Origin of the sequence: Caballeronia ptereochthonis (assembly GCF_001545075.1) — a bacterium.
In the GTDB taxonomy this organism is placed as follows: Bacteria; Pseudomonadota; Gammaproteobacteria; order Burkholderiales; family Burkholderiaceae; genus Caballeronia; species Caballeronia ptereochthonis.
Genome location: NZ_FCOB02000036.1, coordinates 1 through 56560 on the forward strand (window position 1 = coordinate 1; position 56560 = coordinate 56560).

The window sequence follows — 56560 nt, forward strand, 5'->3', positions numbered from 1 at the left end:
TGGAGCGCGCACATCATCGAGCAGCGCATCGACAACAAGATCATCCGGCCGAGCGCGAATTACACCGGTCCGGAGAATTTGAAGTTCACGCCGCTAAATAAGCGAAAATAGCGGGCTGCGCTGTCGGATTTTACGAGGAAGAAGTCCACCCGCGCGGCAAACGTCACTCAACCCTAATGTTTTTGAAAGGTTTTTTCGATGAATAAACTTCTGATCGCTGCAATCGCCGGCACGCTGGCTACGACGAGCGTCTTCGTCAGCGCCGACGCCTTCGCGGCGGCAGCCGCCACCGGTGCCAGCGCGGCGAAGGCCAAACGCCCCGCTCCGGCACGCCGTCTGATCAAGCGCAGCCCCAAGGCCGAAGCGGCCGCGGCGGCCAAGACCGATCCGATCCCCGAAGGTGCAGTGAAGTGGTCGTGCAAGGACGGCAACGCTTTCTACCTGAAAGGCGACATGAAACGTGACACCATCGTCACCGTGAACTGGGCCAAGAAGGACTACCGCCTGCCGCGTCAGGACACGACGACCGGCGCGGACCGTTTCCACGACTCGGCATCGGGCATGGACCTCGTCGTCATCCCGTCGAAGGCGATGCTGTTCTCCGACAAGGACTCGTCGCGCCTCGCGGACGAGTGCATGACGGCCGAAATGGCTGCCGGCGGCGTGGCTCCCACGCAGTCGAACGCGCTGATCAAGCCTGCGGAATAAGTTAGCTCGGCACTTAAATCAGGAATCCATCGATGTCCGCACCGATCTCCAACGTCCGGCCCGATCCGGACAAGGTACTCGACGACATAGCCGACTATGTCCTCAATTACCGCGTCGAGAGCACGCTTGCGCTCGAAACGGCGCGCAACTGCCTGATCGACACGCTCGGCTGCGGACTCGAAGCCCTCTCCTACCCCGCCTGCACCAAGCTGATGGGACCGATCGTGCCCGGCACGATCGTCCCCAACGGCGCGAAGGTGCCCGGCACCCAGTTTCAGCTCGACCCGGTTCAGGCCGCCTTCAACATCGGCGCGATGATCCGCTGGCTCGACTTCAACGACACCTGGCTCGCCGCCGAATGGGGCCATCCGTCGGATAACCTGGGCGGCATTCTCGCCACCGCCGACTGGCTTTCGCGCAACGCGATCGCCTCCGGCAAGAAGCCGCTCGCCATGAAAGACGTCTTGATCGCGATGGTCAAGGCGCACGAAATTCAAGGCTGCATCGCGCTCGAGAACTCGTTCAACAAGGTCGGGCTCGATCACGTGCTGCTCGTGAAGCTCGCGTCGACCGCAGTCGTCGGGCAGATGATCGGCCTCACGCGCGATGAGCTCATCAACGCGGTGTCGCTTGCCTTCGTCGATGGCCATTCGCTGCGCACATACCGCCATGCGCCGAACACCGGCTCGCGCAAGTCGTGGGCCGCGGGCGACGCCACCTCACGCGCCGTGCGTCTCGCGCTGATCGCCAGGACCGGCGAAATGGGCTATCCGTCCGTGCTGAGCGCCAAGACCTGGGGCTTCTACGACGTGCTCTTCAAGGGCAACGAATTCAAGTTCCAGCGTCCGTATGGCTCGTACGTGATGGAGAACGTGCTCTTCAAGATCTCGTTCCCCGCCGAATTCCACTCGCAGACCGCGGTCGAAGCGGCGATGACCCTGCACGACAAGCTCAAGGAAGCCGGCAAGTCCGTCGAAGACATCAGGAAGATCACGATTCGCACGCACGAAGCGGCGATTCGCATCATCGACAAGAAGGGGCCGCTGAACAACCCGGCGGACCGCGATCACTGCATCCAGTACATGATCGCGGTGCCGCTGATCTTCGGCCGGCTGACCGCCGCCGATTACGAAGACTCGATTGCGCAAGACCCGCGCATCGACGCATTGCGCGACAAGATGGAATGCGTCGAAGACCCGCAGTACACGAAGGATTATCACGATCCGGACAAACGCTCGATCGCCAACGCGCTGACCGTCGAATTCAACGATGGCAGCAAGCTCGATGAGATCGCGGTCGAATATCCGATCGGTCACAAGCGCCGCCGCGCGGACGGCATTCCGCTGCTCGTCGAGAAGTTCAGGACGAACCTGGCGCGCCGCTTCCCGCAGAAGCAACAGCAAGCGATCCTCGCGGTATCGCTCGATCAGGCAAAGCTCGAAGCGATGCCGGTCAATGAATACGTCGATCTGTACGTGATTTAGCGAAGCAATTTCCTCGTCTTAGTCCAAGGAAAATAACCATGGCCCACAATCTCCACAACACGCTCAAGGAATTCGACAGCGGTTCCGGCAAAGGCAAGTTCTACTCGCTGCCGCAACTCGGCGACGCGCTGAAGGTCAAGATCCAGCGCCTGCCGGTTTCGATCCGGCTGGTGCTCGAATCGGTGCTGCGCAACTACGACGGCAAGAAGATCTCCGAGGAGCACATCGAGCAACTCGCGAACTGGAAGCCGAACGCGTCCCGCGTCGACGAAATCCCGTTCGTCGTCGCGCGCGTCGTGCTGCAGGACTTCACCGGCGTGCCGCTGCTCGCCGACATCGCCGCAATGCGCGGCGTCGCGAAGCGCTCGGGCAAGGATCCGAAGGCGATCGAGCCGCTCGTGCCGGTGGACCTCGTCGTCGATCACTCGGTGCAGATCGACCACTTCCGCGAGCCGAACGCGCTCGACCTGAACATGAAACTGGAATTCCAGCGCAACAACGAGCGCTACCAGTTCATGAAGTGGGGCATGCAGGCATTCGACACGTTCAAGGTCGTGCCGCCGGGCGTCGGCATCGTGCACCAGGTGAACCTGGAGTACCTCGCACGCGGCGTGCACAAGAAGACCGAAGGCAAGGACACTGTCTACTACCCGGACACGCTCGTCGGCACGGACAGCCACACGACGATGATCAACGGCATCGGCGTGGTGGGCTGGGGCGTGGGCGGCATCGAGGCGGAAGCGGGCATGCTCGGCCAGCCGGTGTACTTCCTCACGCCGGACGTGGTCGGCGTCGAGCTGAAGGGCAAGCTGCGCGAAGGCTGCACGGCAACCGACCTCGTGCTCACGATCACCGAAATGCTGCGCAAGGAGAAGGTCGTCGGCAAGTTCGTCGAGTTCTTCGGCGAAGGCACGGCGTCGATCGCGGTGCCGGACCGCGCGACCATCGGCAACATGGCGCCCGAGTACGGCGCGACGATGGGCTTCTTCCCGGTCGACGAAAAGACCATCGACTACTTCAAGGGCACGGGCCGCACCGACGCGGAAATCGCCGCCTTCGAAAACTACTTCAAGGCGCAGAAGCTGTGGGGCGTGCCGAAGGCCGGCGATATCGACTACACCAAGACGCTCACGCTGGATCTGGGCACGGTCGCGCCGTCGCTCGCGGGTCCGAAGCGCCCGCAAGACCGCATCGAGATCGGCAACGTGAAGAGCACCTTCACCGACCTGTTCTCGAAGCCGGTCGGCGAAAACGGCTTCGCGAAGAAGCCCGCCGAACTGGAAGCGAACTACAAGACGGCTGATGGCATCAACGTGAAGAACGGCGACGTGCTGATCGCCGCGATCACTTCGTGCACGAACACGTCGAACCCGAGCGTGCTGCTCGCAGCCGGCCTGCTGGCGAAGAAAGCGGTCGAGGCCGGTCTGACGGTGGCGCCGCACATCAAGACGTCGCTGGCGCCGGGATCGCGCATCGTCACCGAGTATCTGACGAAAACGGGCCTGCTGCCGTATCTCGACAAGCTCGGCTTCACGCTCGCCGCTTACGGCTGCACGACCTGTATCGGTAACGCGGGCGATCTGACGCCGGAACTGAACGACGCCATCACGAAGAACGACATCGTCGCGGCAGCGGTGCTGTCGGGCAACCGTAACTTCGAAGCGCGCATTCACCCGAACATCCGCGCGAACTTCCTGGCTTCGCCGCCGCTCGTCGTCGCCTACGCGATCGCGGGCAACATCACGCGCGACCTGATGACCGAGCCGGTCGGCAAGGGCAAGGACGGCCGCGACATCTACCTCGGCGACATCTGGCCGACGAGCGAAGAAGTCCACGCGCTACTCAAGTACGCGCTTGACGCGAAGGCGTTCCGCGAGAACTACTCACAGCTCACGAAGGAAGGCGACCTGTGGAGCAAGATCGCGGGCGAAACCGGTCAGGTCTATGACTGGCCGAAGTCGACCTACATCGCGGAGCCGCCGTTCTTCGGCAAGGACTTCTCGATGAAGCCGGCCGATTCGATTCCGGCTGTGAAGGGCGCGCGCGCGCTCGGCATCTTCGGCGACTCGGTCACGACCGACCACATCAGCCCGGCGGGCTCGATCAAGGAAACGTCGCCGGCGGGCGTGTGGCTGAAGGCGAACGGCGTGCAGAAGGCCGACTTCAACAGCTACGGCTCGCGCCGCGGCAACCACGACGTGATGATGCGCGGCACCTTCGCGAACGTGCGCATCAAGAACCTGATGATCCCGGCGAAGGCCGACGGCACGCGCGTCGAAGGCGGCCTGACGATTCACCAGCCGAGCGGCGAGCAGCTGTCGATCTACGACGCCGCGATGAAGTACATCGACGCGGGCACGCAAACCGTCATCTTCGCGGGTGAAGAGTACGGCACGGGTTCGTCGCGCGACTGGGCGGCGAAGGGCACGCAACTGCTCGGCGTGAAGGCCGTGGTCGCGCGCAGCTTCGAGCGCATCCACCGTTCGAACCTCGTCGGCATGGGCGTGCTGCCGCTGCAGTTCAAGGGCTCGGACAGCGTGCAGTCGCTCAACATCACGGGCGAAGAGACGTACGACATCGAAGGTCTCGGCGACGACTTCAAGCCGCAGCAGGAAGTCACGCTCGTGATCCATCGCAAGGACGGCAAGGAAGATCGCGTGCAGGTGCTGCTGCGCATCGACACGCCGATCGAAGTCGACTACTACAAGCACGGCGGGATTCTGCCGTTCGTGCTGCGCTCGCTGCTCGCGGCCTAAGCGCTGGAAAGTAGTTTTGCAGGTGACCGCGCTCGCAAGAGCGCGGGAACATTGGACCCGGCCATGGCCGGGTTTTTTTTCGTCCCTACGCCTTCGAAATCGCGATGTGGGGCGACGGCGTGCGGCGCGCCAACCACGCGCGCGCGATCTCGCTCAAGGTCCGCGCATGCGTCGAGGCCGACGCCAGCGAGAAACGGCTCTCGTCCTGCGCACCGCTGACCCAGATCGTCGTAAAAGGCTTCAATTCGACGGACGCGCCCGCGTCCAGCCAGTGATCGTCCGCCTCGCCTTCGATGGTCAGCCAGATCTGCCCGCGCGTGACGCGCAGGATTTGCTGCCGGTCGATGAACCAGCCTGTCGGCGCATCGCGCCGGTCGAGTTCGAAAGTCCGAATTTCACGCATGATGCCGCTCCTCAAATTCGCTTAGTCGGGAGGCTGCGCGATGAACACCTGTACGCAGCCGTTGAGCCTATTATTCGACCGATCCCGAACAGCTTGAATGAACACTTCTGCACACTTGCAAAGAAACTGTTAAGCTAAATTTACTGAACAGTTCGCATGCGAGTATCAGAGGCGCGCGCATCGCGAAAAGCGCAAATAGCCATTCGGACAGGCTTGACGGCGGTTTTCAGATGAGTTCGAATGAGCTCGAAACACCGGCGAACAGCAAAATCCAACTGTTCACTCTTTCCGACTGAACACCTCGAACACCATGAATGCACTTCCGCTCCACATCGACGGCGGCACCGGCGTGCCCCTGACCGAGCAGATCGTCCGCCAGATCGAGGCGATGATCCGCTCGCGCCGCGTGCTCGCGGGCGCGAAGCTGCCGTCGATCCGCCAGCTCGCCGCCGAGCAGCGCATCAGCCGGTTTCCCGTGATCGAAGCCTACGACCGCCTGGCTTCACGCGGGCTCATCCAGCCCAGGCACGGTTCAGGTTTCTATGTGGCGAATCACGTCGACGAACGCGACAGCAATGCGGGCAACTGCGATCCGCGCCTCGCCGAAGAGGAATCGAACCAGATCCTTCAGCAGTTCAACTACCCAGGCGAGACGCTCAAACTGTCGAGCGGCTTCATCCCCGAGGCGTGGCGCGACGTGGATGGTCTGACGCAGGCGATCCGTCAGGCGTCGCGCGTCGACGTGCCGAGCGTGATCGACTACGCGATTCCCCATGGCGACACCACGCTGCGCCAGCAGGTCGTGATGCGCGTGAACGCGCTCGGCATCGACACCGATCTGCCGAACGTGATGATCACGAGCGGCGCGAGCCAGGCGCTCGATCTCGTCGTGCGTTACATGCTGAAGCCGGGCGATACGGTGTTCGTCGAGGATCCCGGCTACTACAACCTGTTCGGTCTCTTGAAACTTCAAGGCGTACGACTCGTCGGCGTGCCGCGGCTCGCGAACGGCCCCGATATCGACGTCGCCGAGGCGTTGCTCAAGCAGCATCAGCCGAAGCTCTTTTTCCTCAATACCGTGTTCCAGAACCCGACCGCGACCAACATCGCGCCGCAGGTCGCGTTCAAGCTGCTGCAACTGGCGACGCAGCACGGCTTCACCATCGTCGAGGACGATATCTACGCCGACTTCCAGGCCGTGCCGACGCAACGGCTCGCCTCGCTCGATCAGCTCGATCGCGTGATCTACGTGGGCGGCTTGTCGAAGACCTTGTCGTCGTCGCTGCGCATCGGCTATCTCGTGGCGAATCGCGAGCTCGTGAAGAATCTCGTCGACGTGAAGGTGCTGACGAGCCTCGGCGGCACGCGCTTCGCGGAAAGCGTCGCGGCGAGCCTGCTCGAGCGCGGCACGTATCGCAAGTATCTGGAGCGGCTGCGCAAGCGCGTGCGCGACTCGCTGTCGAGCGCGGTGCAAACGCTCGAGAGCTACGGCTGGGACGTGTTCGACGAGCCGGGCGGCGGGAACTTCGTCTGGGCAAAAGTGCCGGGCATAGAGGATTCGGCCGTGCTCGTCGAGGAAGCGGTGAAGTTCGGCGTGACGCTCGCGCCCGGCAGCTACTATCGCCCGAACGGCGAAGCGTGTCCTTGGGTGCGCATCAACTCGGCCTATGCGGGCGACCGGCGCGCGACGCGCTTCTTCGAGTATATGAAGGAAGCCGTTGCCGCGCGCGCATGATCCCGCTCATTTGCCGCGTTCGTTGAAGAAGCGTTCGAGCGCATCGGTCGCGTCCCTGTCGCTCGCGAGCCGCGCGTAAAGTCCCGCGGCGCCTTCGTAAATGCGATGCTCGGCGAATTCGCCGCCGATGAACTGCGCGATCTCTTCCATCTCCGCGAGCCAGCGATACGCCTTCGGCGGCATGCGCGGCACATTGGCCGCGAGCCAGGCGGCCAGCGCGGGCTGACTCTCCGCGAGCTCGTCGAGGAGCGCATCGCCCGCGCCGTTGCGCATCGCGGCGAGCGACATGGCCGAGGCGATCGCCGCCAGCCCCTTCGTGATGCCCGCATACGACATCTTGAGCGCGGAGGCTGCGCCCACCGGTCCGTCGAGCACGCGAACGACAAGGCCGCCATCGGCGAGCTGTCGCGTGTGCGCCGCATGCGGTCCCGACATATAGAACTTCGGCGCGGACGGCAACCCGATGATCGCGCCATCGACGAAAGGCGTGCCGGTCGGTTCAAGCGCGCGCGCGATCTTTTTGACGGTGTCTGGGTTGATCGCGTTGCAATCGACGTAGACCGGATTGCCCTCCGCACGCGCGAGTACGGACGCGATGCGCTCGGCCGATTCGACCGCGACCGCGGGCGGCACGATCGACAGAATGAAATCGCATGCCGCCAGGCTTTCGAGGCTTGCGTCTTCCATGCCCGCCTCGCGCGCACGCGAGGCGCTTGCGGCGCTGCGGCCTTCGAGCGTGGTCAGCACGCGCGCGCCGCCTTGCGTCAAGGTTTGGCCGACAGCCGATCCCATGCTGCCCGCGCCGAGCAGCGCGACGGTCAATTGCTTCGATTGAGTCACTTGCGGGCTCCGTGTGTACGAAACGAAACACAGAATACGCCCGCAAACGGGGAAGCGCTCGACCTATTCGCTTTCGTCGCTTTCGTCGCTTTCGTCGATTCCGTTCGAACGAAGCTTCCACAGGGCATCGAGCCTTTTGAGCATGTCCTGTCCTTTCGGCGTGAGGAGCGGCATCGGCACGCCGCTCGGCAACCGTGCGATCTCGACGAGCGCTTCCTGCCGAAGGCGCGCCGCATGCTGTCCGAATACTTCGACTTGATGGGGCGAGCGCTGGACCAGCAGGAGCGTGGAAATTTCGTGAGGGCTTAGCATTCGGTTCTCCATGCATTGGGCGAGGAGAAAACTCGCGTCTCGATGACATCCTGGAGACCGAAGCTGGCAATTCGGCTACATGGATTTTTCCGCGCGTTACGTGGTTACACTCTTGAAACTGGCACTTATTGCGCGATGCTTGCCCCCGCCATTCAAAGGCGCGATGTACGGCTTTCGATTCGATTATTTAACTTCGACATCCTTATCATTAAAAAGATTAAAGAAATGGGCGGCCTCCAGGAGACCGCCCATATCGGCGCGCTAAATGCGCTTTCGAATCAACGATGCTCCGTCACGAACTTCGTGACGAGATACGCGTCCATCGCCTCGCTGCCGCCCTCCGAGCCATAACCCGAATCCTTGACGCCGCCGAACGGCGTTTCGGGCAGCGCGAGACCGTGGTGGTTGATCGACACCATGCCGCTCTCGATGTCGTCACACACCGCCGCCGACGTCGCCGCCGAGCTCGTGTATGCATACGCCGCGAGCCCATAAGGCAGACGATTCGCCTCCGCGATCACTTCGTCATACGACTTGAACGATGCGATCGGCGCGATCGGGCCGAACGGCTCTTCGGTCATGATGCGCGCGCTCTTCGGCACATCGGTGAGCACGGTCGGCGCGAAGAAGTAGCCTTCGCGTCCGATGCGCTCGCCGCCCGTCCGCACCTTCGCGCCGTGCTCGCGCGCATCGGCGACGAGGCGCTCCATCGCTTCCAGACGGCGGCCGTTGGCGAGCGGACCCATCTGCACACCGTCGTCGAGACCGTTGCCGACCTTCACCGCGCTCGCGGTCGCGACGAAGTGCTGCACGAACTCGTCATAGGCGGCTTCCTCGACGAGGAACCGTGTCGGCGATATGCATACCTGGCCGGCATTGCGGAACTTCGCCGAGGCGAGCATCTTCGCGGCGCGCGGAATATCGGCATCCTTGAACACGATGGCGGGGGCGTGTCCGCCCAGTTCCATCGTCGCGCGTTTCATGTGCTCGCCCGCGAGCGAGGCGAGCAGCTTGCCGACCGGCGTCGAGCCCGTGAACGAAATCTTGCGGATCGCGGGATGCGCGATCAGATACTTCGAGACGTCGGCGGGCACGCCGAACACGAGATTCAGCACGCCGGCGGGCAGGCCCGCATCGACATAGGCCTGCACGAGCGCCGCGCAGCTCGCGGGCGTTTCCTCGGGGCCTTTCAGCACGACCGAGCAGCCCGACGCAAGCGCCGCCGACACCTTGCGCACCGCCTGATTGATCGGGAAATTCCACGGCGTGAACGCGGCGACCGGACCGACCGGCTCGCGGGTGACGATCTGGCGCACGGCCCCCGAGCGCGACGGAATCACGCGGCCATAGGTGCGGCGACCTTCTTCCGCGAACCATTCGATGATGTCCGCGGCCGAAAGCGTTTCGATGCGCGCTTCGCCGAGCGGCTTGCCCTGCTCCATCGTCATGATGGCGGCGATCTGCTCCGCGCGATCGCGAATGTTCTGCGCCGCGCGCCGCATCAGCTTGCTGCGCTCGTAGGGCGATACCTTGCGCCATTCCTTGAAGCCGCGCGCGGCCGCATCCGCCGCGAGCGCGAGTTCCGCTTCGCCGGCAAGCGCGAGACGGCCGATCTCGGCCTCGCTGGCCGGATTGATGACGGCGGTGTCGCGCGAGCCGCCGCGCCAGGCGCCATCGATATAGAGCTGAGTATTCGGATAAGCGGGAAGATCGGAACGAGTGCTGCTCATGCATGTCTCCTTACGAGTGGCGTTGCGTTTCGCAAAATCAAATGGCGCAAACGGTCATGTTATCGCGAACGCGTAAAATCTGCTGATACGCGCCATGTTCAATCGATAGTTGCAGAGCGAATTACCCGACATTATGATGAACCGCATGTTCGACCAATGCCTTTACTTCAACACGACAGCGCTCGCGCGCACGCTCGAGCGCGAGTGGTCAAAAGCGTTCAAGCCGTTCGGACTCACGCCGTCGCAGGCATTCATGCTGCGCGCGATCGTCGAACATCCCGGACTGCTCCAAGGCAGGCTCGCGGATACGCTGGCCATTTCGCGTCCCACGGCCACGCGCACGCTCGACGGCCTGCAAAAGCTCGGCTTCGTGGAGCGCTGGTCCACGGAGAGCGACGGGCGCGAATCCGCCATTCATCCCACTGATTCCGCGCACGCGATGATGAAGCGCATCGGCGCGGTCAGCTCGGAGATCACGCGGCGCATGAAGCGCAAGCTCGGAACCGCGCGTTTCGACGACACCGTATCGAACGTCAGGCACATCCGCACGACGCTCGAATGAGAGGCGCCCGCCGGGACGATCCCGGCGGGCGCCGCATTGCCTTCGAAACGTGGCCGCTTACATCGGCGGCGCGACGCCATCCTTCTCCACGACGATACGCTGCGCCGCGAAGTCCGAGCCCGCCGGGCTCGCGACGACGAACACCTTCTTGCCCGGCTTCAGGTCGTCGTGCGACGCGGGCGCGAAGGTCACGACAGGCACGTTCTCGGGCACGGTCACCGAGTTCGAGCCGCCCTTGTACGAGAGCTTCAGATCGCGGCCGCTCGTGCCTTGCACGACCTGATCGACGTTCGCGTTGGTCATCGAGCTCTTCGGGCCGAGGTCCCATGCATAGTGGCCTTCGCCCGTGCCGCGCGCGGATTCCGGGAACACCAGCACTTCGGTCGCGGTGAGCTTGCCGTCCGTGCCCGTGGTCGCCGCGGTCCCGACGAACGAGCCCGGCTTGATGTCCTGCAGCTTGATGTTCTTCAGCGCCGTGACGGGCGTTTCCGGTTTGACGGCGATCTTCACGGTATCGCCGCTGCGGCGATGCACGGTGAGCGTATCGCCCGACAGCGACACGATATCGCCGCGAATGCGCGCCGGCTTGGCGGCGGGCGTCTGGGCGAAGGCGGCGGAAGCGAGTGCGAGCGTCACGATGCTGACGCCGAGTTTCGTGCGGAACGACATGTCATTCTCCTTGTGGTACGGGACCTGAGTGTTGAACGTGAAGCAAACCTGATGCTTAAGACCCGCCGAACCAGTTGTAGCCCTGGTTCTCCCAATAGCCGCCCGGGTATTCGTTCGTCACGCTGATCGCGACGATGTGCTTCGGGTTCTTGTAGCCGAGCTTGGTCGGCATGCGCAGCTTCATTGGAAAGCCGTACTTCGGCGGCAGGATCTGGCCGTCGTAGGTGAGCGTGAGCAGCGTCTGCGCGTGCAGCGCGGTCGGCATGTCGATGCTCGTCGAGTAGTTGTCGGCGCAATGAAAGGCCACATATTTCGCGTTCGTGTCGGCGCCCGCGCGCGCGAGGAAATGCGCAAAGCGCACGCCGCCCCACTTGCCGATCGCGCTCCAGCCTTCGATGCAGATATGCCGCGTCACCTGGCTCTCCTGCGGCATCGCGTGCAGTTCGTCGAGCGTCCAGACGCGCTTGCCTTTCACGAGGCCGCCGATCTCCAGCTTGTAAGTCGACGGATCGACTTCCGGCACTTCGTCGATGTCATAGAACGCGTTGAAGGGGAACGGCCGCGTGATCATCGATTCGGGGTAGGTCGGCGCGAGCTTGTTCGGATCGAAGAGAAGCGCCTGCACGTCGTCGTTGAAGAACGAGATGCGGCGCAGCATCGCATTGACCGATTTGTCGTCGGTGATATTGCAGCCGGACAGCATCGCGAGGCCTCCGAGCGAAAGAATGCGCTTGCCGAACCAACGACGCGCGGGGGCTTTTAATTCCCTGGCCGCGTCCTTGACGATGAGTTCGGCGTCGGGTCTCGATTTGAATGACTTGAGCGACATGGATCAGCGGCCTCGGATCATCAACACGAGCGAGCGCGGCACGAGTGCGACCATCGCGACGTGCACCACGAAGAACGCCACCAGAAAGCTCATGCCGAAGAAATGCACGATGCGGGCGTCGTCGTAGCCGCCCATCAGCGTGCGAAGCAAGGGGCACTGCACGGACTTCCACACGGCGAGCCCCGAGAGAATCACGATCGAGATGTCCGCAATCACCGCGAGATACGCGAACTTCTGTACGGCGTTGTAATGCGTGAGATCGTCGTGGCCGAGCTTGCCGCGCAATGCGGCGAAGGCGTCGGTGAAGATGCGCTTGATGGACAGCGGAAACATGCGGCGGCGAAAGCGACCCGTGATCACGTTCATCACGAGATACACGATGAAGTTCGCGACCAGCAGCCACATCGCCGCGAAATGCCATTGCAGCGCGCCGCCGAGCCAGCCGCCGAGCGTGATCGCGGGCGAGAAGGTAAAGGACTTGAAGATCGGCGATGCGTTGTAGATCTGCCAGCCGCTCGTCACCATGATCAACACGGCGAACGCGTTGAGCCAGTGCGTGATGCGCAGCCATAGCGGCTGGACCGTATGAAGCGATCGTCCTTGCACGTCTTGCCTCACGATGGTTGAAAGCGAAACGCTTCGCATGGTAGCGATGCGGCTCTGATCGATCGATGACCTCTCGATGACTTTTTTGTCATCTTTGGCAAGGGATGAACGCGCTCTGGCTAGAATGTCGCCAATGCAATTCACGTGGCGCCAGCATGACCATCCTCGTTATCGAAGACGACCGCAAGACCGGCGACTACCTGAAAAAAGGGCTCATCGAGTCCGGCTATCAGGTCGATCTCGTGCGCAACGGCACGGATGGACTGCATCAGGCGCTCGCCAACCCGTATGAGCTGATCGTGCTCGACGTGATGCTGCCCGGCATCGACGGATGGCAGGTGATGGCCGCGTTGCGCGCGAAACGTGACCTGCCCGTCATTTTTCTCACCGCGCGCGATCACGTCACGGACCGCATCCACGGTCTGGAGCTCGGCGCGGACGATTACCTCGTCAAGCCCTTCTCCTTCACGGAACTGGTGCTGCGCATCCGCACGCTGTTGCGGCGCGGCGTGATGCGCGAATCGGATACGTTCCAGATCGCCGATCTGCACGTGGATGTCCTGCGCCGCAAGGTGACGCGCAAGGGCATCGACATCGCGCTCACGAACAAGGAGTTCGCGCTGCTGCATCTGTTCTGCAAGCATCAGGGCGAGGCACTGTCGCGCACGCTGATCGCATCGGAAGTGTGGGACATGAACTTCGACAGCGACACCAACGTGGTCGATGTCGCGGTGAAGCGCCTGCGCGCGAAGATCGACAACCCGTTCGAGCTCAAGCTGATTCACACGGTGCGCAGCATCGGCTATTCGTTCGGGGAGAATCCTTGAACCGGCCTTCGCGCTCGCTCGCGGTACGCATCGCGCTGTCGTTCGCCGTGATCGTATGCGTCGTGGTCGGCATGGTCGGCGCATCGCTCTATCACGCGACGAATCGCGCGCTTTCCACGCGTGCGGACTATCAGCTGATCGGGCGCGTCGAGCATTTCCGCTCGCTCCTGCACGACCTTTACACGATCAACGAAATCGAGGCGCGGCCGAAGCTTTTCGAAACGATGCTTGGCGACCGGCAGGACGTGATCCTCTTCCGGCGCGCGGGCTCGACTCCGTTCATCAACGTCAATCCGGAACAGATGCCGCTGCCGCCGCTTGCCATCGTGCCGGTGACGCGGCCCATCGGGCTCGACGACCTCTACGAAGGCTCGCGCGCGGACGGCGTGCGCATGCGCTGGGTCGGCGCGCAGGCGCGCATCGGCGACAACGGCGAAGTCGTGGAGATCATCGCCGCGCACGTGATGACGCAGGAGGCGCGCGTGTTGTCGGCGTATCTGGAGCGCGTATGGATCACGGTGATCGGCGCGGTGCTCGTCGCGATGCTGCTCGCCTGGTGGGTCACGAGCCGCGGTCTCATGCCGCTCAGACTGATGGCCGACAAGGCTGCGGAAATCACGCCGAATCGTCTTTCCGCGCGGCTCGACGTCGCGCATGCGCCGGCCGAATTGCAGAGCCTCGCGGCTTCGTTCAATGCGATGCTCGACCGGCTCGAGAATGGCTACGAGCGTCTGTTGCAATTCTCGGCCGATCTCGCGCATGAGTTGCGCACGCCGATTGGCGTATTGATCGGCGAGACGCAGGTGACGCTCGCGCATGAGCGCAGCGTCGCGGAGTATCGCAACGTGCTCGAATCGAATCTGGAGGAACTGGAGCGGCTCGCGCGCATCGCGCAGAACATTCTCTTTCTTGCGCAGGCGGATCACGGCGAGCAGCGCATCGAGCGTGAGCGGCTCGACATTCGGGACGAGCTCGAAGCCATCTGCGCATATTTCGAAGGTATTGCCGACGAGCGCCGCATCACGTTCGAGATCGATGCCACGGGCGAGATGGTTGCAAATGCAATCATGTGCCGGAGAGCGATCGGGAATGTGGTGGTGAATGCGGTGCGTTATGCGACGGCGAATACGGTTGTGCGCCTGACGGGATGCGCGGATGCGGATGGAGCGACTGTGATCGTCGGGAATCGGCTTGGCGCCAGCATCGGCGAGGAAGCGCTCGGGCGGCTGTTCGACCGGTTCTATCGGGGGGACGCGGCGCGTAGCGAGTTCACGGAATCGAGCGGGCTCGGTTTGTCGATCGTTCAGGCGATCATGAGGATGCATGGGGGCGATGTGTCGGTCGAATGTACCCGGGAGGGGTGGATCGAGTTTTCATTGCGGTTTCCGGGTGGGTGAGTTGGTTTTTGTTTCGCTTGCTTGCTTGCTTGGGTTTCCATGAAATCCTGAATTCTTGGTGGTCTATTAGTGTTGCCCCGCACAGGGGCAACGCTAATAGACCGACACGATCACGGGATCCGGCGGCAAAAGCCAAAGCAAACAAGCAAACGACCCAAACCCTACCCCACAGCCAAACCCTCTTTCCTCGCCAACAACCCGTGAATCTGCGCAACGACCGCAGCCCCCTCCCCCACCGCAGCCGCGACACGCTTGGTCGAACTGGACCGCACATCACCGATGGCAAACACCCCCGGCACGCTCGTCTCCAGCGCCATCACACCTACGGTGCGCCCTTCATGCGCCTCGGGGCCGGTCAGCACAAAACCCTTGCCGTCGACATTCACATTGCAATCGCGCAGCCAGTCGGTATTCGGATCCGCACCGGTAAAGAGAAACAGATGCCGCGACTCGATCGTAATCGCCCCATCGGGCGTCTTGCAGTTGACCGCAGTGAGCGCGCGACCATCGCCATCGAGCGAAGTGATTTCCGTATGCGTGCGCACCGTGACGTTCGCCAGTGAGCCGATCCGCTCCACGAGATAGTGCGACATGCTCGCCCCGAGTCCCGCCCCGCGAATCAGCACATGCACGTGCTTCGCATGCGTTGCCAGATACACCACGGCCTGCCCCGCCGAATTGCCGCCGCCGACGAGCACGACCTCCGAGTTCTTGCACAGCTTCGCCTCGACCGGCGAAGCCCAGTAATACGTGCCATGCCCTTCGTATCGCTCGAGCCCGGCGATACCCGGCCGCCGATACGCCGCACCCGACGCGATCACCACCGTCTGCGAGGTCACGCGCGCGCCATTCTCGAGCTCGATCTGAATCGGATTGCAATCGCAGTGCAACGCCTTGATCTTCGTCGGAATCGCGATATGCGCGCCGAACTTCTGCGCCTGCACGAACGCGCGCCCGGCAAGCGCCTGGCCGGAGATGCCCGTCGGAAACCCGAGATAGTTCTCGATGCGCGCACTCGCGCCCGCCTGCCCGCCCGGCGCGCGGCAATCGAACACCGCCACCGACAGCCCTTCGGATGCCGCATATACCGCCGTCGCCAGCCCGGCCGGTCCCGCGCCCACGATCGCGACGTCATAGACATGGCTCGGATCGAACTCCGGCAGCCAGCCAAGCTGCGTCGCCACCTGATTCTCGTCAGGCGCGCGCAGCACCGTGCCGTCCGGGCAGATCACGAGCGGGAAATCGGACGTCGATGCCGAGATGCGCTCGAGCAGCGCGATCGCATCGGGATCGGTGCAGGCATCGATCACCGTGTGCGGATAGCCATTGCGCCGCAGAAAACCTTGCAGCGACACGAGGCGGCCATCGTCGGACTGGCCGAGCAGCACCGGGCCGCTGCCTTTCTCGATCAATCCGACGCGCCGCAGGATCAGCGCCCGCATGATGCGCTCGCCCAGTTCCGCTTCCGCGACCAGCAGCGCGCGCAGGCGCTCCGGCGGAATCACGATGCCGTCGACGTCCTCCGCCGCCATGCCGTCGACGAGACACGGCTTGCCCGATAGTTGCGCCACCTCCGCCAGAAAATGCCCCGACCCATGCTCGACGACGAGATGCTCCTGGCCAAGGGCATTGCGACGCGTCACCCGCACGAGTCCCTTCAGCACGATCACCATGCCGCGCCCGGTCTCGCCCACTCGGAACACCCATTCGCCCTGGCGCCAGTGCGCGGCCGTGCCGAAGCGGCTCATGCGCTCGATCTCGTTGTCCGTCAGGCGCGGGAACATCTGGTGCGCACGCGTTTCGAGCGGCGAGAATGGCGCGCTGTCGTCGGTCGTCACGGGCGCAGCGGCGGGCGTCGGCACGACGTTCGGATTCGGATTCTCCAGAGGCTCCTCCGCGTTCCATGGGACGACATTCGGCAGGCCTTGACCAAACTCGCCGTTCGGGGTGGTGCTCATGCGCGATCTCCGTGTGGAAAACCAGCTTCATGCATGGATGCCGGGCCCGCAGGCGGCGCCGCCGATTTCACCTGCCAGGGGCACATCGCCGCCATTTCCGCGACTTCCTCGGGCGTGGTCGCCGCAAGCTCGCCGAACTCGGTCAGTTGCGCGACGTGGAAACCCGCGAGCCGCCAGGCGTCCAGTCCGCCCGTGAGCGGCACCACGTCCACGAAGCCCGCGTTGCGCATGGTCTTTGCCATCCACGCGGCCGAGACTTCATTCGGACACGAGCAATAAATGATGACCTTGCGCGACTTGTCGTAGCTCTCGATGATGTTGGCGAGATCGCGCTCGTCGGCGAAAAGCGAGCCGGGAATCGCGAACGGATCGAGCATGCGCTTTTCCGGCGAGCGGATGTCGAAGACCACCGGCAGCGGCTCGTTGTTCATCAGCGCGTAGAGCTCGTCCACGCTGATGCGCGCCTTCTCCAGCGTCGCCATGAGTGCGCGGCGGCGCCACCAGCGGTACATGACGTAGATCGCGAGCAGCACCGCGATGACGACCACCGCCTGCCGGCCAAGCTGCGAGATCATCGCGAACACCATCTCCAGCTGCGCCGCGAAGATGATGCCGACGCCCAGCCCGACCGCGCCCCACAGCGCGACGCCCGCGCCGTCGTGCGCGACGAAGCTGCGCAGCTTCACGCCCATCGCGCCCGCGAGCGGCACGGAGACGAGCGAGAGCCCGGGGATGAACTTCGCGACAAGCAGAATGCGCACGCCCCAGCGGCCGAAGAAGCGCTCGGTCTTCTTGACGCAGGTATCGCGCGAAAGGGACAGCTTGCAGATAGTCTTGAGCGTCTTGTCGCCGTACTTGCGCCCGCCCTGGAACCAGACGAGATCGCCGAGCACGCCGCCCGCCACCGCGACGCACAGAACGCCCAGGAGCGGCGGCCAGAACGCGCTGCCGTTGACCGCCATCAACGCGATGGACGCGCCGACGACGATCATCGTCGGCATCGCGGGCACGGGCAGCCCGAGCGCCGAGCCCATCACGTTGACGAAAACGATCGCCGGGCCGAATCGATCGACTAGCTGATGCAACAACATGGGAGTCTCCCGCGCGGGAAGGATCGGTGTTCACAGGACGACGAGGCGCGCCGAAAAAAACGCGGCGCAAGGCGCAGAAGCACGAAAGCGAGAGAGAAACGAGCTTGCGACCGCTCGTGATTCAACGCGGTGCACGCGGCGCCGGACCGACGTTCGTCACATTCAGAAGACAAGTTTAGCCCGGAAATGCGAACGTAAGCATGACCGCTGCGCGGGACGCGGGCATCGCGCGCGCGACGCCCGGTGCGGGAAGGCTCCGACGAACAGAGTGTGGGATCAGGCGCGTTGGTCCGCGATATAGGCGCGGATCACGTCGGCGAAATTCCTGTCGCCCGACAGGCCCAGTTGCTCCGCGCGCGCGGTGTTCCACGCGCCCGGCCAGGTCGAGACGATTTTCTCGATACGCTCGTCGCGCTGCCAGTCGATGCGCTCGACGGCTTGCTCGCCCGCCACTTCGCGCAGCGCGGCGACCATCTCGTTCACGCTCACCGACAGGCCCGGCAGGTTGATGACCGGCCGGTCGCCCAGTTTCGCGCGCTCGATCTCGCAGCCCGCGATCAGCGCTTCGATCGCGCTCTTCGGCGAGAGCAGCCAGAGGCGCGTGTCGCCGTCGACGGGGCATACGGAGCGCTCGCCGTTCAGCGGCTCGCGGATGATGCCGCTCGCGAACGACGACGCCGCCGCGTTCGGCTTGCCCGGGCGCACGCTGATGGTCGGCAGGCGCAGCACGCGGCCATCGACGAAACCGCGCCGCGAGTAGTCGGAGAGCAGCAGTTCCGCGATCGCCTTCTGCGTTCCGTACGACGATTGCGGATTGAGCGCGGTGTCGTCCTGCACGACCTCGGGCAGCGCGCCGCCGTACACCGCGACCGAGCTCGTGAACACGACGCGCGGCTTGTGTCCCGCCGCGCGGCACGCTTCGAGCAGCGCGCGCGAGGCGTCGAGATTGATCTTCATGCCGAGATCGAAGTCCGCTTCGGCCTGGCCGCTCACGATCGCGGCGAGATGGAAGATGGCTTCCGTCTGCGGGTCGATATGGCGCTGCAGCACCGCGGGGTCGGAAATGTCGCCGGTTTCGGCGCGCACGCGCGCGTCGCCGAGCAGACGTTCGTCGTTCGGACGCGCCACGTCGAGCAGCACGAGTTCCGTGACCGGCTTGCCGTCGAGCTCGTTGCGTTCGAGCAGGCGTTTCGCGAGACGCTGACCGAGAAAGCCCGCGCCGCCCGTGATCAGGATTTTCATGGGGTTCGTTCCAGGTGTTTTCAGAGGTACGGTTTGAGCCAGCCGAGTCCTTCGGATGTGCCCGCCTTCGGCTTGTATTCGCAGCCGATCCAGCCTTCGTAGCCGAGCGAATCGATCAGGTCGAACAGATACGGATAATTGAGCTCGCCGATGCTCGGCTCGTGCCGCTCCGGCACGCCCGCGATCTGGATATGCCCGATGCCCGCGTTCGGGCGCTTCATGTCGCGCTTCAGCTTCACGGCAATGTCGCCTTCGACGATCTGGCAGTGATAGATGTCGAACTGCACCTGCAGATTCGGCGCACCGATTTCGTCGCAGATGGCTTGCGCGTCGTCCTGGCGGTTCAGGAAGAAGCCCGGGATGTCGCGCGTGTTGATCGGCTCGATCACGATGCCGATGCCCGCTTTCTGCGCCTCCTTCGTCGCGTATTCCAGATTCTTCAGATACACCGCTCGATGTTTCTCCCGCGGCTGCTCCGGCGCGATCAGGCCGGCCATCACGTGGAGCTTCTTGTTGCCGAGCACGGCGGCGTATTCGAGGCCCTTTTCGACGGCCTTCTTGAACTCCTCCTCGCGGCCCGGCAGCGAGGCGATGCCGCGCTCGCCTTTCGCCCAGTCGCCCGGAGGCGCATTGAAAAGCGCCTGCGTCAGGCCGTTGTCGGTCAGGCGCGCCGCGATGTCGGCTGCGGCGAAGTCATACGGAAACAGGAACTCCACCGCCTTGAAGCCGTCCTTCGCCGCTGCGGCGAAACGGTCCAGGAAAGCGTGTTCCGTGTACATCATCGTCAGGTTTGCGGCAAATTTCGGCATTTGCGTCTGCTCCGGTTTCGGTTCTGTTTTGCCTTCGGGTTGATTTGGTTTTTTTGTGAAATCCTGAATTCTTAGTGGACTATTGGTGTTGCCCCTGTGCGGGGCGGCAGTCACTTTCTTTGCTGCTGCAAAGAAAGTGACCAAAGAAAGCAGCTTTTGGCCCGGAGTGCTTGAGGCGGGCGCGTCGTCATGGTTCGGAGTGACCCAGCCCCTAAGTGTCGCCCTCAAAGGACTCACGCGGCTTGGCTCGCGCACGGTCTGACGAGCTAGTCCGTTTAGCCCGCTGGTTCAGCACCAAATTGCTCCGGCACAGCGCTGCGCGCCGCCGTCCGGTCTCTCGTGTTACCACCGTGCGTTGAAGGTTGCTTTCAAGTCCTCGATTGCCGCCTCCGACAAAGGTTCCGGGCGCGGCATCGTCGACAGATATAGCTGCGCCGTCTCTTCCAGTTCTTCCAGCGCGTAACTCGCGTGCGACACCGATTTCTCCCACACTACCGGCCCCAGGCGCTCCAGCAGAACCGCGCGCACCTTCGACGCCAACGCCGCAACCTCCTCCGCGACCGTGGGGTCGCCCGGACGTCGATACGCGATCAGCGGCACATGGCCGACCTTCATCACGTAATACGGCGTGATCGGCGGCAATACGTCCTCGCTCTTCCAGACACCCGCGAGCGTCAGCGCGACGAGATGCGTCGAATGCGTATGCACGACACCACGCGCCTCAGCGTTGTTCTCGTAGATGCGGCGATGCAGCGCAAGCGTCTTCGACGGCCGTCCGCCCGATACGTGATTGCCCCGCCGATCCACCTTCGCGATGTCCGCCGGATCGAGGCGGCCGAGACACGCGTCGGTCGGGGTGATGAGCCAGCCGTCGTCGAGGCGCGCGCTGATGTTGCCCGCGCTGCCGACCGTGTAGCGGCGCTCGTAAAGGCTCCTGCCGGTGACGCAGATTTCCTCGCGGATGCGATTTTCGTTGCTCGGGTTCGATGCCATCACAGTGCCTTCAGCGCCTTCTCGAAGAAATCGGGCGCGCCGAAATTGCCGGACTTCAGCGCGAGCGCGAGCGGCGCTTCTTCGTTCGTGCCGATCGATTGCGTCGCCGGCACGCCCGGGTCGATCTGCGACCCGATGCGCAGCGTTTGCACGCCGAGCGCCTGCACCACCGCGCCGGACGTCTCGCCGCCCGCGACGACGAACCTGGCGCAGCCTTCGTCCCGCATCCGGCGCGCGATCGACGCGAGCGCCTCTTCGACGAGATGCCCCGCCTTCTCGACGCCCAGTTCCTTCTGCACCGCCTTCACTTCGTCCGGCGACGACGTCGCGTAGATCAGCACGGTTTCGTCGTTTCCGAAGTGCTCGCGCGCGAATTCGACGGCGTTTGCCACCACCGGCTCGCCCCGCGCAAGCGCCATCGGATCGATGCGGAAGCTCGGCTTCGATTCACGCCAGTGCGCGACCTGCGCATTCGTCGCCTTCGATGCGCTGCCCGCCAGCACCACCGACCTGCCTTCGATCTTCGGCAGATCCGCCGCGTGCTCCGCATGCGCGAGCAGATTCGCCGCGCGGAAATTTTGCGGCAGGCCCAGCGCGATGCCCGAGCCGCCCGTAATCAGCGCCAGGTCGCGGCACGCTTCGCCCAGCACGTAGAGATCGGCGTCGGACACGGCATCCGCGATCGCGAGGCGCACGCCGTTCTTCCTCAGCTCGCCGATGCGCGCGCGGATCGCGTCCGCCCCCTTCGCGATCGTGTCGTAGCGAATCAGCCCGACCTTCGATTTCGTCTGACGCTGCAGCACGCGCACGAGGTTCGGATCGGTCATCGGCGTGAGCGGATGGTTCTCCATGCCCGATTCGCTCAACAGCACGTCGCCGACGAACAGGTTGCCGCGATAGATCGTGCGGCCGTTCTCGGGAAACGCGGGACAGGCGATGGTGAAATCGTCCTTCAGCGCGTCCAGTAAAGCATCCGCGACCGGGCCGATGTTGCCTTCATCGGTGGAATCGAAGGTCGAGCAATACTTGAAGAAGAACTGGCGACAGCCCTGCGCACGCAGCCATTCGAGCGCTTCCAGCGACTGGCGCACGGCGTCGGCGGCGGGAATCGTGCGCGACTTCAGCGCGACGACGAGCGCATCGGCTTCGATTTGCGCGCCGGCAGCCGGCACGCCGATGGTCTGCACCGTGCGCATGCCGCCGCGCACGAGCATGTTGGCGAGATCGGTCGCGCCGGTGAAATCGTCGGCGATACAGCCGAGCAGTGCCTGCGCCATTACTTCGCTCCCTTCGGGACTTCGATCCCCGGAAAAATCTTGATGACCGCGGAATCGTCCTCGCCGCCGTGGCCGGCGGTGGACGCCATCATGAACATCTGATGCGCCGCCGCCGACAGCGGCAACGGGAATTTCGTCGTGCGGGCCGTGTCGAGCACGAGCCCGAGATCCTTCACGAAGATATCGACCGCGGAGAGCGGCGTGTAATCGCCCGCGAGAATGTGCGGCACGCGGTTCTCGAACATCCAGGAGTTGCCCGCGCTGTGCGTGATGACGTCGTAGAGCGCGTCGGGGTCGACACCCTCGCGCAGGCCGAGCGCCATCGCTTCGGCCGCCGCCGCGATGTGCACGCCCGCCAGCAGCTGATTGATGATCTTGACCTTCGAGCCCGCGCCGTGCGCGTCGCCCAGACGATAGACCTTCCCCGCGATCGCATCGAGCACGTCCTCGCACGCGGCGTAGGCTGCGGCGGGGCCGGACGTCATCATCGTCATTTCGCCGGAATTGGCCTTGGCCGCGCCGCCGGACAAGGGCGCGTCGAGCATCAGCACGCCCTTCTCTTCGAGACGCTTGCCCAGTTCCGCCGCGAATTGCGGCGACACCGTCGCGCAGGCGAGCACGGCGCTGCCTTGCTTCATCGCGGAAGCGGCGCCGTTCTCCCCGAACAGCACGGCTTCGGTCTGCGCGGCATTGACGACGACCGTCAGGACGACCTCGCACCTGGCGCCCAGCTCAGCCGGCGACGCGCACGCGACGCCGCCCTCGGCCGCGAACGCGTCGAGCACTTGCTGGCGCACGTCGCATGCATGGACGGCAAAGCCCGCGCGCAGCAGCGAGCGCGCGACGCCCAGCCCCATTGCGCCCAGGCCGATGACTCCCACGTTTCTCGTCATGTCGATTCTCTCGCTCGGAAAGGTTTAGCAGATGCCCGCTTCCGCCAGACGGCGCGCGGCGTTGATGAGATGTGTCTGCGCGGCGTTGCGCGCGGCGGCGGCGTCGCCGGCGCGGATCGCCTCGACGATCGCCGCGTGCTCCTCGCGCACCTGTCGCATGAAGTCCTCGCGCAGCGCCTCGTTACCGCGCGTGACGAGCGTGCCGGCTTCGAGATACTGGTTCAGGAACGTGAGGGTTCTCAGGAAGTACGGGTTGCCGGTGGCGTTCGCGATTTCCCGATGAAACGCGACATCCTCCGCGACGCCGTCCTTGCCTTCCCGCACCGCGGCGTCGATGCGCGCGAGCGCGGCGTCGATGGCGGCCATCTGTTCGCCGGTGCGGCGCAGCGCGGCTTCCGAAGCCACCTCGGCTTCGATGGCCCGCCGCAGCGCGAGGATCTGCACGACCGCGCCAGGCTCGACCGCCTGCGCGTAATCGATGCGCAATGGCCTGATGCCCGCCCGCTCGACGATGAACACGCCGCTACCCTGGCGCGGCTCGACCATGCCTTCGTTCTTGAGCCTCGATATGGCCTCGCGGATCACCGTGCGGCTCACGCCGAATTCCTGCGCGAGCACGGCTTCGGTCGGCAGCTTGCCGGTCTTGGCGAAGCTGCCCTTCTCGATCTGCTGCTGCAATTGCTGCGCGACCGTATCGCTCAGGGCGCGCGGCGGAATCTTCTCGAACATGCGGCTCGATGACGCTCGTAAAGTCATCGGGTCATCATACAAGTTTTCGGCGCAGCGATCGACTAAGCGATAACCCTTAGTGCCAATTCATTGCGCAAGCGGCTCGTCGATGAGTGCGAGCGCGTCGCGGATTTCGGAGACGTCGCCGGGACGCACGAGGCGCGCGACTTCCTTGCCGTTCAGCATGAAGACGAGCGTCGGCCAGAGCTTGACGCGAAACGAGCGGCCCAGCGGACGGCCGCTGCCGTCTTCGATCTTCATGTGCTTCACCGCGCCATGCCCCTGGAACGCCTGCGCGATCAGCGGCTGCGCCGCGCGGCAGAAGCCGCACCAGTCGGTCCCGAACTCGACGACCGTCGGACCGCCAAGCGCGTCGATCTCCGCGCGTTCGGGCGCGGTCCTGGCGTATTCGATGTTCATGGTCATAACGCTTGTCCTTGCTCCTGTGTTCTCGTGAAATCGGCAGTCGGCCTGCCCGCTCGCCGCAACGAGCGGGCCTCGTCCGCAGATATTACGATCCCACCGCGATTGCCGTCACTTCGTGGCGTATTCCGCCCGTTACCGTGACCGCCATATTCGACCTCAGCGCCAGCATGAAAAGACTGTTTCGGTTGTCGTAGTTCTCGTTATTGGGCCACATTTGCGTGCAGTAGCGCGAGCCATCGCCGGTTTGCAGCACATAGCTGACCGCAGCCCCGGGGTCTCTGTCGACGATTCTGATCACCGTTCCGGTTCGGCTGTCCTGAAGCTTGAGGAATGAGCAATTCAAGGACGGTATGGGCGAATTGCTGGGCGCGACGGCGAGTCCCGTGATGTTGCCGTTGCCGTCTCCGCAAAGCGCGACGGGGAGGCCGTAATCGAGCGCCATCATTAGCAGGTTATTGCGGTTTTCGTGCCTGACGATATTCAACTGACCGCAATATGGAGTACCGTCTTCCGACCTGAGAATGTAATTGACATTTTCCAGATCGTTTGAATCGATAATGCGACTGAGAAATCCGCCTCTCACATCCTTGAGTGGAATGCCGCCTTGAACCAGCAGCAGATTTTTGGGTTTATTATCGTCTCTCACCTGACTCATCCTATATATTCCGTCTGAAAGGTCTACTTGACTACGCCATGGCCATCCGTGCCCACGGCTGAAGATCTCAGATAACTGTTTATTCCGCCGACGACCATGACCGGCCGTCCGGATTCGAGCGCCATTCTCATCAGCGCATTTCGGTTGTGCCTGCGCCTGATATCCATTTGCGTGCAATACTTCGCGCCTTCCACGGTCTGAACGAGGTAATTGACGTACATCGATGCGTCGGAATCGATGATGCCCACGACAAGCCCCATCCGCATGCCGTCGAGTGGAGTCTCGCGGCATATGAGCGACGGGATGACCGGCGAACTTCCGATTTTCATTTCACTCCTCCATGTAAGTAAAGACCAGTTGGAATTCGTGGACGGTGGCAACCTGAGCCAATTGAATAGAATTGAAAGACATCCAGATATATCAGGATATTTATGCAAAATCTTAATAATTAGAGACAGCGGTAACGGCAAAAATAGTCCTCTCGTGCGTCGCCGAATAGCGACGCACGTCCGCTTTTAACTAAGCAGCCACCGTGAATTAGTTAGAAAAACGATTAATCGAATTTAATTTTATCGGCTTATGGCGTAAATCTACGCAACCTAAAACGGGTCAGTCAACATCGCGAAATGTAATTTTTTGAGTTATACGCAAGTTGATCGAAAGCGTTTTACGCAAATTGAGGCGAATATGACGAAGCAAATCGGTGAGCCCGTCGGGCGCCGAGCCATTCCGGCGCCCGACGATCTCGCGCCGCGCGAGCGGCAAAGCGCCGCCAGGGACGGCGGCGAGTCTGGCGAAAGAACTCAGGCGCGCGCCATGCGAGCTCTGCGCGCCTCATACGCCTTCAGATGCGTGTACGCGACCGCCAGCGCCGACAGACCCTCGGCCGGCGTGCGCCGCCGCGACAGCAGATCGCCGACGATATGATCCGCTTCGATCGGCGCGCCGCTCTCCAGATCGCGCAGCATCGACGCGGTCATCGACGAGCCGCGCTCCGAGAAGAACGCCCGGGCGCGCGCGACGACCGGCTCGCCCGGCGGATGCGCATTGTCGCGCGCGACGCCGCAGCATTCGTCGAAGAGCCGCGCGAGCAGCGCTTCGCCGCCGGGCGCCTCGAGAATGTCGCCGATGGGCGCGCGCATCAGGCACGTTCCCGTCGCGAGCGTGGCGAGGAACACCCACTTGTCCCACATCGACTGGAGGATGTCTTCGCTCACGTTCAGATCGAAGCCCGCGCCGTCCAGTTGCGCGGCGATCGCGTCGATGCGCGCCGAACGTCCGCCCGCGCGCTCGCCGATGGTCATCGCATGCAGGTTGTTGAGATGGAGGATTTCGCCCTCGGCATCGAGCGTCGCGGCGATCACGCACTGCCCGCCGAGCACGTTTGCGGGATCGAAGCGCGCGTCGAGCGCATCGAGATGGCCCATGCCGTTCAGAAGCGGCAGGATCACGGTATCCGGGCCGACCGCCGGCGCGAAGGAATCGATTGCGCCCTGGAGGTCGTAAGCCTTGCAGCTCAGAAGGATCAGGTCGTAGGGATGGTCGATGTCCTTCGCGAGCACCATCGGCGGACACTGGAACGCGAGATCGCCCTCGGGGCTCTTCACTTTCAGGCCGCATTGCCGCAACCGTTCGGCGCGACGCTCGCGCACGAGAAAGGTCACGTCCCTGCCCGCGTCGAGCAGGCGCGCCCCGAAATATCCGCCGATGGCCCCCGCACCCACTACCAGAATCCGCATGTCCCGCTCCTTGATGTTGATCGCCCGGTTGATCGCCCGATTTCAGGCTTGCCACACTCCATAGCCCGCTTCCCGCAAGCCGATCGCCAGCTCCACTTCCATGTCACGCGCGCCGTCGTAGGGCATCGGGTTATACATCTCGTACAACTGCGGCAGCAGTCGCAGCCCGAACTCGCGCACGAAGCGGTTCGACTGGATGCCGGCCTTGTGCTTGTCGAAACGCACGTCCGGATCGATGCCCGTCATGCCCACGTAGACGAACGGCATGCCGACGGCGTAGTCCGGATTCGCGCGGCGAAAGCGCGCTTCATTCCAAACGGCGTCGGACAATTCGACCACGTAGACGGAGTAGTGATGGCGTCGCGCGCGCCGGGAGGGCGGCATGTTCCAGGTTGCCTTCGCGGCGTGCTCGTTGCGGGCTGTCATTCTAAGACGGCGCGGCATAGGACGCTCGATCGCCCTGCATGCTCCCTGCCGGATGCGGCCCAAAGTGGTAAATTCGGGTCGGTCTGCGTTCGCGCAACGATCGGCGCGCCGCGCGGCTTCCGGCCCGCGCGGCCTGCATGGCGCACGGCCGCACGCGCCGCCGGCCGGACCTGGAGACGGCCTCTCGCGCGGGCGCCGCTCCCATCGACACGTTTTCATCCCGAAGCCGCGCGCCACGAGCCGCGTTTTGCTTCGGTCAATCGGAGATCAAGCATGAGCAAACAAGCTATCGGCGTGGTGGGCCTCGCCGTCATGGGCCGTAACCTGGCCTTGAACATCGAGAGCCGCGGACACGCCGTTTCGGTCTACAACCGCAGCCGCGCGAAAACCGACGAACTGATTGCCGAACATCCCGACAAGAAGCTCGTGCCGACCTACACGCTCGAAGAGTTCGTGGAGTCGCTCGAAAAGCCGCGCCGCATTCTGATGATGGTCAAGGCCGGCGCAGGCACCGACGACACCATCGCCGCGCTGCGCCCGCTGCTGGAAAAAGGCGACATTCTCATCGACGGCGGCAACACGCATTTCACCGACACCATCCGCCGCAATCAGGATCTCGCGAAGTCGGGCCTGCATTTCATCGGCACGGGCGTGTCGGGCGGCGAGGAAGGCGCGCTGAAGGGCCCGTCGATCATGCCGGGCGGACAGAAGGAGGCCTACGAGCTCGTCGCGCCGATCCTCACCGAGATCGCCGCGAAGGCGCCGGACGGCGAGCCGTGCGTCGCGTACATGGGTCCGGACGGCGCGGGCCATTTCGTGAAGATGGTGCATAACGGCATCGAGTATGGCGACATGCAGCTGATCGCCGAGAGCTATGACGTGCTGAAGCGCGTCGCCGGTCTGTCGAACGAAGAGCTTGGCAAGGTATATGTCGAGTGGAATCAGGGTGAGCTGGACAGCTATCTGATCGAGATCACGTCGAAGATCTTCTCGAAGAAGGACGAGGAAACCGGCAAGGATCTCGTCGATGTCATTCTCGACCGCGCCGCGCAGAAGGGCACGGGCAAGTGGACGAGCCAGAACGCGTTGGATCTCGGCGCGCCGCTGCCTTTGATTACCGAAGCCGTGTTCGCGCGCGTGCTGTCGTCGCTGAAGACGCAGCGCGTGGCGGCGAGCAAGGTGCTGTCGGGTCCGGCGCCGAAGTTCGATGGCGACCGCACGGCGTTCATCGAGTCGGTGCGGCGCGCGTTGTATCTCAGCAAGATCGTGTCGTATGCGCAAGGGTTCGCGCAATTGCGGGCGGCTTCCGAAGAGTACGACTGGAATCTGCAATATGGCGAGATCGCGAAGATCTTCCGGGCCGGCTGCATCATCCGCGCGCGCTTTTTGCAGAAGATCACCGATGCATACAAGACGAATCCGGACCTCGCGAACCTGCTGCTCGATCCGTACTTCAGCGATATCGCCGCGAAGTATCAGGGTGCGTTGCGGGATGTGGTCGTCGCGGCGGTGAAGGCGGGTATTCCGGTGCCGGCGTTCTCGTCGGCGATTGCCTACTTCGACGGGTATCGCTCGGAGCGGTTGCCCGCGAATCTCGTGCAGGCGCAGCGGGACTTCTTCGGCGCGCATACGTTCGAGCGTGTCGACAAGCCGGGGAGTTTTCACGCGAACTGGGCGTAACGGCTCGCCTGAGGCGGCCGGAAACGGGGCGGCGTTCGGGCCGCCCCGTTTTTTTCAGTTGAGCGCCACCCACTCCCCGTTCCTCTGGCTACTCCTCAACACCGCATCGATGAACCTCAGCCCCGCAACCCCATCCTCGACGGTAGTCAGCCAGTCATCCCCCTGCGTCGTGCCGCTCGCGATGCACGCCGCCGCATCCGTATAAACCTGCGCGAACGCCTCGAGATACCCTTCCGGATGTCCCGGCGGCACACGCGTCGCATGCAGCGCTTCCGGGCTTTGCACACGCCCGCGCGTGATGCGTTCCGACGCGCCGCCTATCGGCGTGAACCACAGCTCGTTCGGCTTCTGCTGATCGAACGCGATGCCCGCCTTCGTGCCGTACATCCGCAGCCGCAGCGCATTCTCTTCGCCCGCCGCCACCTGGCTCGCCCACAACATGCCGCGCGCGCCGCCGGCATAGCGGAACATCGCCTGGACGTGATCGTCGACGCGGCGGTTCGGCACGAATGTCGTCACGTCCGCCGACAGCTCGGACGGCCGCATTCCCGTCACATACTCGGCAAGCTGATACGCATGCGTGCCGATATCGCCGAGGCATCCAGCGGGACCTGCCAAAGCCGGATCGGTGCGCCACACGGCCTGGCGATTTGCCTGCGTCTCCACCGGCAGAGACAGCCAGTCCTGCGCATACTCGACCTGCACGACGCGAATGTCCCCGAGCAAACCCCGCCGCACCATGCCGCGCGCGTGACGCACGAGCGGATACCCCGTGTACGTATATGTCACCGCGAACATGCGATCCTTCTCGCGCGCGAGTTTCGCCAACGCCTCGCCTTCATCGAGCGACACGGCCAGCGGCTTGTCGCAGATCACATGGATGCCCGCTTCGAGAAACGCCGTCGCAATCGGCGCATGCAGATGATTCGGCGTGACGATCGCCACCGCCTCGATGCCATCCGCGCGCCCCGCCTCGATGCGCGCCATCTCGCGATAGTCGTCGTAACTGCGCGCGAGGCCGATCGCCGCCGCGCTCGATGCCGCCCGCCGCGCATCCGACGACAGCGCGCCCGCCACGAGCTCGTAACGATCGTCGAGCCGCGCCGCGATGCGATGCACCGCGCCGATGAACGCGCCCTCTCCCCCGCCGACCATGCCCAGCCGCACGCGATTCATCGCCTCTCTCCGATGCCGAGCACGCCGCGCATCTGCTCGCGGCTCGCGCCGCTGCCGGCGAAATCATCGAATGCGCGCTCCGCCACGCGAATGATGTGATCGCGTATGAACACCGCGCCCTCGCGCGCACCGTCTTCCGGATGCTTCAGCGCACATTCCCATTCGAGCACGGCCCAGCCGGGAAAATCGTATTGCGCCATCTTCGAGAAGATCGCCTTGAAGTCGATCTGGCCATCGCCCAGGGAACGGAAGCGACCCGCGCGCTCGACCCAGCCCGAATAGCCGCCGTAGACGCCCTGCTTTCCGTTCGGCCGAAACTCCGCGTCCTTCACATGAAACGCCTTGATGCGCGCGTGATAGATGTCGATGAACGCGAGGTAATCGAGTTGCTGCAACACGAAATGACTCGGATCGAACAGGATGTTCGCGCGCGGATGATCGTCCACCGCCGCGAGAAAGCGTTCGAACGTCACGCCGTCGTGCAGGTCTTCGCCGGGATGAAGCTCGTAGCACACGTCGACGCCCGCGCGATCGAACTCGTCGAGAATCGGGCGCCAGCGCGCGGCGAGTTCATCGAACGCGGCTTCGACGAGACCCGCCGGACGCTGCGGCCACGGATAGACATAAGGCCACGCCAGCGCACCCGAAAACGTCACATGCGCATTCAGGCCCAGGCGCTTCGACGCCGCCGCCGCATGCTTCAGCTGCGAGATCGCCCACTCGGTGCGCGCCGCCGGATCGCCGCGCACATGCGGCGCCGCGAAGCCATCGAACAACGTGTCGTAAGCCGGATGCACCGCGATCAGCTGCCCTTGCAGATGCGTCGACAATTCGGTGATCGCCACGCCCGCATCCTCGACGGTGCGGCGGATCTCGTCGCAGTACGCATCGCTCGATGCGGCTTTCTCCAGGTCGATCAGGCGCGGATCGGCGGGGATCTGTATGCCCTCGTAGCCCAGCGAACCCGCCCATGCCGCGAGATTCGCAAGCGTATCGAACGGCGCCTGATTGCCCATGAACTGCGCGAGAAAAATCGCGGGGCCCTTGATGGTCTTCATCTTTCGCCTCTATGTAAGAACAGCGAGAGCCGGCTGACCGGCCCTCATGCGTCAGAACGGCGAGTTCGGGTAGTAGAACTGCTTGGCGTTTTCCTTGGTGATGAGCACCGACGGGATGATCGTCGTCGGAGGCAGCTTGTCGCCCTTCAGGCGCGCCTCGGCGGTCAGCTTGATCGCGTCGTAGATGAACTTCGGCGAGTACGACACGTCGGCCTTCACGAGCTTGTCGCCGTCCATGATGCGCTTCACCGCTTCCTTCGATCCCGCGCCGCCGAACACTTCCTTGATATCCGTGCGCTTCGCCTGGTCGATCGCCTTCAGCACGCCGACCATCATGTCGTCGTCGGCGGCCCAGACGGCGTCGATGTGCTTGAAGCGCGTCAAATAGTCCTGCATCACCTTGAAGGCGTCGTCGCGGTTCCAGTTGGCATACTTCGCATCGAGTATCTTGATGTCGGGATACTGCTTCATCACGCCTTCGAACGCGGTCCAGCGCTCGTTGTCGAGCGTCGTCGGAATGCCGCGCAGCGCGACGATGTCACCCTTGCCGTTCAGCGCCTTCGCGAGATATTCGGCCGGAATCTTGCCGAACGCGGTGTTGTCGCCGGCGACGTAGGCATCCTGAGCGCTGGTGTCGGTGAGGCCGCGGTCGACCACCGTCACATACACGCCCTTCTTCTTCACCTGCGCCACCGGTTGTGTAAGCGAAGCCGATTCCTGCGGAAAGATCACGAGCGCGTTGATCTTGTTGACCGTGACGAGATCCTGCAACTGGTTCGCCTGCTCGGGCGCGGTGCCCGCCGTCTTCACGATCACCTTCAGATCCGGATGCGCCTTCTCCAGCTCCTTCTTCGCCTCGTTGGCCCACCAGACGATGCCGCCCGTGAAGCCATGGTCCGCCGTTGGAATCGCGACGCCGAGCACGACCTTGTCGGCGGCGGATGCGGGGGTTGTCACGGCAAACGCGCTTGCCGCGAGCGTCAGCGCGCCGAGCGCGCGAAACAGGTTCTTCATGACGATGTCTCCTTGTCTTGTGGATTTCCGGCTAACGACGACCGCGCTGCAAAAAGGCTACGAGGATGATCACGGCGCCCTGCACCGCCGCGTTCAGATACACGCTGATGATGCTCGTCAGGTTCAGAATGTTGTTGATGACCGAAAGCAGAATCGCGCCGATGACCGTGCCGATCACCCGTCCTTCTCCGCCCTTCAGGGCGGTCCCGCCGACCACGACGGAGGCGATCGCTTCGAGTTCCCACAGCAGGCCGGTCGTCGGCGTGGCTGACCCCAGGCGCGGCACGTAAAGAATGGTCGCCACCGCGACGCACAGCCCGAGCAGGACATATGTGACGATCTTCACGCGATCCACGCGAATGGCCGCATAGCGCGCGACCTGTTCGTTCGAGCCGATCGCCTGCACATGCCGGCCGTACACCGTGCGATTCAGCACGATCGCGCCGCCCGCCGCGACGATCAGAAACACCCAGATCGGCACCGGCACGCCGAACAGGCTCGCGTAATAGACAGGCCCGTAAAGATCGGCTAGCGAATTGTCGAGCGTGAGCGCGCCGCCGTCCGCGAGCCACGTGAGCAACGCGCGGAAGATGCCGAGCGTGCCGAGCGTGACGATGAACGGCTCGATACGCCCCTTCGTCACGAGCACGCCATGCGCGAAGCCGAACAACGCGCCGAGCAGAAGCGCGAGCACGATGCCCAGCGCGATGATCAGAAGCGGCGGCACCGCATGCCCGTGAAAGCCCTGCATGAATCCGTTCATCATGTAGATCATGCTGCCCGCGATCAGCGCGGCCATCGAGCCGACGGACAGATCGATGCCGCCCGAGATGATCACGAACGTCATGCCCACCGCGATGATGCCGATGAACGACGTGCGCGTGAGCACGTTCATGGCGTTGTCCAGGGTGGCGAAGTCGCTGTTGAGCAGCGTGCCGCCGATGCACAGCACGATCAGCCCGATCAGCGGCCCGACGCCGAACAGAAAGCGCGCAGCGGTGGAGAGGCGGCTCTCGCTTTCGATGTCTTCAGTGTGTGCCGGTCGCATGCGCGATCAACCTCTCTTCGGTCAAAAGATCCATGCCGAGCGTCGCGACGAGCTCGCCCGCGCGCATCACCGCGACGCGGTGGCACAGCCCGATCAGTTCGATCAGTTCGGAGGAAATCACGATCACTGCGCGGCCCTCGGCGGCGAGTCGATGAATCAGGAAATAGATGTCGCGCTTGGCGCCGACATCGACGCCGCGCGTGGGCTCGTCGAGCACGATCACGCGCGGGTCGGGATGCAGGAATTTCGCGAGCGCGAGCTTCTGCTGGTTGCCGCCCGAAAGCATGCGCGCGCGGATCGAGACATTGCCCGTGCGGATGCCGAAGTCCTGCACCGCGACCGCCAGCGCGCCGCGTTCCGCGCGGGTGTCAACGAGCGGATGCGCGTAGCGTTCCAGCGTCATCATCGTGAGGTTGTCCTTCAGCGCCATGTCGACGTGCAGGCCGCGTCCTTTTCTGTCTTCGCTCAGGTAAGTGAGGCCGCGGCGCATCGCGTCGCGCGGATTCCTCAGCCTGACCGTTTCTCCGTTCACGACGATGCGTCCCGCACTCAACGGCCGCAAGCCCACGAGCGCCTCGAACAGCTCCGTGCGCCCCGCGCCGACGAGACCCGCGAAGCCGAACACTTCGCCTTCCCGCACGGAGAAGCTCACGTCGTGCGCCCAGCCCGGCACCGACGCCTCCTCGACGTTGAATGCGACGGGGGCATCGTCGGCGAGCGCGGGCTTGTCCGGGAACATGTCGGAAACCTCGCGGCCGACCATCAGGTTCGCCATCTGCTGGCGCGTGAGCTCCCCGGTCGGCGCGCGCGCGACGAAGCGGCCATCGCGCATCACGATCACTTCGTCGGTCACGCGCTCGACTTCGTCCAGCTTGTGCGAGATATAGACGATGGTCGTGCCAGCGTCCTTCAGACGCGCCATCAGCCCGAACAGGCGCTGGGTCTCCGCTGGCGTGAGCGTCGCGGTCGGCTCGTCCATGATGAGCAGGCGCGCATCGCGCAGCATCGCCTTTGCGATCTCCACGAGCTGCTTCTCCGCGACGATCAGATCGCGCACCTTCGTATCCGGATGCTTGTGCAGACCGACGTCGGTCAGCCGCGCGCGGGCCGCCTGGCGCATCGCGGGCTCGTCGAGGAAGAAGCCTTTCCTCAGCTCGTGGCCGAGAAACATGTTCTGCACGATGCTCAGGTGATCCGCCAGATTCAGTTCCTGATGAATCAGCACGATGCCCGCATGCTCGGCGTCGCGCGAGCTCGCGAAGTCGCACTTTCGTTCGTCGATGTAAAGCTCGCCCGCGTTCGCGCGCTCGTAGCCCGCGAGAATCTTCATCAACGTGGATTTGCCCGCGCCGTTCTCGCCGAGCAGGCCGTAGATGCGCCCCGGCGCGATATCGAAGCTCACGCCGTGCAGCACGCGCACCGGCCCGAACTGTTTTTCGATTCCCTGGAAGCGCACGGCAAGACTCATCGTCACGCGCTCCTTCGCCGAATCAGACGATGCGGCAGCAGCACGCCCGGCACCTCCGCGCGCGGATCGCGCAGGCGCTTGAGCAGCAAGCCGGCGGCGGTTTCGCCGAGCAGCTGCATTGGCTGAGAGACGGTCGTGAGCGGCGGATCGACATGCGCGGCCACCGCGATATCGTCGAAGCCGACGACGGCGACGTCGTCCGGCACGCGCAAGCCCGCGCCGCGAATACCGTTCATCACGCCGATGGCGAGCGTGTCCGATACCGCGAACACGGCGGTCGGCCTGGCGTCGCCGAGTGCGGCGAGTTGCGCCGCCGCGCGTTCGCCCGCGTCGTAGTCGAGGCTGTCAAGCTCGATCAGCCAGGCGGGATGCGGCTCGATGCCCGCGTCCTTCAGCGCGTCGCGATAACCCGCGAGCCGCTGCCGTCCATACAGATAGCCCTGCCCGGAGTTGATCAGCGCGATGCGGTCATGACCCTTGGCCGTCAGATAGCGCACGACATCGCCCGCCGCGCGATGATTGTCGATGCCGACATACGGCACGCCCGCGGCCGGATCGAACTCGCAGCATGCGACCCATGGCAGCGTCGAGGCTTCCTCGGCGAGCGCTTTCTGCACGGCGGCGGGATCGAGGCAGATGGCGCCGTCGGCGCGGCGGCCGCGCAGAAGATCGAAATAGCTTCGCTCGCGCAAGGGGTCCGCGCCGGTATCGCACAACAGCATGAAGTAGCCGTTCTGGCGCGCGACGCTGTCGATGCCGCGCACGATCGCCGCGTAGAACGGGTTGCCGAAGTCGGGGACCATCGTGAGCAGCAGCCGGCTTTCCGCCGTGCGCAGATTGCGCGCGAGCTCGTTGATGCGATAGCCGCTCGTCGCGACCGCCACGAGGACTTTTTCGCGCGTCGCCTCGCGAACGTTCGTGTGGCCGTTGAGCACGCGCGACACCGTGGCGACCGACACGCCCGCCCGCTGGGCGACGTCGGCAATCGATACTTCCTCGCGTGGACGAACCGTATCCGACATGCTCAGCGTCGCTTGCGGCGATCGAGATGTAATGGATTACATTATTTGATCGGACGAGGCCCGAAGGCAACTGCAATCGACTAGGGACAAACGCTTAGGACAGAATTTCACACGCATGTGTCGATCTCGTCCGTTGTTGCTCGTCGTAAGGTGTGAGCGGGCACAATTACGCTCGACCGAACCATCCAACTCGAGGAGCAAACCCCATGCGATTCATGATGCTGATGATCCCGCGCGGCTACGAAAGCGCGGAACCGGGCGCAATGCCGAGCGCGGAAGCCGTCGCCGCGATGATGAAGTACAACGAGGAGCTGCAGAAGGCGGGCGTGCTGCTCGCGCTCGACGGGCTGCATCCGCCGTCGATGGGCGCGCGCGTCACGTTCGAGGGCGGCAAGCCGCGCGTGACCGATGGCCCGTTCGCCGAGGCGAAGGAAGTGCTCGGCGGCTACTGGATGATTCAGGTCAAGTCGCGCGAAGAGGCGATCGAATGGGCGAAGCGTTGTCCGGGTTCGGACAACGAGATCATCGAAATCCGGCAGGTGCAGGAAATGGACGACTTCCCGCCGGACGTGAAGGAAGCCGCGGCCGGCTTCGACGAGATGCAGAAGAACGCAGGCAAGAAGTAAGCGCAAAGGCCGGCGGTTTCCCGCCGGCTCGTCCCGATCGCTTACGCCACCCTTTCCAGCGCCAGCGCGATACCCTGCCCGCCGCCGATGCACAGCGTGACGATCGCGCGCTTCACGCCATCGCGGCGCATCGCGTGGGCGAGGCGCGTCGTGAGCACCGCGCCGGTCGCGCCGATCGGATGCCCGTGCGCGATCGCCCCGCCCTCCACATTGACGATGTCCTCCGGCACGCCGAGCGTCTTCGCCACCGCGATCGGCACCGCCGCGAAGGCTTCGTTGATCTCGAAGCGCTCCACCTCGCCGAGCGACCATCCCGCGCGCTCGAGCGCCTGCCGCACCGCGGGCACCGGACCGAGCCCGAACATGCCCGGCTCGACCGCCGCCACGCCGAATGCCGCCAGCCGCACGAACGGCTCGATGCCGCGTGCGTCGGCTTCCCTGCGGCTCGTCACGATCATGGCGGATGCGCCGCTGTTCAGCCCCGGCGCGTTGCCTGCCGTGATCGTTCCGTCGGGACGGAACGCCGGGCGCAGCTTCGCGAGCGTCGCGAGGGTTGTGTCGGGACGCGGCTGCTCGTCGCGCGCGAACACGACCGTTTCCTTGCCCTTTTTCACGTCGATGCCGACGATCTCCGCATCGAACGCATTGTCCCGCTGCGCCGCCGCGAAAAGCTGTTGCGAACGTTCGGCCCAGCGATCCTGCGCCTCGCGCGTGATATCCAGCTGCGCCACGAGATCTTCCGTGTGCCAGCCCGAATGCGCGCCCGAGAACGCATCGACGAGGCCGTCGCGCAGCATGCTGTCGTGGATCTGCGCGTTCCCCATGCGATAGCCGTGACGCCCGCCTTCGAGCAGATACGGCGCGCGGTCCATGTTCTCCATGCCGCCCGCGACGACAAGCCGCGCGACGCCCGCCGCGATCTCGGTCGCCGCCGTCGCGATGGCCTGCGCGCCCGAGCCGCACACGCGGTTGACCGTCAGCGCGGGCACCGGAACCGGCACGCCGCCGCCGACCGCCGCCTGGCGCGCCGGATTCATGCGGTTGCCCGCCTGGATCACGTTGCCGAACACGACTGAATCGAGCGCGGCCGGATCGACCGCGCTGCCCGCGCGCCGCAGCGTTTCCGCGATTGCGGCCGCGCCCAGATCGACGGCGGGCGTGTCCTTCAGCGAGCCGTTGAACGCGCCGATCGCCGTGCGCACGGGATGACACAACACGATGTCTTGCGAAAACATGACGATGCTCCGATCAGCGCGGAATGCCGGTGAGATAAAGCGGCGCGCCGGTCGAGAGCGACTGCTTGACGGCGCGGCCGGTGTCGTCGACGAGCACTTCTTCCTGATTCTTCTCCACCGCGGCGAGCACCTGGTTCACCACGTGCTCGGGCGTCGACTTTGGCGCGGTGACTTGCGCGGTCATGTCGGTGTCGATGTAGCCGGGATGCGCCGCCACGACGAGCGTGCCCTGCTCGCGCAGCTCCTCGCGCAGCGCGTTGGTGGCCGCCCACGCCGCCGCTTTCGAGATGTGATACGCGCCGCCCGCCGGCAACGAGACCCAGCTCAAGACCGACAGGATATTGATGACCGCGCCGCCGCCATTCTTCTTCAGCACGGGCGCGAATGCCTGCGTCAGCGCGATCGGGCCGAAGGCGTTGATCTCGAGCAGCTCGCGGATGCCCTGCGTCGAGGCCGGATCGACGAGCAGGCCGCGCGTGGTCGCGCCCGCGTTGTTGACGATCACCTGGACGTCGGTGTACGTGGCCGCCGCTTCGGCGATATCGGCGGCGTTCGTCACGTCGAGGCGGATGGCTTCGACGCCGGGAACATCGACGCTCCCGGGATCACGCGCGGCGGCATAAACCTTCGCCGCGCCCGCCTTCAGCAGCGATTTCGCAAATTGCCTGCCGAGACCGCGATTCGCGCCGGTGACGAGTACGACTTTTCCTTCGATCTGCATGGTGTGCTCCGAATTCAGTGCATATGCACTTTAGATGCCGAAACAAAGGCCCGCGTCGCGCGAGCCTGCTGTGCTCCACTCACTCCATCGTCGTCAGTTCGAACAGCGACTTGCGCAATGCCTTCGCGCGTTTCTCGCCGAACTTCGCTTCGAATTCCGCCTGCGCCGCGCGCCACTGCGCCGATGCCTTCGCGAGCGTTTCCTTGCCCGACGCCGTCAGCCGCAGGCCGACCGCGCGCGAACTGGGCGTTTCCTGCGCCGCCTCGACGATGCCATCGCGCTGCAAAGGCTTAAGCGCACGCACGAGCGTGGTGCGGTCCATCACCATCTGCTCGGCGAGCTCCGCCATCTGCACGCCCGGCTTGCGGCCGATCGCGGCGATGATCGTGAACTGCGCCGACGTGATGCCCACCACGTTCAGATGCCGCTCGTACATCTGCGACACGTAACGCGCGGCCTGTCGGATCGCAAAGCAGTTGCAATCCAGAGGAGAAGAGTTGGAAGTCATGCCTCGCAGCATATAAGTGCATATGCACTTTGTCAAGCGGGGGAATTTCAATCGGCGCGATGGACCGCGCGGCGCATTGGCGCGAATCGTCGCGCGCGGCCGGGCCCCGAAATGCCCGAAGCCGCCCCGGACGTGCGATCGCGAGATTTCGGGCCTATGCCGAAATCCGCATGTCCAGCGCGACTAAACACCAAGACGCGCCGAAATTGGCTCCCTAAATTGCGCATGTTCGCCGCCTGCACCGGACCGCACGCCAAACGGGTGCTTTCACCGTCCGAATGTTCGGACACTTGAGGGCAAGTCCGTCTTGCCGGCGCTGAACCGGTCGTGTTCCATTCGATTGCCAAACCAAAAAGGAGAGGAAACCATGCGCATCCGTACCCAACCTCTGGCATGGCTGGTGGCTTGCGCCACTGCCGCGCTCGGCGCCGTGCCGCTTTCGGCGTCCGCTGAAGACCTCACGGTGAAAGTCGGTTTCGCCGCGCCGCTCACCGGCGCGAATGCGGGATATGGGAAGGACCTCCAGAACGGCGTGCAGCTCGCGCTCGACGAAGCCAACGCGAAGAAGATGACCATCGGCGGGAAGACGGCGAAGTTCGAGATTCACGCGGAAGACGATCAGGCCGACCCGCGCATCGGCGTGCAGGCGGCGCAGAAGCTCGTCGACGACGGCGTGGCGGTCGTGGTCGGCCACTTCAATTCGGGCACGACGCTGCCGGCGTCGCCGATCTACAACACCGCGGGCATCCCGATGATCGATCCCGCGGCGACCAACCCGACCATCACGACGCGCGGCCTGGAGAACGTCTTCACGGTGATTTCGAGCGACGCGCAGAACGCGGGCAACGCGGGCGTCTACGCGGTGTCGACCACCAAGGCGAAGCGCATCGCGATCATCGACGATCGCACGGCCTTCGGCCAGGGGGAGGCCGACGAGTTCGAGAAGGCGGTCAAAGCCAAGGGCGGCACGATCGTCTCGCGCGAGTACAGCGACAACCAGACTGTCGATTTCAGCGCGCAGTTGACGCGCATCAAGGCGACCAATGCCGACCTGATCTTCTTCGGCGGCCTCGACCGGCAGGCGGCGGCGGTCGTCAAGCGGATGAAGCAGCTCGGCATGAACGCGCAGTTCGTGGGCGGCGGCGGCGTGATGGACGCCGATTTCCTGAAGCTCGCCGGCGACGCCGCCGAGGGCGCGCAGGCTTGGGAATACGGCAGCCCGCTCGACAAGCTGCCCGAGGGCAAGGCGTTCAGCGACAAGTTCCAGAAGCGCTTCGGCGTCGCGATCCTGTCGTATGCGCCGTTCGGCTACGACGCCGCGTGGGCCGCCATCAACGCGATGCAGAAGGCCAGCTCCATCGATCCGAAGGTCTACCGGCCGGTGCTTAACTCCAACAAGTTCGAGGGCATCACCGGGCCGATCGCGTTCGACAGCAACGGCGCGCTGAAGAACGCGTCGTCGACGCTGTATCAGGTGAAGAACGGACAGTGGGAGTCGGTCGTGACCAAGCACGGCATGTGAAGACGCCTCAGGCCTGCGCGGCGTGCGTGTAGGCCTGCAGTCGCTTGCGCGTCCGCGCCGCCTCGTCGCCCAGCCATTGCGCGAATTGCTGCAACGCGGGCGACGGCGCGGGCCGGTCCGGATAAACCAGGTAATAGGCCGCGCCGCTCGGCACGCACAGCGGGAACGGCGCGATCACGCGCTTCGCGCGCAAGTCTTCCTCGATCAACGAGACGTCGCCGATCGTCACGCCCAGGCCCTGCATCGCCGAGGAAATCGCCAGATCGAGCGTGTCGAAATGCTGTGCTTTCGTCGACGGCAGGCCGGCGTAGCCGTACGCGCCGAGCCACAAAAGCCAGTCGCGGCGGTCGCGCGTGGGATGAAGCAGCGTCTTGCCGGCGAGATCGTCGGGGGTCGGCGGGGTGTTTTTCTTTGGCTTCCACAATTCCGGCGCGCACACCGGCGTCAGCACTTCATCGAAAAGATGATGCACGCTCACGCCCTTGAGCGACGGCAGGCTGCCGAAAACAATGGCCGCATCGAACTGCTCGGCATTGAATTCGACGCCGTGCGACACCGACGCCGTCACCTCCACCACCCGTTCCGGCCGCTCGTTCTGCAGGCGGATGACGCGCGGCAGCACCCAGCGCATCGCGCAGGTCGGGCACTTCACGCGCAAAATGCCGGATTGCGCGCCGCCTTTCGCGAGGGCATCGTCGATCTGCGCGAACGCCTGCTGCAAGGGCGCGATGAGCAGCGCGCCGTGGTGCGTCAGCGCGAGCCCACGCGCCTGCCGCGCGAAGAGCGCATAGCCGAGATGCGCCTCCAGCCCCGCGATCTGGCGGCTGACCGCGCCCTGCGTCACGTTCAGCACCTCGGCCGCGCGCGTGAAATTCAGCTTCTGGGCGACGACCAGAAAGGTTTTGAGTACGTCGAGGGAAGGAAGCGGTTTCATCGGGTTTTTCGCATGTAGCCATGATCTGCAAGCATGGCTAGTATGACAAAGTTTCGATTGTCCGCGCTTTATTGCTGCGGTTGAATCGACGAGTGCAATCGTCGAACCGCCATTCCGGAGACCACCCGTCGTGCAAAGCGCCTGTATTCCCGAGTCGAAGCTGCCGAAAGTCGGTACGACCATTTTTACCGTCATCGGCCAATTAGCCGAGGAGCATCACGCGCTCAACCTCTCGCAGGGCGCGCCGAACTTCGCGTGCGATCCGAAGCTGATCGAAGGCGTCGAGCGAGCCATGCGGGCAGGACATAACCAGTACTCGCCGATGTCGGGCGTGCTCGCGCTGCGCGAGGCGATCGCCGTGAAGACGCACAAGCTCTATGGCGCACAGTACGATCCGGGCACGGAAATCACCGTGGTCGCGAGCGCGAGCGAAGGCCTGTACGCGACGATCAGCGCGCTCGTGCATCCCGGCGACGAAGTGATCTACTTCGAGCCGTCGTTCGACAGCTATGCGCCGATCGTGCAGTTGCAAGGCGCGACGCCCGTCGCGATCAAGCTCTCGGCGGAGGATTTCCGCATCGACTGGGACGAGGTCGCCGCCGCGATCACGCCGAAGACGCGCATGATCCTCGTCAACTCGCCCCACAACCCGACCGGCAGCGCCTTCACGTCCGCCGACATCGAGCGCCTCACGGCGCTAACGCGCGACACGAAGATCATCGTGCTGTCCGACGAGGTCTACGAGCACGTCGTGTTCGACGGCGCGCTGCATCACGGCATGGCGCGCTATCCGGAGCTGGCCGAGCGCAGCGTGATCGTGTCGTCGTTCGGCAAGTCGTATCACGTGACGGGCTGGCGCGTCGGCTACTGTCTCGCGCCCGCGGCGCTGACGGCCGAGATCCGCAAGGTCCACCAGTTCATGACCTTTTCCGCCGATACCCCGATGCAGATGGCCTTCGCAGAAGCGCTTGCGGACGAATCGAGCTATCTGAATCTCGGCCCGTTCTATCAGCACAAGCGCGATCTGCTCGCCGAATCGCTCGAGGGCTCGCGCTTCGAGTTGTTGCCGAGCGCGGGCAGCTTCTTCATGCTGGCGCGTTACGACGCGATCTCGAACGAGTCCGACAGCGATTTCGTGCTGCGCCTGATCCGCGAAGCGCGCGTGGCGACCATTCCGCTGTCGGCGTTCTACACCGACGGCACCGACAACCGCCTGATCCGTCTCTCCTTCGCGAAGGACGACGACACGCTCATCGAAGGCGCGCGCCGCCTTCGCTCGATCTGACGATTTCCTGGAGACCAACACGATGAAACTGAACCACATCGCCAGCGCATTGTTCCTTGCATGCACGTTCGCCAGCGGCGCGGCGCTCGCCGCCGACACCCTGCGCTTCGGGCTGGAAGCGCAATATCCGCCGTTCGAATCGAAGTCGTCGACGGGCGAGCTTCAGGGGCTCGACATCGACGTCGGCAATGCCGTGTGCGCCGCCGCGAAGATGCAGTGCAAGTGGGTCGAGACCTCGTTCGACGGACTGATTCCCGCGCTGCAGGGCCGCAAGTTCGACGCGATCAACTCCGCGATGAACGCGACCGAGCAACGCCGCCAGGCGATCGACTTCACGACGGTCGTGTATCGCGTGCCGACGCAGCTGATCGCGAAGAAAGGCAGCGGCCTGGAGCCGACGGCGGCATCGCTGAAAGGCAAGAGCGTGGGCGTGCTGCAGGGCTCGATTCAGGAGACCTTCGCCAAGGCGCACTGGGAAAACGAAGGCGTGAAGGTCGTGCCGTATCAGGATCAGAACCAGGTGTACGCGGATCTGAAGTCCGGGCGTCTGGACGGGACGCTCGTGCTCTCGCCGGCGGGACAAAGCGGCTTCCTGTCGAAGCCGGACGGCGAGGGCTTCGCGTTCGTCGGCGCGCCGGTGCGGGACGACAAGATTCTCGGCAGCGGCATCGCCTATGGCGTGCGCAAGGGCGACGATGCGCTCAAGGCCAAGCTCAATGCGGCGATCGAGAAGGTCAAGGCGGACGGAACCATCGACAAGTACGCGAAGAAGTATCTGGGAAATATCGATATTTCGGCGAAGTGAGGGGTCGAGGGCGCGGCTGCAAAGTTGCCGCGCGCCTATCCTCACAGTTGCAGAAAGGCACGAATCGCGTATTTCGCCGCGTCGAGTTCCTCGTCAGCGACGGTCTCGCGAAACCCTCACGCGTCGGATCTTCCGGCCCGCCCCATTCCGTGCCGACGGGATCGCCAAAATCGATCTCTTCGTGCCGCTCCAGTTACGTCTTTCGAAAGGATCGATGCGCGGCCCTCGGCCGTTCGGCTCTGCAGCTTTTTTTGAGCACAGGCACACTGGCGACTTGACCTTCTTCGGCCGCGGCGCGCCCAGCGCGATACTGCGGCCTCAAGCATGGGAGCCGCATGAGCACGCCGACGACGTCCAGCCCCGCCGCCGCCGCACCGCCCCCGCCGCTCGCAGGCGGCCAGCTCGTCCTCGCCACTTTCGCGGTGGCGCTCGCGACCTTCATGAACGTGCTGGATTCGTCTATTGCCAACGTCGCGATTCCGACGATCTCCGGCAACCTCGGCGTGTCCGTGAACGAGGGCACCTGGGTCATCACCGTGTTCGCGGCGTCGAACGCCGTGTCGATTCCGCTGACCGGCTGGCTCACGCAACGGCTCGGCCAGGTGCGCCTGTTCATCGGCGCGATCCTGATGTTCGTGCTGTCGTCGTGGCTGTGCGGCCTCGCGCCCACTCTGCCGGTGCTGCTGTTCGCGCGCGTGCTGCAGGGCGCGGTCGCCGGGCCGCTGATTCCGCTGTCGCAGGCGATCCTGCTCGGCTCGTATCCGAAGGAAAAATCGTCGATGGCGCTCTCTCTCTGGGCGATGACCGCGACCGTCGGCCCGATCGCCGGTCCCGCGCTCGGCGGCTGGATCACGGACAGCTATTCGTGGTCGTGGATCTTCTACATCAACATTCCGGTGGGCATCTTCGCCGCGGGGGTGACGTGGATCATCTATCGCAGTCGCGAAACGCCGACGAGAAAGGCGCCGATCGACGTCATCGGCCTCTTGCTGCTCGTCTCGTGGGTCGCGTCACTGCAGATCATGCTCGACAAGGGGCGCGACCTCGACTGGTTCTCGTCACCGGTGATCGTCGTGCTGGCGATCGTCGCGGTGATCGCGTTCTCGTTCTTCGTCGTCTGGGAATTGACGGACCCGAATCCCGTGATCGATCTGCGGCTCTTCACCGGGCGCAACTTCTTCGGCGGGACGGTGGCAATTTCCGTCGCCTATGGCGTGTTCTTCGGCAATCTCGTGCTGCTGCCGCAGTGGATGCAGCAGTACCTGAACTATCGATCCATCGATGCGGGGCTCGTCACCGCGCCGCTCGGCATCTTCGCCGTGATCCTGGCCCCTGTCATGGGCAAGGTTCTGCCGCGCAGCGATGCGCGCATCATCGCGACGATGGCCTTCATCGGCTTCGCCTTCGTGTTCTGGATGCGCTCGAAATACGTGATCGAGGTCGACACGTGGCATCTCGTGCTGCCGACGCTCCTGCAAGGCATCCCGATGGCGATGTTCTTCGTGCCGCTCACGGCGATCGTGCTGTCTGGCTTGCCGCCATCGAAGATTCCGGCGGCGGCGGGCCTGTCGAACTTCGTGCGGGTGTTTTGCGGCGCGGTCGGGACCTCGCTCGCGGGCAATGCGTGGGACGACCGCATCGCGCTGCATCACGAGCGGCTCACCGAGCAGGCGAATATCTACAACCCTGCGTTCCTGCAATCGCTCGGGATGTCCCAATCGACGCTCGATGTCAGCGAGGCGCAGGCGCGCGGGATGTTCAATTTCACCGTCAATTCGCAAGCCGCGATGATGGGGCTCAACGATATCTTCCTCATTTCGGCCGTGATCTTCATTCTGATCATTCCGCTGATCTGGATTACGAAGGTGGCGAAGGGCGGAGGCGGGGGTGCGGCGGCGGGGGCGCATTGAGGTGTGCTTGCGCCCGTTACGGCCGTGACGCGGCATGAGAGGCGCAAGCCAATTGGCTCGTGCACGGGCGACTAGTCAGGAGCAAATTCCGTGTCGAGGACCATCAACATCGGCCACGGACAGAGCCCCGGAAACGTATCGAAATCCATCCCCGTCTCGGCTTCCGCCTGATTCCGGGCCTTGGACCACACCAGGTCGATCCATTCTGCGTCATCGAAGTTGACCTTGAGGCTGGGCGCCTCACGCAATACGAACATGACTTCCTTTCGCTGCGTCCGTATCGTGTTCATCCCGCTCTTGCCACGCCGCTCCGGCTGATACCGCCACTTCAACAAATGCGCGAGCAATACCGACATTCTGCTCACCAGTTCCCGCTGCTCACTCTTGCCCACGTCCTCGATTTCCTCAGCAATGTGCTCGATATCGATGGCCGCAAGCTTCCCTGCACGCAGCAGCGCGGCCTGTTCCCTGGCCCACGCCACCACGTCCTTCTCATACGGTGTTCCCATCGGCTGACTCCCGTTCTCTTTCGGATTACCGGTGTCACCGATACTAGTTTTCGTTTCCCTGTTCATCCAGATCGTCCAGACGGCTAACGCGTTTCACTTCAACCCCAGGTCCACCCTGCTCCCCGCCCCCTTGTCCTTGATGTCGTCCGCATTCAGCTTCGGCGCGACGACGAAAATCCGCTTGCTGTCGATCTTCCCGTCGAAATACTCCTGCACCGCCTGCGCGCGCCGCTGCGCGAGATCGCGCAACGAACCTTGATCCACCGGCGCGTTCTGCGTCAGCGCGGCCTTCATGTCCGCGTCGGGCAGCGTCTTCGTCATGCCGATGAAGTTGGTCGGCTTCTTGAAGTCCGCCGACTTGTACACCTTCGTCAGATACTTGTCGTAGTCGGCGTCCGACACCTTGATCGTCGACCAGTCCACGTTCTCGCCATTGCTCGACATGTCGCGCACCTTCGCGCGCTTCACCTGGCTGTCCACCCACGCGGAACGCAAGGCCGGCTCGTCCGTTTTCGGATCGACCCGGCCCATCACGTCCATGCTGACCGACGGCTTGTCCGCCAGCGCCTTCGCGATCGCGTCGAGCTTCTTCTGCGCGGCGTCGTTCAGATCGGCCGAACCCGCATTGAACTCGATGAAGTTGAGATCCTCGCCGCCCCCGCCGAACGCATGCGCGAGCAGCGTGAACGGCGCGGTCACCGCCTTCTGCACGAGGTTCAGAATCGCCTGCCATACGAGCCCGCCGATCGAGAACTGCGGATTGTCCAGCGACCCGGAAATCGGAATGTTCACGTCGATCTCGCCGCGCGAGTTCTTCAACAGCGACACCGCGAGCCGCACCGGCAGCTTCGTCGCCGTCGGATTGTCGATGTGATCGCCGAATGTCAACTGATCGATGAACAAGTGATTGTTCGCGGTGAGCTTGTTGTCGGCGAGCATGTAGTGCAGATCGACGTTGAGCTTGCCCTTCGTGATCGGATAGCCCGCGTACTTCGCCGAATACGGCGTGAGATTCGTCAGCTCGACGCCGTGCGCGCTCGCCGTCAGATCGAGCGCGGGCTTGTCGATCAGCGGGTTGACCTGCCCCTTGATCGATACCGGCCCGTTCGCCGCGAGCTTCGCGGAAACGTCGACGGGCGCGGGCGTCGTCGAATGCGTTCCGAACGCGCCGATCGTGCCGTTGATCGCGACGAGATTCGCCGTGTAATTCGGCTTGATGAAGTTGTCCGTGTACGTCACGCGGCCGTTTTGCAGCACCAGTTGCCCGAAGCGCATGTTGACCGGCGGCCCGGATTTTTCCGCGGTCTTCGCCGGCGCGGCGGGCGCGCTCGGGGCGGGCGGCGCGCCGGCCTCGGCCTTTTCGCGGGTCACGGGTTGCGTGGTGTCGCTGTCGTTCGCCACCACGCCCTTCAGGTTCAGCCTGCCTTGCGAATCGAGCAGCACGCGGCCGTAGAAGTTCGCGAAGGTCACGCGCGCCGCGTCGACATCCGTGCCGCGCGCGTCGTAGCTCACCTTCACGCTGGTCAACCCGAGCAGCTTCCAGCCCGCGAAGCGGTCGTTGGTCGGCTTGTCGACCATGCGCACGTCGGTGAGCGATACGTCGCCCTTGTACGACGCCGCAAGCGTCTTGCCGCTGCCCGACATCGCCACGTCGCCGTTCGCGTTCAGGCTGGCGCTCGCGATCTCGACCTTGAGCTTGTCGCCGAAATACGGCTCGAACGCGGACGCATCGACCTGATCGCCCTTCACGTGCAACGCGAGCTTGAGCGGGCTCACCGTAACGCTGCCGCCGATCGCGAGCGCCCCCTTGCCGTTCAGCGTGAGCTTGCCGTCGACGGCGAGCGGCTTCGTGAGATCGTCGCTGAACTGCCGGACACTGACCGCGAGCGGCGCGACGCGCAGCTTGACGGGCCGCGCGGGCGTCTCGTCGACGACATTGGCGGATGCGTTGTCCAGCGAGATCTGTCCGATCTGGTAGCGCCACGCCGGCCCCGCCTCCTGCGCCTTCTGAATCTTGCGCGTGGCGGTCTGCTCGGGCGCGGCCTCGTGCGGGCCGGCGAGCTCGGCGAGATCGATGCTGCCGTCCTTGCGGCGCGTCGCATCGAGCGCGAGGCCGCTCAGCTGCACGCTGTCGAGCGACGCGTTGCGCCCGGACACATCGACCTTCGCGATCTTCGCCGCCGCCGACGCGAGCTTGATCGGCGCGACGCCGTTCGCATTGGGCGCGAGCGTGAGGGAATCGAGCTTCACCTCGCCCGCGCCGACCTGCACGCCGCCGTCCGGCTTGCCCCAGTCGACCGAAACCGGCAGGTTCGCGCCGAGCGTGCCGCTCGTCACGCGCGCGGCCATCACGTTCGCGAGATACGGCTGCAACGGCGGCAGCGCGAGGGCGTTGAGCGCGAGCTTCGCGTCGGCCGTTTTCGCGGCGAGCGTCACGTTGCCGGATGCGTCGAGCGCGCCGCCCTTGTCGAACGCGGTCTTGAGCGTGTAGCGCGCGGGCGTCTTCGCGAGCGTCGAGAAACCGTCGAGCGTCACCGCGAGACCGGTCAACGCGCCTTTCACGCGCTGCTTGAGCAACTGGTCGTCGAGGGCGATCCTGCCGTCGCTGATGGCCAGATGGCGAATCGCCAGGTCGAGCGGCGGCGCTTCCTTCCTCGCATCGTCCTGCGCCTTGCTTCCTGCGGGCTTCGGCGGGGGACCCGCGAGCTTCTGCACGTTCAGCTCGCCCGCCGAATCGCGCGCGAGATGCACATCCGGATTCGACAGCGTCACTTCGTCGAGGTGATAGATGTCGCGCAGCGGCTCGGCATTCGCGATCTTCACATGCAGCGCGCGGGCGGCGACGAGCGGCGCGTTGCTCTTGTCGGTGACGGCGAGATCGGCGAGATCGGCGGTGCCGTCGATGCGGATCGTCGGCGTATCGCCCGCGATTGCGAAACGCACGTTGAGCTCCGTCGAAAGCTTGCCGCTTTTCACCGCGACGGGCACCGAGGCCGGCGCGTAGGACGCCATCTGCGGCACGTCGAGACCGTCGAGCGACAGCGCGATCTCCGATTCGCGCGACTGAGCGAACGGCTTCGTGCGGCCCTTCACGACGAGCGGCGAGCCGTCGATGCGCGCCTGTAACAGCGGCGTCACGAAGATATTGGTGGCGGACGGCAGCGTGGCGATGAACGGAATGCCGAGCGCGAAGCGGTCGATCACGTGCTTCGCCTTCAAAAGCCTGTCATCGAAGGTGATCTGGCCGTTCTCGAGACGGATGTTCGACACCGAGAAACGCGCGGGCTTGTCCGAAGGCGGCGACGAAGACTTCGAGAATTTCGCGATCAGATCGGAGAAATTGAATTGCTCGCCGTCGAAGCGTACGACGCTGATGCGCGGCGAATCGATCTTCAGTTCGTCGACGACCGGCGCGAGACGGAAGATCGACGCCCACGAGGTGCGCACGATGAGCCGCGACACATCGACGAAATCGGCCGAACTGCCCGGCGCCTTCGCGAGATTGGCCGGTGATTCGCCGATATGCACGCCATCGGCTTCGAAATCGAGCGTATAGGGATTGAGCGAGATGCGCCGGATCGTGACGGGCCGGTCCAGTTGCTTCGCCAGTTGCTGCTCGGCGACATGGCGAATGACGGGCGGCGCCACGAAAAACCCGAGCAGGCCGATGACGAGGATCGCAATCAGCAGGCCGATCGTGATGCGCCGCGTGCGCCGCGCGTGAATGACGCCGCGCAACGTTTGACCGGCGGAGGCAAGTGAAGACTTGGTGATGCTTGACATTCGATGCGCGGCGACGAGCCGCCCGTATAAGCGCCGCTCGAGCTCGCCGTCCCGGAGAGATGATGCCCGAGTATACGACGATGCGACGCGCAAACGTTGACCAACACGTGCTTAAAAAACGCAAAGGCCGCGAAAAAATCGCGGCCTTTGCGTTTCGACTCATGGCTTGCCTGCGCCCGATTTACCGACGCTCGACGGGCGGAGGCGCCCACGAGCCGTCGCTCGCCTGCGGCTTGGGCGCATAGAGGCGCATCGCGAGCTGGAATTCGCCTTCGGGTGCGGGCAGCCAGTTCGACCCGCGCGCGCGTCCCGGCGATTTCGCCGACACGATCACGTCGACGGAGCCGTCGCGGTTCTTCTTCAGACGATCGCGATCGGAGATCGACAGGCGCGGCAGCTTCGCGTCCGCGAGTGCGCCCTCCTTCGTGTACGCCGTGATCGTCCAGAAGCCGCGCACCGGCGGAAGCTGATCCGGCGTGAAATGCAGCGCGTACTGGTTTGCGCCGTTCAGCGCATGGCCTTCGCTGTCCACGCGCGCGACGGGCTTCACCTCGCCTTCCTTCGTGCTCGTGGCGGTCTGGCGGCGCGCGAGGTACGCGCGCAGCGTGTAGTCGGTGCCGTAGATGCCGACGCCGTCCCCGAACCAGGTCCAGCCGTTCTTCGTGATCGCGTTCGACGGCACCGTCGCGAGCCGCTCGCGCGCGTCGGCGAGACCGGAATCCAGGAGCGGCGCATCCGTCTTCCTGAACTGCACCGGCTCGCCGGGCTTCACGCCCAGGTCGGCGAGCTGGCTCATCGCGTGACTGTCGTCGGTGGCGGCGGGATTGTCGTCGAGCGAGCGGGCGAGGCGCGCAAAGAACGCGTTCGCATCGAGCGCCTCGGCCTGCGCGCCCGGCGACGCCGCGGACAGCGCGGCGGGCAGCGGCGGCACCGCGGGCTGTTTTGCGCCGTTGGCCGGCCACGCCCCGGCCACGACGGGCGTCGTATCGGAGACGGAGCCCTTCGCTGGCGTCAACGTGTCGATGCGCATCGCCGTTTGCAGCTTGCGCGCCTCGCGCACGTCGCGCGGACCGTTCACGCGCACGCGCACCGAGAGCCACACGTAGCGCGTGCGCGTCTCCACACGCGTGGCATTGTTCGGCAGCGTGCCCGTCCATCCCGCCGGCACGAAGGCGATCAGCTGCGCCTTCGGATACGGCGTCGTGTCGGCACTCGAGTAGAGTGCGTCGGTCCAGGCGTCGAACGCGCGGGCGTCGAGATAGCGTCCGCGCGGCGCCGCGGGCAGCGAGACGATCACCGGATCGGCGGAAACGTCGAGCCAGGCCACCGACTCCAGCGTGTCGACGCTCGGCCAGCCCGACGCGCCGACCGGCGGCAGGGCCGTCGCATGACGGAACGTGTTGAGCGGCGCCTGCCCCGGCTGCCCCGCGCCACCGCTCGCGCGTTCGCGCGCGATGTCCGTGGCGACCAGCGGAAAACCGAACATATAGGCATCCGCGACCTGATTCTTCACCCATCCGGTGCTGGTCGCCTTCACTTCGGGCGCCTTGGTGGCGCAGCCGGCCAGGATGACCATGCCCGAGAGGCTCGCGCTCATCCAGATGGCGGCGCTACGCGGTAACGTCCAGCGTCGGTTGTTCTTCATTCGAATTGAAATCCGGTTTTTCTCTTTCGAGTGGGTTCGCGCGCAATCCGAGACGGGACCTGATCGGGGAATCGCTCGCGGGCGGATTGCCGCATGGGGCTTCGCACGGCGTACCGCGAGCGCTATCTCGGAATTCGGGTTTTAACTTATCCGCTGACGATAGGCAAGACGAAGCGAGCAAAAGCGTTCGGGCATTCGGCAATTGCATCGAATGCCCGCGATCCGAGCGCATGACGCGCCGGCGTCGCCTCGCGTACCATCATCGGCCGGCATGACGATGTCCAATTACGGGAGTCCCTCTGATGTACATGTCCGCCGCCCGCCGCACGGCCGATTTCGATATCGCACGACGCGCTCCATCCCGCCCTTGACCTTCCAAGCATTGGAAGGTCGATACTGCTCTTTGTCAGGGAATCGCGCGATCCGAAATTCGTGCCTCCCAGCCAGACCGGAACGTTTCACCATGCCCACCGCATCATCCGAAAATCCCAGAATCGCGGAACTCGCCGTCAGCGGCATGACGTGCGCGTCCTGCGTGGCGCGCGTCGAGAAGGTGCTCAGGCACGTGCCCGGCGTCGAGAGCGTCGCGGTCAATCTCGCCACCGAGAAGGCCACGGTCCACGCGAGCGCCGCCGTCAGCGACGAGCAGCTCGTCGCCGCCGTGGCGAAAGCGGGCTACGAAGCCGCGCCGATCCTGCCCGAAGCGCCGCCCGCCGCCTCGGCCTCGCCCGCGCTCGATCGCGAGCTCGCGGCGGTTTTCACGTCCGCGCTGCTCACGCTGCCGCTGCTCGCGCCGATGTTCGGCCTTTCGCTGAATCCGTGGCTGCAACTCGCGCTGGCGAGCATCGTGCAGTTCGGCTTCGGCGCGCGCTTCTATGCGGGCGGCTATCGCGCGGTGCGCGCGCTCGCGGGCAACATGGACCTGCTCGTCGCCCTCGGCACGTCGGCGGCGTGGGGCCTGTCCGTCTATCAGATGTTCGTGCACGGTGGCATGACGGCGCATCTGTACTTCGAGGCGTCGGCGGTGGTCATCACGCTCGTGCGCTTCGGCAAGTGGCTCGAGGCGCGCGCGAAACGGCAGACCACCGACGCGATCCGCGCGCTCAACGCGCTGCGGCCGACCAGGGCGCGCGTGCGCGAGCAGAACGATCCGTGGCGCGAACGCGAGGTGGCGCTCGCGGAGGTACGGATCGGCGATATCGTCGTCGTGCGGCCGGGCGAGCGCGTGCCGGTGGACGGCATCGTGCGCGAGGGCCGCACGCATGTCGACGAATCGCTGATCACGGGCGAAAGCCTGCCCGTCGCGAAGGAAGCGGGCGCGCGCACGACCGGCGGCTCGATCAACGGCGAAGGCGCGATCGCGATCGAAACCACGGCGATCGGCGCGGAAACGACGCTCGCGCGCATCATCCGGCTGGTCGAATCGGCGCAGGCGGAGAAGGCGCCGATCCAGCGGCTGGTCGATCGCGTGTCGGCGGTGTTCGTACCCGCGATTCTGGCGATCGCGGCCGTCACGCTCGCCGGATGGCTGCTGCATGGCGCGGACGCGGAAACGGCGCTGCTGAACGCCGTCGCGGTGCTCGTGATCGCGTGCCCATGCGCGCTCGGACTGGCGACGCCGACCGCGATCATGGCCGGCACGGGCGTCGCGGCGCGCCAGGGCATTCTCATCAAGGACGCGCAGGCGCTCGAGCAGGCGCATGCGATCGGGATCGTCGCGTTCGACAAGACAGGCACGCTGACGGTTGGGCGCCCGAGCCTCGTCGCGTTCGACGCCGCGCCGGGACAGGACCGCGAGCAGGCGCTCGGGCTCGCCGCCGCCGTGCAGCGCATGAGCGAGCATCCGCTGGCGAAGGCGGTCGCGGCGGCCGCCAAGGACGCGCCGCGGCTCGAAGCGAGCGCGGCGCGCGCGGTCGCGGGGCGAGGCGTGGAAGCGAGCATCGGCGAGCGGCGCATCGCGATCGGCAGCGGCCGCTGGCTCGCGGAACTGGGCGCGGAGGCGCCGTCATCGCTCGCGGCCCGGGCGCGGGACCTGGAAGCGCAGGGCAACACGGTGTCGTGGCTCATCGAGGAATCGGACGGCCGCAACATCGTGCTCGCGCTGCTCGCGTTCGGCGATACGGTCAAGCCGACCGCGCGCGCCGCCATCGAACGGCTCGCGCGCATGGGCGTGAAGAGCGCGCTCGTCACCGGCGACAACCCGGGCAGCGCGCAGGCCGTCGCGCGCGCGCTGGGCATTCCGCCGGATCTCGTGTATGCGCAGACGCTGCCCGACGACAAGGCGCGCGTCGTCGCCCAACTGAAGGCGTCGACGACGGGCGTGGTCGCGATGGCCGGCGACGGCATCAACGACGCGCCCGCGCTCGCCGCCGCCGACATCGGCATCGCGATGGCGAGCGGCACCGACGTGGCGATCGAGGCGGCCGGCCTCACGCTGATGCGCGGCGACCCGGCGCTCGTCGCTGACGCGATCGACATTTCGCGGCGCACGTACCGGAAGATCCAGCAGAACCTGTTCTGGGCGTTCGTCTACAACCTGATCGGCATTCCGCTCGCGGCATTCGGATTGCTCGATCCGATGTTCGCGGGCGCGGCGATGGCGTTTTCCAGCGTGAGCGTCGTGACCAATGCGCTGTTGCTGCGCACGTGGCGCGCTCAGGCCGGCGCGGTGGAGGAAGCGCGCACCGGCAAGCCGATCACGCGGCCGGCGTAACGCGCGTCCCTTGCGGCGACGGTCGGCTCGGCGGCGACGCGCGCGGCGATATCCTCATCGAACGAGGCGGCTTTCGGCGCGCCGCTCGTATCGATGTGCATCATCATCTGCTCGCAGGCCGAGACGGGATCGGCGGCATCGCCTTCGAACATCTCCAGGTACAGATGGATGCGCTTCCTGTCGTGCCCGACGACCCGCGCTTCGACGCGCACCGCCGCGCCCTCCTTGATTTCGCGCAGATAGCTGATGTGCGCCTCGAGCGTGTAGAGCGTGCGCTGGCGCGCGCGGCGGCCGGCGTCGTCGAGACCGATGCGGTCCATGAACGCATCGGTCGCGAGGCTGTAGATCAGCATGTAGAACGCGTCGCGCAGATGGCCGTTGTAGTCGACCCATTCGGGCTTCACGGTGTCGCGGTAGATCGTGCTCATCTGCGCTCCTCGTTCAGTCTTCGATGCCGTGGCGGGCCTTGGCGGCCGCGATCGCCTCGATCACGCTCGCGATGCAGTCGTCGCGATACCGCTCCAGCTCCTTGATGCCGCGGCCGTTCGTCTGCCGCGCGGTGCCGTCCACCACGCGGTCGATGAGCTCGTCGGTCAGCGTCGGCGCGACGAGCTTCGTCCATGGCAGCTCGAGCGCCGGGCCGAACTGCTGCATGAAGTGTCGCATGCCCGCCTCGCCGCCCGCCAGCGTGTAGGTGAGGAACGTGCCCATGAACGACCAGCGGATGCCTGCGCCGTAGCGGATCGCGTCGTCGATTTCGCCGGTCGTCGCGACGCCGTCGTTCACGAGATGCAGGGCCTCGCGCCACAGCGCTTCGAGCAGGCGATCCGCGATGAAGCCCGGCACTTCCTTTCTCACGCGCAGCGGCCGCATGCCGATGGATGAGTAGAAGCTCATCGCCGAATCGATGGCTTCGCCCGAGGTCTGCGCGCCGCCCAGCACTTCGACGAGCGGCAGCAGATAAACCGGATTGAACGGATGCCCGACGACGCAGCGTTCCGGATTGACCGCGCGCGCATAGAAATCGCTCGGCAGAAGCCCGGACGTCGACGATGCGATGATCGCCTCCGGTTTCGCCGCGCGGCTCACGCGCTCGTGCAGCGCGAGCTTCAGTTCCTCGCGCTCGGGCGCGCTTTCCTGGATGAAGTCCGCGCCGGCGACGCAATCCTCGACGCTCGCGACCACGCGCAGCCGCTCGGGCGACGCGCCCTGCGCCAGTCCGACGCGTTCGAGCGCCGGCCACGCATTCGCGACGTTCGCGCGAAGCTGCGCCTCCGCGCCGGGCGCGGGGTCCCATGCGGTGACGTCGAGACCGTGCGCGAGCGCGCGCGCCACCCAGCCGCTGCCGATCACACCCGCGCCGAGCGCGGCGAATTGCTTGACTTGCATGTCGTGATGTTCCTTTGAGTTCAAGCGAATTGTTCGAGCGCGCGCTTCTCCAGCAGGCGCTCGCCGCGCGGCGGCAGGCCGAGCTTCCTGCGTCCTTCGGCGGGCGTGAGTGCGCGGGCGCCGAGCCGTTCGATGATTTCCACCGCGCGCTGCACGAGCGAGCCGTTCGTCGCATGCACGCCGCGATCGAGCCACAGGTTGTCCTCGAGGCCGACGCGCACGTGGCCGCCGAGCAGCATCGCTTGCGCGACCATCGGCATCTGCATGCGGCCGATGCCGAAGCCGGCCCAATGTGCGCCGGGCGGCAGGTTGTCGACCATTGCCTTCATCGTGCCGGTGTCGGGCGGCGCGCCCCACGGAATGCCCATGCAGAGCTGGAAGAGCGGCGGCGCGTCGAGCAGGCCTTCTTTCAGCAATTGATTCGCGAACCACAGATGGCCTGTGTCGAAGATTTCCAGTTCGGGCTTCACGCCGAGTTCCTGGATGCGTTTTGCGCCGGCTCGCAACTGGGCGGGGGTCGAGACGTAGATGTAGTCGCCGTCGCCGAAATTGAGCGTGCCGCAGTCGAGGGTGCAGATTTCGGGCAGCAGTTCTTCGACGTGCGCGAGACGCGTCAGGCCGCCGACGAGGTCCGTGCCCTTGCCGAAGCGCATCGGGTCTTCGCCCGGGCCGATTTCGAGGTCACCGCCCATGCCGGCGGTCAGGTTGATGATGACGTCGACGTCGGATGAGCGGATGCGGTCCACTACCTCGCGGTATAGCGCCGGGTTGCGGCTGGCTTTTCCGGTTTTTGGATCGCGGACGTGGCAGTGCGCGACGGTTGCGCCCGCGCGGGCCGCTTCTATCGCTGATTCTGCTATCTGCTTCGGCGTGGTCGGAATCGCTGGGTGCTTGCCGGTTGTGTCACCGGCGCCCGTTACCGCGCATGTCACTATTACTTCGTAGTTCATGGGTTTTCTCTTATCTAGGTTCTGGTTAGGGTTCCTGTTTGTTTTGTTCGCTTCTGCTTTCGTGAAATCCTGAATTCTTAGTGGTCTATTGGTGTTGCCCCTGTGCGGGGCGGCAGTCACTTTCTTTGCTGCTGCAAAGAAAGTAACCAAAGAAAGCAGCTTGAGCCCGGGCAGACTCGTCGTCATGGTTCGGCGTGGCCCAGCCCCTAAGTGTTGCCCTCAAAGGACTCACGCCGCTTGGCTCGCGCACGCTCTGCTCCATCGCACCACAAAACTGACTGGTTCAGCACCAAAAAAGCTCCGGCCCGCTGCGCGGCCGAAGGGTTCATCGGGTCTGCCCGTGCTTCTTGGCTAACGCCTCCATCTCGCTGCATTCGCTAAAGATTGGTTTCCCTTGCAGACCCTGCGGCAGCGCGTAGCGCTGGGCCGGAACGCTTTGGGGCTGAACCAGCGCCTTTAAACT

50 protein-coding genes are annotated in these 56560 nt (G+C 64.7%); 14 read left to right on the plus strand and 36 right to left on the minus strand.

Annotation, left to right across the window (positions count from 1 at the left end; all coding sequences use genetic code 11):
- Nucleotides 1-198 precede the first annotated feature (198 nt).
- Genes AWB83_RS29260 through acnA form a run of 3 tightly spaced genes read left to right on the plus strand, consistent with a single transcriptional unit; the run spans nt 199 to nt 4948 of the window.
- Entirely contained in the window at nt 199-708 is a 510-nt protein-coding gene (locus tag AWB83_RS29260; RefSeq protein WP_087049119.1) for a hypothetical protein, read from the plus strand.
- 32 nt (nt 709-740) lie between these two features.
- Complete coding sequence (locus AWB83_RS29265) at nt 741-2192, plus strand: bifunctional 2-methylcitrate dehydratase/aconitate hydratase (RefSeq protein WP_087049120.1); 1452 nt, start codon at nt 741-743, stop codon at nt 2190-2192.
- Between the two features lie 38 nt (nt 2193-2230).
- Entirely contained in the window at nt 2231-4948 is a 2718-nt protein-coding gene (gene acnA, locus AWB83_RS29270; protein ID WP_087049121.1) for an aconitate hydratase AcnA, read from the plus strand.
- Between the two features lie 85 nt (nt 4949-5033).
- Here the strand turns inward: acnA and AWB83_RS29275 are convergent, their stop codons facing one another.
- Nucleotides 5034-5351 (minus strand): DUF2917 domain-containing protein, encoded by a 318-nt coding sequence (locus tag AWB83_RS29275; RefSeq protein WP_087049122.1) that lies wholly within the window; start codon nt 5349-5351, stop codon nt 5034-5036.
- A 310-nt stretch (nt 5352-5661) separates the two neighbouring features.
- Between AWB83_RS29275 and AWB83_RS29280 the strand changes: the two genes are divergently transcribed.
- Nucleotides 5662-7086 carry an aminotransferase-like domain-containing protein gene (locus AWB83_RS29280; RefSeq protein WP_087049123.1) on the plus strand — a complete coding sequence of 475 codons (1425 nt, stop codon included), beginning with the start codon at nt 5662-5664 and terminating at the stop codon, nt 7084-7086.
- 6 nt (nt 7087-7092) lie between these two features.
- Here the strand turns inward: AWB83_RS29280 and AWB83_RS29285 are convergent, their stop codons facing one another.
- The 3 genes from AWB83_RS29285 to AWB83_RS29295 all read right to left on the minus strand — a co-directional run bounded on the left by AWB83_RS29285 (nt 7093) and on the right by AWB83_RS29295 (nt 9968).
- Nucleotides 7093-7926 carry an NAD(P)-dependent oxidoreductase gene (locus AWB83_RS29285; protein WP_087049124.1) on the minus strand — a complete coding sequence of 278 codons (834 nt, stop codon included), beginning with the start codon at nt 7924-7926 and terminating at the stop codon, nt 7093-7095.
- Nucleotides 7927-7989: 63 nt separating this feature from the next.
- Nucleotides 7990-8238, minus strand: a complete 249-nt coding sequence (locus AWB83_RS29290; RefSeq protein ID WP_143750123.1) for a hypothetical protein — start codon at nt 8236-8238, stop codon at nt 7990-7992.
- A gap of 278 nt (nt 8239-8516) precedes the next feature.
- A complete protein-coding gene (locus AWB83_RS29295) occupies nt 8517-9968 on the minus strand; it encodes an NAD-dependent succinate-semialdehyde dehydrogenase (RefSeq protein ID WP_087049126.1) in 1452 nt (483 codons plus the stop codon).
- Nucleotides 9969-10113: 145 nt separating this feature from the next.
- Between AWB83_RS29295 and AWB83_RS29300 the strand changes: the two genes are divergently transcribed.
- Nucleotides 10114-10530: a MarR family winged helix-turn-helix transcriptional regulator gene (locus AWB83_RS29300; protein WP_087049175.1), complete on the plus strand. Its 417-nt coding sequence runs from the start codon at nt 10114-10116 to the stop codon at nt 10528-10530.
- 57 nt (nt 10531-10587) lie between these two features.
- On the opposite strand, the gene AWB83_RS29305 is transcribed toward AWB83_RS29300, so the two are convergent.
- From AWB83_RS29305 to AWB83_RS29315, 3 genes are read right to left on the minus strand one after another with little or no spacing between them, the layout of a single operon-like run.
- The gene (locus AWB83_RS29305; RefSeq protein WP_087049127.1) at nt 10588-11199 is read right to left on the minus strand and encodes a hypothetical protein; all 612 of its coding nucleotides are present in this window, start codon (nt 11197-11199) and stop codon (nt 10588-10590) included.
- A gap of 55 nt (nt 11200-11254) precedes the next feature.
- The gene (locus AWB83_RS29310; protein WP_087049128.1) at nt 11255-12028 is read right to left on the minus strand and encodes a molybdopterin-dependent oxidoreductase; all 774 of its coding nucleotides are present in this window, start codon (nt 12026-12028) and stop codon (nt 11255-11257) included.
- A gap of 3 nt (nt 12029-12031) precedes the next feature.
- Nucleotides 12032-12673 carry a cytochrome b/b6 domain-containing protein gene (locus AWB83_RS29315; protein ID WP_087049129.1) on the minus strand — a complete coding sequence of 214 codons (642 nt, stop codon included), beginning with the start codon at nt 12671-12673 and terminating at the stop codon, nt 12032-12034.
- 116 nt (nt 12674-12789) lie between these two features.
- On the opposite strand from AWB83_RS29315, the gene AWB83_RS29320 reads away from it, so the two are divergent.
- Both AWB83_RS29320 and AWB83_RS29325 read left to right on the plus strand, forming a co-directional pair.
- Complete coding sequence (locus tag AWB83_RS29320) at nt 12790-13461, plus strand: heavy metal response regulator transcription factor (RefSeq protein ID WP_087049130.1); 672 nt, start codon at nt 12790-12792, stop codon at nt 13459-13461.
- Nucleotides 13458-14858 (plus strand): heavy metal sensor histidine kinase, encoded by a 1401-nt coding sequence (locus tag AWB83_RS29325; protein WP_087049131.1) that lies wholly within the window; start codon nt 13458-13460, stop codon nt 14856-14858. Before AWB83_RS29320 ends, AWB83_RS29325 begins: the two co-directional genes overlap by 4 nt.
- 161 nt (nt 14859-15019) lie before the next feature.
- Here the strand turns inward: AWB83_RS29325 and AWB83_RS29330 are convergent, their stop codons facing one another.
- The 13 genes from AWB83_RS29330 to AWB83_RS29390 all read right to left on the minus strand — a co-directional run bounded on the left by AWB83_RS29330 (nt 15020) and on the right by AWB83_RS29390 (nt 27054).
- Nucleotides 15020-16816, minus strand: coding sequence for an FAD-dependent oxidoreductase (locus tag AWB83_RS29330; protein WP_087049132.1), 1797 nt, complete (start codon nt 16814-16816; stop codon nt 15020-15022).
- Entirely contained in the window at nt 16813-17904 is a 1092-nt protein-coding gene (locus AWB83_RS29335) for a DedA family protein/thiosulfate sulfurtransferase GlpE (protein ID WP_244197925.1), read from the minus strand. Before AWB83_RS29335 ends, AWB83_RS29330 begins: the two co-directional genes overlap by 4 nt.
- Before the next feature lie 279 nt (nt 17905-18183).
- Nucleotides 18184-19149 carry a D-erythronate dehydrogenase gene (gene denD / locus AWB83_RS29340; RefSeq protein ID WP_087049134.1) on the minus strand — a complete coding sequence of 322 codons (966 nt, stop codon included), beginning with the start codon at nt 19147-19149 and terminating at the stop codon, nt 18184-18186.
- Between the two features lie 20 nt (nt 19150-19169).
- The gene (gene otnI, locus AWB83_RS29345) at nt 19170-19958 is read right to left on the minus strand and encodes a 2-oxo-tetronate isomerase (RefSeq protein ID WP_087049135.1); all 789 of its coding nucleotides are present in this window, start codon (nt 19956-19958) and stop codon (nt 19170-19172) included.
- A gap of 342 nt (nt 19959-20300) precedes the next feature.
- A complete protein-coding gene (gene otnC / locus AWB83_RS29350; protein ID WP_087049136.1) occupies nt 20301-20951 on the minus strand; it encodes a 3-oxo-tetronate 4-phosphate decarboxylase in 651 nt (216 codons plus the stop codon).
- Nucleotides 20951-22228, minus strand: a complete 1278-nt coding sequence (gene otnK, locus AWB83_RS29355; RefSeq protein WP_087049137.1) for a 3-oxo-tetronate kinase — start codon at nt 22226-22228, stop codon at nt 20951-20953. The genes otnC and otnK overlap by 1 nt, the downstream gene beginning before the upstream one ends.
- Nucleotides 22228-23121, minus strand: coding sequence for an L-threonate dehydrogenase (ltnD, locus tag AWB83_RS29360; RefSeq protein WP_087049138.1), 894 nt, complete (start codon nt 23119-23121; stop codon nt 22228-22230). The genes otnK and ltnD overlap by 1 nt, the downstream gene beginning before the upstream one ends.
- A gap of 24 nt (nt 23122-23145) precedes the next feature.
- Nucleotides 23146-23850, minus strand: a complete 705-nt coding sequence (locus AWB83_RS29365; RefSeq protein WP_087049139.1) for a FadR/GntR family transcriptional regulator — start codon at nt 23848-23850, stop codon at nt 23146-23148.
- Between the two features lie 87 nt (nt 23851-23937).
- Nucleotides 23938-24276, minus strand: a complete 339-nt coding sequence (locus AWB83_RS29370) for a thioredoxin family protein (protein ID WP_087049140.1) — start codon at nt 24274-24276, stop codon at nt 23938-23940.
- Nucleotides 24277-24361: 85 nt separating this feature from the next.
- On the minus strand, nt 24362-24931 hold the full coding sequence (locus tag AWB83_RS29375) for a hypothetical protein (protein ID WP_087049141.1): 570 nt from the start codon (nt 24929-24931) through the stop codon (nt 24362-24364).
- A 23-nt stretch (nt 24932-24954) separates the two neighbouring features.
- On the minus strand, nt 24955-25260 hold the full coding sequence (locus tag AWB83_RS29380; protein ID WP_087049142.1) for a hypothetical protein: 306 nt from the start codon (nt 25258-25260) through the stop codon (nt 24955-24957).
- Nucleotides 25261-25734: 474 nt separating this feature from the next.
- Complete coding sequence (gene panE / locus AWB83_RS29385; protein WP_087049143.1) at nt 25735-26670, minus strand: 2-dehydropantoate 2-reductase; 936 nt, start codon at nt 26668-26670, stop codon at nt 25735-25737.
- Between the two features lie 42 nt (nt 26671-26712).
- Complete coding sequence (locus AWB83_RS29390; protein ID WP_087049176.1) at nt 26713-27054, minus strand: hypothetical protein; 342 nt, start codon at nt 27052-27054, stop codon at nt 26713-26715.
- A gap of 315 nt (nt 27055-27369) precedes the next feature.
- Here AWB83_RS29390 and gnd point away from each other — a divergent pair, with 315 nt between their 5' ends.
- Nucleotides 27370-28776 (plus strand): NADP-dependent phosphogluconate dehydrogenase, encoded by a 1407-nt coding sequence (gnd, locus tag AWB83_RS29395; protein WP_087049144.1) that lies wholly within the window; start codon nt 27370-27372, stop codon nt 28774-28776.
- Between the two features lie 54 nt (nt 28777-28830).
- On the opposite strand, the gene AWB83_RS29400 is transcribed toward gnd, so the two are convergent.
- Genes AWB83_RS29400 through AWB83_RS29425 form a run of 6 tightly spaced genes read right to left on the minus strand, consistent with a single transcriptional unit; the run spans nt 28831 to nt 35562 of the window.
- Entirely contained in the window at nt 28831-29952 is a 1122-nt protein-coding gene (locus AWB83_RS29400) for a Gfo/Idh/MocA family protein (protein WP_087049145.1), read from the minus strand.
- Nucleotides 29949-31010, minus strand: a complete 1062-nt coding sequence (locus AWB83_RS29405) for a sugar phosphate isomerase/epimerase family protein (RefSeq protein WP_087049146.1) — start codon at nt 31008-31010, stop codon at nt 29949-29951. Before AWB83_RS29405 ends, AWB83_RS29400 begins: the two co-directional genes overlap by 4 nt.
- 51 nt (nt 31011-31061) lie before the next feature.
- The gene (locus tag AWB83_RS29410) at nt 31062-32024 is read right to left on the minus strand and encodes a substrate-binding domain-containing protein (RefSeq protein WP_087049147.1); all 963 of its coding nucleotides are present in this window, start codon (nt 32022-32024) and stop codon (nt 31062-31064) included.
- A gap of 31 nt (nt 32025-32055) precedes the next feature.
- Nucleotides 32056-33072 (minus strand): ABC transporter permease, encoded by a 1017-nt coding sequence (locus tag AWB83_RS29415; RefSeq protein WP_087049148.1) that lies wholly within the window; start codon nt 33070-33072, stop codon nt 32056-32058.
- On the minus strand, nt 33053-34540 hold the full coding sequence (locus AWB83_RS29420) for a sugar ABC transporter ATP-binding protein (protein ID WP_087049149.1): 1488 nt from the start codon (nt 34538-34540) through the stop codon (nt 33053-33055). The genes AWB83_RS29415 and AWB83_RS29420 overlap by 20 nt, the downstream gene beginning before the upstream one ends.
- Nucleotides 34541-34542: 2 nt before the next feature.
- The gene (locus tag AWB83_RS29425) at nt 34543-35562 is read right to left on the minus strand and encodes a LacI family DNA-binding transcriptional regulator (protein ID WP_087049150.1); all 1020 of its coding nucleotides are present in this window, start codon (nt 35560-35562) and stop codon (nt 34543-34545) included.
- Between the two features lie 206 nt (nt 35563-35768).
- Between AWB83_RS29425 and AWB83_RS29430 the strand changes: the two genes are divergently transcribed.
- On the plus strand, nt 35769-36188 hold the full coding sequence (locus tag AWB83_RS29430) for a YciI family protein (RefSeq protein WP_087049151.1): 420 nt from the start codon (nt 35769-35771) through the stop codon (nt 36186-36188).
- A gap of 41 nt (nt 36189-36229) precedes the next feature.
- On the opposite strand, the gene AWB83_RS29435 is transcribed toward AWB83_RS29430, so the two are convergent.
- The 3 genes from AWB83_RS29435 to AWB83_RS29445 form a co-directional block, all read right to left on the minus strand.
- Complete coding sequence (locus AWB83_RS29435; protein ID WP_087049152.1) at nt 36230-37423, minus strand: thiolase family protein; 1194 nt, start codon at nt 37421-37423, stop codon at nt 36230-36232.
- Nucleotides 37424-37436: 13 nt separating this feature from the next.
- Nucleotides 37437-38144: an SDR family oxidoreductase gene (locus tag AWB83_RS29440; protein WP_087049153.1), complete on the minus strand. Its 708-nt coding sequence runs from the start codon at nt 38142-38144 to the stop codon at nt 37437-37439.
- Between the two features lie 79 nt (nt 38145-38223).
- Nucleotides 38224-38652, minus strand: a complete 429-nt coding sequence (locus AWB83_RS29445; protein ID WP_087049177.1) for a MarR family winged helix-turn-helix transcriptional regulator — start codon at nt 38650-38652, stop codon at nt 38224-38226.
- 367 nt (nt 38653-39019) lie between these two features.
- Between AWB83_RS29445 and AWB83_RS29450 the strand changes: the two genes are divergently transcribed.
- Complete coding sequence (locus AWB83_RS29450; RefSeq protein WP_087049154.1) at nt 39020-40174, plus strand: branched-chain amino acid ABC transporter substrate-binding protein; 1155 nt, start codon at nt 39020-39022, stop codon at nt 40172-40174.
- Nucleotides 40175-40181: 7 nt separating this feature from the next.
- Here the strand turns inward: AWB83_RS29450 and AWB83_RS29455 are convergent, their stop codons facing one another.
- On the minus strand, nt 40182-41291 hold the full coding sequence (locus tag AWB83_RS29455) for a LysR substrate-binding domain-containing protein (RefSeq protein WP_244197924.1): 1110 nt from the start codon (nt 41289-41291) through the stop codon (nt 40182-40184).
- Between AWB83_RS29455 and AWB83_RS29460 the strand changes: the two genes are divergently transcribed.
- The 3 genes from AWB83_RS29460 (at nt 41239) to AWB83_RS29475 (ending at nt 45108) form a co-directional block, all read left to right on the plus strand.
- Nucleotides 41239-42393: a methionine aminotransferase gene (locus AWB83_RS29460; RefSeq protein WP_087049156.1), complete on the plus strand. Its 1155-nt coding sequence runs from the start codon at nt 41239-41241 to the stop codon at nt 42391-42393. The two genes, AWB83_RS29455 and AWB83_RS29460, sit on opposite strands and share 53 nt — an antisense overlap.
- A 22-nt stretch (nt 42394-42415) precedes the next feature.
- Nucleotides 42416-43198 (plus strand): ABC transporter substrate-binding protein, encoded by a 783-nt coding sequence (locus tag AWB83_RS29465; protein WP_087049157.1) that lies wholly within the window; start codon nt 42416-42418, stop codon nt 43196-43198.
- A gap of 335 nt (nt 43199-43533) precedes the next feature.
- Complete coding sequence (locus AWB83_RS29475) at nt 43534-45108, plus strand: DHA2 family efflux MFS transporter permease subunit (RefSeq protein WP_087049158.1); 1575 nt, start codon at nt 43534-43536, stop codon at nt 45106-45108.
- Between the two features lie 71 nt (nt 45109-45179).
- Here AWB83_RS29475 and AWB83_RS29480 read toward each other — a convergent pair whose 3' ends face one another.
- The 3 genes from AWB83_RS29480 to AWB83_RS29490 form a co-directional block, all read right to left on the minus strand.
- Nucleotides 45180-45617: a DUF29 domain-containing protein gene (locus AWB83_RS29480; RefSeq protein ID WP_087049178.1), complete on the minus strand. Its 438-nt coding sequence runs from the start codon at nt 45615-45617 to the stop codon at nt 45180-45182.
- 93 nt (nt 45618-45710) lie between these two features.
- Nucleotides 45711-49400, minus strand: a complete 3690-nt coding sequence (locus tag AWB83_RS29485; RefSeq protein WP_087049159.1) for a DUF748 domain-containing protein — start codon at nt 49398-49400, stop codon at nt 45711-45713.
- Between the two features lie 181 nt (nt 49401-49581).
- On the minus strand, nt 49582-51045 hold the full coding sequence (locus tag AWB83_RS29490) for a DUF1254 domain-containing protein (RefSeq protein ID WP_087049160.1): 1464 nt from the start codon (nt 51043-51045) through the stop codon (nt 49582-49584).
- A 463-nt stretch (nt 51046-51508) separates the two neighbouring features.
- Between AWB83_RS29490 and AWB83_RS29495 the strand changes: the two genes are divergently transcribed.
- Nucleotides 51509-53758 carry a heavy metal translocating P-type ATPase gene (locus tag AWB83_RS29495; RefSeq protein WP_087049161.1) on the plus strand — a complete coding sequence of 750 codons (2250 nt, stop codon included), beginning with the start codon at nt 51509-51511 and terminating at the stop codon, nt 53756-53758.
- On the opposite strand, the gene AWB83_RS29500 is transcribed toward AWB83_RS29495, so the two are convergent.
- The 3 genes from AWB83_RS29500 to cdhC are packed head-to-tail and all read right to left on the minus strand — an operon-like array spanning nt 53701 to nt 56097.
- Complete coding sequence (locus AWB83_RS29500) at nt 53701-54186, minus strand: thioesterase family protein (protein WP_087049162.1); 486 nt, start codon at nt 54184-54186, stop codon at nt 53701-53703. The genes AWB83_RS29495 and AWB83_RS29500 overlap by 58 nt on opposite strands.
- Before the next feature lie 13 nt (nt 54187-54199).
- Nucleotides 54200-55147: an L-carnitine dehydrogenase gene (locus tag AWB83_RS29505; RefSeq protein WP_087049163.1), complete on the minus strand. Its 948-nt coding sequence runs from the start codon at nt 55145-55147 to the stop codon at nt 54200-54202.
- Nucleotides 55148-55167: 20 nt separating this feature from the next.
- Nucleotides 55168-56097 (minus strand): 3-dehydrocarnitine:acetyl-CoA trimethylamine transferase CdhC, encoded by a 930-nt coding sequence (gene cdhC / locus AWB83_RS29510; protein WP_087049164.1) that lies wholly within the window; start codon nt 56095-56097, stop codon nt 55168-55170.
- Nucleotides 56098-56560 lie beyond the last annotated feature (463 nt).

Excerpts from the sequence above, each read along its gene's own strand:
- AWB83_RS29310 (WP_087049128.1), bottom strand. The coding sequence starts at position 12,028 with ATGTCGCTCAAGTCATTCAAATCGAGACCCGACGCCGAACTCATCGTC.
- AWB83_RS29500 (WP_087049162.1), bottom strand. The coding sequence starts at position 54,186 with ATGAGCACGATCTACCGCGACACCGTGAAGCCCGAATGGGTCGACTAC.
- AWB83_RS29370 (WP_087049140.1), bottom strand. The coding sequence starts at position 24,276 with ATGACCATGAACATCGAATACGCCAGGACCGCGCCCGAACGCGCGGAG.
- AWB83_RS29260 (WP_087049119.1), top strand. The coding sequence starts at position 199 with ATGAATAAACTTCTGATCGCTGCAATCGCCGGCACGCTGGCTACGACG.
- AWB83_RS29410 (WP_087049147.1), bottom strand. The coding sequence starts at position 32,024 with ATGAAGAACCTGTTTCGCGCGCTCGGCGCGCTGACGCTCGCGGCAAGC.
- gnd (WP_087049144.1), top strand. The coding sequence starts at position 27,370 with ATGAGCAAACAAGCTATCGGCGTGGTGGGCCTCGCCGTCATGGGCCGT.
- AWB83_RS29300 (WP_087049175.1), top strand. The coding sequence starts at position 10,114 with ATGTTCGACCAATGCCTTTACTTCAACACGACAGCGCTCGCGCGCACG.
- AWB83_RS29400 (WP_087049145.1), bottom strand. The coding sequence starts at position 29,952 with ATGAATCGCGTGCGGCTGGGCATGGTCGGCGGGGGAGAGGGCGCGTTC.
- AWB83_RS29455 (WP_244197924.1), bottom strand. The coding sequence starts at position 41,291 with ATGGTCGTACCGACTTTCGGCAGCTTCGACTCGGGAATACAGGCGCTT.
- AWB83_RS29430 (WP_087049151.1), top strand. The coding sequence starts at position 35,769 with ATGCGATTCATGATGCTGATGATCCCGCGCGGCTACGAAAGCGCGGAA.
- AWB83_RS29330 (WP_087049132.1), bottom strand. The coding sequence starts at position 16,816 with ATGAGCACCACCCCGAACGGCGAGTTTGGTCAAGGCCTGCCGAATGTC.
- AWB83_RS29440 (WP_087049153.1), bottom strand. The coding sequence starts at position 38,144 with ATGCAGATCGAAGGAAAAGTCGTACTCGTCACCGGCGCGAATCGCGGT.
- panE (WP_087049143.1), bottom strand. The coding sequence starts at position 26,670 with ATGCGGATTCTGGTAGTGGGTGCGGGGGCCATCGGCGGATATTTCGGG.
- AWB83_RS29495 (WP_087049161.1), top strand. The coding sequence starts at position 51,509 with ATGCCCACCGCATCATCCGAAAATCCCAGAATCGCGGAACTCGCCGTC.
- AWB83_RS29365 (WP_087049139.1), bottom strand. The coding sequence starts at position 23,850 with ATGTTCGAGAAGATTCCGCCGCGCGCCCTGAGCGATACGGTCGCGCAG.
- AWB83_RS29420 (WP_087049149.1), bottom strand. The coding sequence starts at position 34,540 with ATGAGTCTTGCCGTGCGCTTCCAGGGAATCGAAAAACAGTTCGGGCCG.
- AWB83_RS29485 (WP_087049159.1), bottom strand. The coding sequence starts at position 49,400 with ATGTCAAGCATCACCAAGTCTTCACTTGCCTCCGCCGGTCAAACGTTG.
- AWB83_RS29280 (WP_087049123.1), top strand. The coding sequence starts at position 5,662 with ATGAATGCACTTCCGCTCCACATCGACGGCGGCACCGGCGTGCCCCTG.
- AWB83_RS29390 (WP_087049176.1), bottom strand. The coding sequence starts at position 27,054 with ATGCCGCCCTCCCGGCGCGCGCGACGCCATCACTACTCCGTCTACGTG.
- AWB83_RS29415 (WP_087049148.1), bottom strand. The coding sequence starts at position 33,072 with ATGCGACCGGCACACACTGAAGACATCGAAAGCGAGAGCCGCCTCTCC.
- AWB83_RS29450 (WP_087049154.1), top strand. The coding sequence starts at position 39,020 with ATGCGCATCCGTACCCAACCTCTGGCATGGCTGGTGGCTTGCGCCACT.
- acnA (WP_087049121.1), top strand. The coding sequence starts at position 2,231 with ATGGCCCACAATCTCCACAACACGCTCAAGGAATTCGACAGCGGTTCC.
- AWB83_RS29305 (WP_087049127.1), bottom strand. The coding sequence starts at position 11,199 with ATGTCGTTCCGCACGAAACTCGGCGTCAGCATCGTGACGCTCGCACTC.
- AWB83_RS29445 (WP_087049177.1), bottom strand. The coding sequence starts at position 38,652 with ATGACTTCCAACTCTTCTCCTCTGGATTGCAACTGCTTTGCGATCCGA.
- AWB83_RS29505 (WP_087049163.1), bottom strand. The coding sequence starts at position 55,147 with ATGCAAGTCAAGCAATTCGCCGCGCTCGGCGCGGGTGTGATCGGCAGC.
- ltnD (WP_087049138.1), bottom strand. The coding sequence starts at position 23,121 with ATGACGAGAAACGTGGGAGTCATCGGCCTGGGCGCAATGGGGCTGGGC.
- AWB83_RS29475 (WP_087049158.1), top strand. The coding sequence starts at position 43,534 with ATGAGCACGCCGACGACGTCCAGCCCCGCCGCCGCCGCACCGCCCCCG.
- AWB83_RS29290 (WP_143750123.1), bottom strand. The coding sequence starts at position 8,238 with ATGCTAAGCCCTCACGAAATTTCCACGCTCCTGCTGGTCCAGCGCTCG.
- AWB83_RS29435 (WP_087049152.1), bottom strand. The coding sequence starts at position 37,423 with ATGTTTTCGCAAGACATCGTGTTGTGTCATCCCGTGCGCACGGCGATC.
- AWB83_RS29425 (WP_087049150.1), bottom strand. The coding sequence starts at position 35,562 with ATGTCGGATACGGTTCGTCCACGCGAGGAAGTATCGATTGCCGACGTC.
- AWB83_RS29315 (WP_087049129.1), bottom strand. The coding sequence starts at position 12,673 with ATGCGAAGCGTTTCGCTTTCAACCATCGTGAGGCAAGACGTGCAAGGA.
- AWB83_RS29465 (WP_087049157.1), top strand. The coding sequence starts at position 42,416 with ATGAAACTGAACCACATCGCCAGCGCATTGTTCCTTGCATGCACGTTC.
- AWB83_RS29275 (WP_087049122.1), bottom strand. The coding sequence starts at position 5,351 with ATGCGTGAAATTCGGACTTTCGAACTCGACCGGCGCGATGCGCCGACA.
- AWB83_RS29490 (WP_087049160.1), bottom strand. The coding sequence starts at position 51,045 with ATGAAGAACAACCGACGCTGGACGTTACCGCGTAGCGCCGCCATCTGG.
- AWB83_RS29375 (WP_087049141.1), bottom strand. The coding sequence starts at position 24,931 with ATGAGTCAGGTGAGAGACGATAATAAACCCAAAAATCTGCTGCTGGTT.
- AWB83_RS29405 (WP_087049146.1), bottom strand. The coding sequence starts at position 31,010 with ATGAAGACCATCAAGGGCCCCGCGATTTTTCTCGCGCAGTTCATGGGC.
- AWB83_RS29295 (WP_087049126.1), bottom strand. The coding sequence starts at position 9,968 with ATGAGCAGCACTCGTTCCGATCTTCCCGCTTATCCGAATACTCAGCTC.
- otnK (WP_087049137.1), bottom strand. The coding sequence starts at position 22,228 with ATGGCGCAGGCACTGCTCGGCTGTATCGCCGACGATTTCACCGGCGCG.
- otnI (WP_087049135.1), bottom strand. The coding sequence starts at position 19,958 with ATGCCGAAATTTGCCGCAAACCTGACGATGATGTACACGGAACACGCT.
- AWB83_RS29380 (WP_087049142.1), bottom strand. The coding sequence starts at position 25,260 with ATGAAAATCGGAAGTTCGCCGGTCATCCCGTCGCTCATATGCCGCGAG.
- AWB83_RS29320 (WP_087049130.1), top strand. The coding sequence starts at position 12,790 with ATGACCATCCTCGTTATCGAAGACGACCGCAAGACCGGCGACTACCTG.
- cdhC (WP_087049164.1), bottom strand. The coding sequence starts at position 56,097 with ATGAACTACGAAGTAATAGTGACATGCGCGGTAACGGGCGCCGGTGAC.
- denD (WP_087049134.1), bottom strand. The coding sequence starts at position 19,149 with ATGAAAATCCTGATCACGGGCGGCGCGGGCTTTCTCGGTCAGCGTCTC.
- otnC (WP_087049136.1), bottom strand. The coding sequence starts at position 20,951 with ATGGCATCGAACCCGAGCAACGAAAATCGCATCCGCGAGGAAATCTGC.
- AWB83_RS29265 (WP_087049120.1), top strand. The coding sequence starts at position 741 with ATGTCCGCACCGATCTCCAACGTCCGGCCCGATCCGGACAAGGTACTC.
- AWB83_RS29480 (WP_087049178.1), bottom strand. The coding sequence starts at position 45,617 with ATGGGAACACCGTATGAGAAGGACGTGGTGGCGTGGGCCAGGGAACAG.